Genomic DNA, 56,344 nt, shown 5'->3' with positions numbered 1-56,344 from the left:
TCCTCGACAAATATCTCGCCGCGACGAAGCCGTAATCGCGCTGCCGCGTTGGGCCGGTGATGACAGACCCCACCATCCTCTGGTTACGCCGCGATCTGCGCCTAGCCGATCAGGCCGCGCTCGCCGCCGCCGCGCACGAAGGCCCGGTGATTCCGGTGTACATCCTCGACGACGAGACGCCCCGGCACCGCGCGATGGGCGGCGCCTCGCGCTGGTGGCTGCACCATAGCCTCGCCGCTCTCGATGAAGCGTTGCGCGCTAAGGGTTCGCGGCTGATCCTGCGGCGGGGTGGCGCGGCGGCCACGCTCGCCGCGCTCGCCGAGGAGACCGGGGCGACGCGCGTGCATTGCCTGCGCCATTACGAACCGTGGTGGCGCAATGCCGAGCGCGCGGTGGCGAAGCGGCTCGATCTGGTTTGTCACGACGGCAATTACCTCGCGCCGCCCGGATCGATCACCACCGGCGGCGGTGCGCCGTACAAAATCTACACGCCGTTCTGGCGCGCGCTCCAGCAGCACATGCCGCCACCCGTGCCGCGCGCCGCGCCGCGCGATATCCCGGTGCCGGCACACTGGCCAAGCAGCGATTCGCTCGGCGACTGGGGGCTGCTGCCGACCAGACCGGATTGGGCGAAAGGTTTCGCGGACGACTGGACTCCGGGCGAGGCGCACGCGCACCGCCGGCTGGCTGCGTTCAGCGACGATGTCGGCGCCTATGCCGAGACGCGTAACCTGCCGTCGGTCGAGGGCAGTTCGCGCCTCTCCCCGCATCTGCATTTCGGCGAGTTGTCGCCAGCGCAAATATGGCACGCGGTCGGCGATCAGCCGCAGGTCTTCCTCGGCGAGATCGGCTGGCGCGATTATGCGCAGAACGTCATCCTGCAACTGCCCGAATATGCCGCGAAGAATGGCCGCGCCGCGTTTGATGCGATGCCGTGGCGCGAGGGTTCCGAGGCGCACGCCGATCTGCGCGCGTGGCAGCGCGGCCGCACTGGCTATCCGATCGTCGATGCCGGCATGCGCCAGCTTTGGACGACGGGGTGGATGCACAACCGCGTGCGGATGGTCGCGGCGTCGTTCCTCATCAAGCATCTGCTGATCGACTGGCGCGAGGGTGAGCGCTGGTTCTGGGACTGTCTGGTCGATGCCGATTACGGCAACAATTCGGTCAATTGGCAATGGACCGCCGGCAGCGGGATCGATTCGAACATGTTCCCGCGAATCATGGCGCCGCTGGTCCAATCGCCGAAGTTCGACGCTGGCGATTATATTCGCCGATGGGTGCCGGAACTGGCCGGTATCGGTGACACCGCGATTCATGATCCGGAAGCAAGTGGCTGTCGTCCCAAGGATTACCCGGCCAAGCTGATCGGCCACCGCGAGGCGCGGGAGCGGGCGCTGGCAGCCTACGCCCAGACGAAATGACCTCTTGTCCCGGCGCGGGCGCTCGGTGCATGGGCTGACGCCATGAATGCAATCGCGCCGGCTTCCGGGCGCCAGCACGGCGCCTCCCCCACGCGCCGGGCCTCCGTGCTCGATCCGCTGTTCGGGCTGTTTGCGGGCGTGTTCCAGAAGATCCTCGACCGGATCGATGCCGGTCTCGCCGCCGGCTCGATCGAGACGATTCTGCCGGACGGGAGGGTGCGGCTGCTCGGCGGCCGCGCCGAGGGGCCAGCGGCGATCGTGACGCTGGCGAGCTGGCGGTCGCTGCTGCGGCTGGCGACACGCGGGTCGGTGGGCTGGTATATCGCCTGGTCGCTCGGCGAATGGTCGAGCCCCGATCCGGTCGCGCTGTTCGAACTGTTCGTGCTCAACCGGACGACGCTCGGCAATGCCGGGCGCGCGTCGGGGGTGACGCGGCGGCTCCAGCGTGTCTGGCATCGGCTGCGCGCCAACAGCCGGCAGGGCGCCCGGCGCAATATCGAGTTCCATTACGATCTCGGTAACGATTTCTATGGCTTATGGCTCGATCCTACGATGAGCTATTCGAGTGCGCTGTTCGCCGAGCCGGTCGCGGCCGCGCAGAGTCTCGAGGATGCGCAGCATACCAAGCTGGCGGCGATCCTAGATCGCACCGCGACCGTGCCGGGCGATTCGATCCTTGAGATCGGCTGCGGCTGGGGATCGTTCGTCGAGGTGGCGGCGATGAGCGGGCGCAGCGTCCACGGCATCACGCTGTCGGCAGAGCAGAAACGCGCGGTTGAGGCGCGCGCCGAGCGGCTCGGGCTGGACGGCGTTTCGGTGTCGCTGACCGATTATCGCGATGTGATCGGCAGCTATGATGCGGTAGCGAGCATCGAGATGGTCGAGGCGGTCGGGCAGGCCTATTGGCCCGATTACCTCGCAGCCATCGCGCGCGCGCTCAAGCCGGGCGGGCGGGCTGCGCTCCAGTATATCGCGATCGACGATGCGATCTTCGATGCCTATGCCGGCAATGTCGATTTCATCCAGCGCTATGTTTTCCCCGGCGGCATGCTGATCTCGGAAAGCCGCTTTCGCGCGATCGCGGCGGAGCATGGGCTGGCCTGGGAAGATCGCCGTGGCTTCGGGCTGCATTATGCGGAGACGCTGCGGCGCTGGCGCGAGGCGTTCGATGTCGTGGTGGCGGAGGGCCGATTGCCGGAGCGGTTCGACAGCGCTTTCACGGGCTTGTGGCGCTATTATCTGATGTACTGCGAAGGCGGGTTTCGCGGCGGCGGGATCGATGTGGCGCAGGTGACGTTGGTGAAGCGATAGCACAACACCACTCACCCTCACCCTCACCCTTCCGTCGCTTCGCTCCTCCCTCCCTCTCCCATTGGGAGAGGGAAGGGGCCCGCGTGCGGAAGGCGCGTGGGAAGGGTGAGGGTGAATTATAAGCTCATCCCACCCGCTCGAAATGGCCGGTCGCGAAATCGTCGATCACCAGCGCGGCGATCCGGTCGCCGACCGCCTCGGGCGCCTTCACCGTCTCGGGCGCTTCGCCCGGATAGGCACGCGCGCGCATCGCGGTGCGGGTCGCGCCGGGGTCAATGATCGCGGTGCGGAGCGAACTGATCTGCTCCATCTCGTCGCCATAAGCGCCGATCAGCGTCTCGAACGCCGCCTTAGAGGCGCCGTACAGGCCCCAATAGGCACGCGGATTGCGGGCGACGCTGGAGGTGATGCCGATCACGCGCGCGCGCTTCGATCGGCGCAGCATCGGATCGAACGCGCCGATCAGCGCGGCCTGCGCGCTTACGTTGAGCGTCAGCACGCGGGCGAGTTCCTTGGGGTCGATCGCAGGCACCGAGCCGAGCGTGCCGAGCATCGCGGCGTTGAGCACCATCACGTCAAGCGCCTGCCAGCGCTCGCCGATCGCCGCGCCGAGCCGCGCGATGCTATCGGTTTCGGTGAGGTCGAGCGGCGCGATCGTCGCCGAGCCGCCCGCCGCGAAGATCGCTTCCTCGACCTGTTCGAGCGCGGCGCCGGTGCGGGCGGTCAACACGACATGCGCGCCCGCCGCCGCCAATGCGCGCGCGGTCGCCGCGCCAATGCCACGGCTCGCGCCGGTAACGAGGGCGAGCTGGTTGGCGAGCGGTTTGTCGGTCATCATGATCTCTCCGGATAGACCGGAGCGAATGCACGACGCGATACGCCGGGACAAGCCCGGCGGGCGATCAGATCACCCGTTCGGCGAGCAGCGCGAACTGATCGACCGAGGCGACTTCGTCCTGGTCGGTCAGAGTCGTCGGATAGTCGCCGGTGAAACACGCATCGCAGTGGCTCGGGCGGATGTCCGCGCGGCACGGCTCGCCAAGCGCCTTGTACAGCCCGTCGATCGACACGAAGGCGAGGCTGTCGGCGTGGATATACGCGTTCATCTCGGCGACGTTCTTGCTGTGCGCGAGCAGCTTGGCGCGCTCGGGCGTATCGACGCCGTAATAGCAGCTATGCCGGGTCGGCGGACTGGCGATCCGCATATGGACTTCGGCGGCGCCGGCATCGCGCATCATCTGCACGATCTTGAGGCTGGTGGTGCCACGCACGATCGAATCGTCGATCAGGATGACACGCTTGCCCTCGATCAGCGCACGGTTGGCGTTGTGCTTGAGCTTGACGCCGAGGTGGCGGACCTCGTTGGTCGGCTGGATAAAGGTGCGGCCGACATAATGCGAGCGGATGATGCCGAGTTCGAACGGTATGCCCGATTGCTGGGCATAGCCGATCGCGGCGGGCGTGCCCGAGTCTGGCACCGGAATGACGAGATCGGCATCGACCGGGCTTTCGATCGCGAGCTGCGCGCCGATCGCCTTGCGGACGGTGTAGATGCTGCGTCCGCCCGCGATCGAATCGGGGCGCGAAAAATAGACGTGCTCAAAGATGCACGGGCGCGGAGAAACGGGTGCGAACGGGCGGTGCGAGCTAATCTCGCCGCCTTTCACGATCACCAGTTCGCCCGGCTCGATTTCGCGCACGAAGGTCGCGCCGACCACGTCGAGCGCGACGGTTTCGGACGCGAAAATGATCGCCTCACCGACCTTGCCCATCACCAGCGGCCGGATGCCGAGCGGGTCGCGGCAGGCGATCATGCCCTCGGGCGTCATCACGATCAGCGAATAGGCGCCCTCGACCTGCTTGAGCGCGTCGATGAACTTGTCGAGGAAGGTCCGGTATTTGGACATCGCGACGAGGTGGATGATCGTCTCGGTATCGCTGGTCGACTGGAAGATCGATCCGTTGCGGACGAGATCGCGCCGCAGCCGCATCGCATTCGAGATATTGCCGTTGTGCGAGATCGCGAATCCGCCCGAGGCGAGATCGGCATAGAGCGGCTGGACGTTCCGCAGCGCCGTCTCGCCGGTCGTCGAATAGCGGACGTGCCCGCAGGCGACGTGGCCGCGCAGCGGGACCATGATGTCCTCGCGGTCGAAATTGCCGGCGACATGTCCCATCGCGCGGTGGGTGTGGAAATCCACGCCATCGAAGCTGGTGATGCCGGCCGCCTCCTGGCCGCGATGCTGTAGCGCATGCAGGCCGAGCGCGACGAGCCGCGCCGCGTCCGCCGCACCGGCGACACCGAAAACACCACACTCCTCACGGAGCTTGTCGCCATCGACGACTTCGAACGGATTGGTTGTGAGCATGGCGCCCTTTGCGGGGGTGAGCGTGTCCGCGCCATATAGGGGCGCGGCGCGGGTTTGTCGCGCCTTTGTCACATCGATCGTGCCGCCGGTCGTCGCATTGGCGGAAAACCGACGTTTTCGCGTATACTTTTTACGGTCGGGGCGTCGCGAAAAAGCGCGCGGAGCGGGTGAGGTGTGTTCGTGGCGACACGGTGATTCGCGCCCGCTTTCGCTTCGGTAGCGGCGCGACTATGGAGTCGGCATGACCGACGATCGCGACACGACGCTTGCCCTCAACCCGAAATACGACGCCAACGGGCTGATCACCGCTGTCGCGACCGACCGCGCATCTGGCGACGTGCTGATGCTCGCGCATATGAATGCCGAAGCGCTCGCCGCGACGCTGGCGACGCGCGAGGCGCATTTCTGGTCGCGCAGTCGCGCCAGGCTGTGGAAGAAGGGCGAGACCTCGGGGCATGTGCTTCACGTCCACGATATCCGCATCGATTGCGATCAGGATGCGGTGTGGCTGGTCGTCGATCCGGTTGGGCCGGCGTGCCACACCGGGCAACGCTCGTGCTTCTTCCGCCGTATCGACGGCGACCGGCTGATCCTCGCCGAATGAGGCGTGCGCTCGCGCTGGCGGTGCTGGTCGTCGCGGGCTGTTCGCGCGCCGAGCCGGTGGTCGAAAGCAACGCCGCCGCGCCGGCCGGGCTGGAGGCGGCCGCGATCGAGGCCGGGGTGATCGCCGATCCCAAAAGCGCCGACATCACCGGACTCTACGCACGCGAGACCGACCGGGTGTGCATCGTGCCGACACCCAAGGCGTATCAGATCGGCGTGTTCGTCGATTACGGCGATCAGCAACATTGCAGCGGGCTCGGGTCGGTCACGCGCGCCGGCGAGACGCTTCACATCGATTTCAGCGATGCCGAGGGATGCGCCTTCGATGCGCGCTTCGAGGGCGACCGGATCGTCTTCCCCGGCAGCGTGCCCGAGGCCTGCCGCAAGCTCTGCTCGGAACGCGCGTCGATCGCCGGGCTGGCCGTCGATCAGTTGAGCGACGCGGCGTCCGAAGCGGCCACCTTGCGCGATTCGCGCGGGCGGCTGTTGTGCCCGAGCGGGTGAGCTTACCGGCTCTCCGCCGTCAGCGGTGAGTCGGGCTTGGCCGGTGTCGCCAGCGCGGTCGGCGTGGGTTTGCGGCGCACCCCCGGCAAGACTTCCCCGGCTGGCGGAGCGGGTGTGGGCGCGGGTTTCGGCGCCGCATCGCGCGGCAGCAGCACTTGCGTCTTCATGCACTCGCTCGGCTCGGGGCGCTTGAAGGTCGCGCAGTTCCACAGCGTCTTGTCATAGTGGAAGGCGCGGTCGCGCATGTAGCTGAACGCCATCGCGTCGATCTGCCCGGCGTCGAGCGGCATCGCGGTGGGCGTGCGGGCGCGGTCGGTCCAGGCCATCAGCTTGCAGCGCGGGCGGTCGCCGCACGCGCGAGTCGCGAGCAGCGCGAACGATTCGGGCGGCAGATGCGGATCGATCGTGATGAGGAAGGTTTCCGAATCGCTGGCGAGCGGCACCGGCAGCGCCTCTGGTGCGAGCGCGGCCACGGTCGCCTCGGTCGCGGTCGCCTGCGCCGCGACCAGCGCCGCGCCAGTCTTGTGCGCGTCCGAATAGAGCGCGAGCGCGCGGATGATCGGTTCGTCGGGGGATACCGTGCGGTTGAACGCGGGCGGGGTGCCCCACCAGCCGCTCCAGCGGAAGAACAGATGCGAATGCACCGCCGCGACCTTGTCGAGGCTCGATTGCCAATACGGCACCACCCAGTCGGTATGGTAATGCGTCGCATAGCCGACCGGCGCATAAACCTGTCCGCCGAGCGACAGCGCCGCCTGCGTGCGGGCGCGCGCCCATTGCTCGGGCCGCCAGCCGTGGCGGATCAGCGCGCCGTCGCAGGTGAAGGTGAACTGGCAGCCGGTGCTGCGCTCCGACCCCTGGAACACCACGCCGCAGATCGTCTTGGGGAAGGCGGGATGGCGCACCCGGTTGATGATAACCTGGCCGACCGCGCGCTGGCCCTCGCCATCGTCGCCCGCTTCATAGAGCATCGCCGCCGCCATGCAGTCGGTCGCGCGCGCCTGCTGCTCGGGCGTCCCGCCGAGGCGGAAGGGGAGCGCGGCGGGGTTGGGGCCGGTCGAGAACGGGACGGTCGCATTATAGGCGCGCGCATCGCTGGGTGCGAGATCCTGGAAGGCGACCGGCTCGACCGGCGGCAGCTCGGCCTTGGGCACGACGCGGTGGCGCGGCACGCGGATCAGGCGGTTGTGAACGACGACGACATGCGGGCCGTAATGGACCAGCAGCGCCGGTGCCACGATCGCGACGACCGCGATGAAGGCGAGCAGACAGCGCAGTACGAGATCGTCCGGGCGACGGACGCCGCGCCGTTTCCGTGACGAGGACCGCTTAGTGCGAGACGAAAAGGTGCTGGGCACGGGCGATCATGTGGGCGGATTGGCGCATCGGCGCGCGATGCGCCAAGGCGCGGCGGTTGGTCAACCTTTGTCCCGACCGGTCGGGAAAGGCGCGCCCGACCGGAACCGTACCGGATCAGGACTCGGGCAGGAAGTCCGGCACCGACAGATAGCGCTCGCCCGTGTCATAGTTGAACCCCAGCACCCGCACGCCATCGGGCAAATCGGGCAGCTTCTGCAGAATCGCGGCGAGCGTCGCGCCCGAGGAGATGCCGACGAGGATGCCTTCCTCGCGGGCCGAGCGGCGTGCCATATCCTTGGCGACAGCGGCATCGACCTTGATCGCGCCGTCGATCGCCTGGGTGTGGAGGTTGGCGGGGACGAAGCCGGCGCCAATGCCCTGGATCGGGTGCGGGCCGGGCTGGCCGCCCGAGATGACCGGCGACGCCTCCGGCTCGACCGCATAGACCTTGAGGTGCGGCCATTCCTTCTTGAGCGTTTCGGCAACGCCGGTGATGTGCCCGCCGGTGCCGACGCCGGTGATGATGACATCGATCGGCGACTCGGCGAAATCGGCGAGGATCTCCTGCGCGGTAGTGCGGACGTGGACGTCGATGTTGGCGGCGTTGTCGAACTGCTGCGGCATCCACGCGCCCGGGGTCTGCGCGACCAGTTCGATCGCGCGCTCGATCGCGCCCTTCATGCCCTTTTCGCGCGGCGTTAGGTCGAAGCTCGCGCCATAAGCGAGCATCAGCCGGCGGCGTTCGATCGACATGCTCTCGGGCATGACGAGGATCAATTTGTAGCCCTTCACCGCCGCGACCATCGCGAGGCCGACGCCGGTGTTGCCGCTGGTCGGCTCGATGATCGTGCCGCCGGGCTGGAGCAGACCGTCGCGCTCCGCCGCCTCGACCATCGCCAGCGCGATCCGGTCCTTGATCGACCCGCCGGGGTTCGAGCGTTCGGACTTGATCCACACTTCCTGACCAGGAAACAGCTTCTGCAGACGGATATGCGGCGTGTTGCCGATCGTCTCGAGGATCGTGTTGGCTTTCATGACATTGCCTCCATCTCAAGGTCTGCCGCGTCGCGCTTCGACTGCGGGGGTTCGAACGTCCGGGCGTTGCGGATGCTGGGGAAGAGATACGCCCACAGGATCGTCACGACAATCGCGCCGCCGCCGCCGACCAGCACCGCACCGACCGGGCCGAGCGCGGCGGCGAGGAAACCCGACTCCGCCTCGCCCAGTTCGTTCGAGGCGGAGATGGTGAGCTGCGACACCGCGCCGACACGGCCGCGCTTGTCGTCGGGGGTGTAGAGCTGGATCAGCGACGAGCGGATATAGACCGAGAACATGTCGGCGGCGCCCGCCAGCGCGAGCGCGGCGAGGCTGAGCGGCATCGAGGTCGAAACGCCGAACGTCACCGTCGCCGCGCCGTACACCAGCACCGCGCCGAGCATCTTGACGCCGACATTGGTCTTGATCGGCCGGAACGAGAAGAAGATCGCCACCACCGCCGCGCCGATCGCGGGTGCGCCGACGAGCAGGCTCAGCCCCTGCGGGCCGACCTTGAGGATGTCATGCGCGTAGATCGGCAGCAGCGCGCTGGTGCCCGCCAGGAACACCGCGAACAGATCGAGCGTGATCGCGCCCAGCACGAGCTTGTTCTGCCCGACATAGGCGAGGCCCTCGGCGATCTGCTTGAGCGGGTGCGCCTTGCTGATCGCGATGGTGCGCGGCACCGCGCCGATGCGAAGCATACAGGCGAGGGCAAGGCAGAACAGCGCGGTTGCGAGGAAATACGCGCCCGACGGCGTGATCGAATAGGCGAACCCGCCGATCGCGGGGCCGACGATCGCGCCGACCTGCCACGAGGTCGAGCTGAGCGCGATCGCGGTCGGCAGCGATTCGCGTGGCACCAGATTGGGGGCGAGCGCGCCGAACGCCGGCCCGGCGAAGGCGCGGCCGATGCCAAGCAGCACCGCGACCGAGAAGATCACCGGCAGCGAGATCCAGCCCTCGACGGTCGATACCGCCAGCACCGCCGCGCAGAACACCTGCAAGCTGAGGGTTATGCGCGTAATCATGCGCCGGTCGAACCGATCCGCCACCCATCCGGTGATCGGCGTGGAGATGAACAAAGGCAGGAACTGCAGCAGCCCGATCAGCCCGAGCTGCGCGGCCGATGCACTCGGCGACATCGTCGCCCGCGCGATCGTATAGGTCTGCCAGCCGATCACCACGATCATGCCGTTCTGCGCGAGCGTCATGCAGAAGCGTGCCGCCCAATACGCACGGAAATTCGCGATGCGGAGTGGATGGGTCGGGCGGAGCGGGCTGGGCGTTTGGGCCATTGGCACTGGCTTTAGGCGGAGCCGCCCGGTTCGGGCAATCGCGGATTGCGGCAACCGCGAAATTTCTACCGAATTGGTGGAGATTGCGCTTACGCGCGGATTTTGTTGCGGATGTTACCAGGTGGCGAATGTCGATCGGTTGCGACTTCGGGCGATTGATGTTTTCACATCAACCCGCCTATAGCGGCCACCTTCCTCCCCAAGGACAGATGAGGTTTCGATCACGTGGCAAAAGCCCCAGCGACCAGAACAGCCCAACCGCCAGTGCCCAATCGCGAGCGCCCCAACGAGCCGGTGCCGTATGCGGCGTCGAAGGATGAGCTGCTCGCGCTCTACAAGCAGATGCTGCTGATCCGGCGTTTCGAGGAAAAGGCCGGCCAGCTCTACGGCCTCGGCTTCATCGGCGGCTTCTGCCACCTCTACATCGGCCAGGAAGCGGTCGCGGTGGGGCTTCAGTCGGCGCTTGATGGCGAGAAGGACTCGGTCATCACCGGCTATCGCGATCACGGCCACATGCTCGCCTACGGCATCGACCCCAAGGTCATCATGGCCGAGCTGACCGGCCGCGCCGCCGGCATCTCGAAGGGCAAGGGCGGCTCGATGCACATGTTCTCGACCGAGAAGAAATTCTACGGCGGGCACGGCATCGTCGGCGCGCAGGTCAGCCTCGGCACCGGCCTCGCGTTCAAGCACAAGTACAGCGGCGACGGCGGTGTCGCGATGGCCTATTTCGGTGACGGCGCGGCCAACCAGGGCCAGGTCTACGAATCGTTCAACATGGCCGAGCTGTGGAAGCTGCCGATCATCTACGTGATCGAGAACAACCAGTACGCGATGGGCACGAGCGTCAACCGCTCGTCCTCCGAGGATCAGCTCTACAAGCGTGGCGAGAGCTTCCGCATTCCGGGCATCCAGGTCGACGGCATGGACGTGCTCGCCTGCCGCGGTGCCGCCGAAGAGGCGCTCGCCTGGGTGCGCGCCGGCAAGGGCCCGATCATCCTCGAGATGAAGACCTATCGCTACCGTGGCCACTCTATGTCCGATCCCGCCAAATATCGCAGCCGCGAGGAAGTCCAGGCGGTGCGCGACAAGTCCGATCCGATCGACCACATCAAGAAACTTCTCGAGGAACAGGGCGTGCAGGAAGAAGACCTGAAGACCGTCGAGCAGGCGATCCGCAAGACCGTGAACGAAGCCGCCGATTTCGCCGAGCAGACCCCTGAGCCGGATGTCGCCGAACTGTATACCGACGTTCTGGTGGAGCGGTACTGAGATGGCGATCGAGATCAAGATGCCCGCGCTTTCCCCGACGATGGAGGAAGGCACGCTCGCCAAGTGGCTCATCAAGGAAGGCGACACCGTCAAGTCCGGCGACATCATGGCCGAGATCGAGACCGACAAGGCGACGATGGAGTTCGAGGCGGTCGATGAAGGCACCGTCGGCAAGATCCTCGTCGCCGAGGGTAGCGAAGGCGTGAAGGTCGGCACCGTCATCGCGACGCTGCTCGCCGAGGGCGAGGAAGCCGGCGCCGAGCCCGCCCCCGCCGCGACCGAGCAGGCCGCCGAGAGCGCCGCGCCGGACGCGCCCAAGGACGCAGCGCCCGCGCCCGAGGGCGGCGAGCCGCACAAGGCCGAGACCGGCGCGCGCCAGTTGTTCGAAGCTGCCAAGCACGATTCCGACATCGCCGATCCCGCGCTGCCCGAGGGCACCGAGATGGTCCGCATGACGCTGCGCGAAGCGCTGCGGGACGCGATGGCCGAGGAAATGCGCGCCGACGACCGCGTCTTCGTGATGGGCGAGGAAGTCGCGCAATATCAGGGCGCGTACAAGGTGACGCAGGGGCTGCTCGACGAGTTCGGCGAGCGCCGCGTGATCGACACGCCGATCACTGAATATGGCTTTGCGGGCATCGGCACGGGCGCGGCGATGGGCGGCCTCAAGCCGATCGTCGAGTTCATGACGTTCAACTTCGCGATGCAGGCGATCGACCACATCATCAACTCGGCCGCCAAGACCAACTACATGTCGGGCGGGCAGATGCGCTGCCCGATCGTGTTCCGTGGCCCCAACGGCGCGGCCAGCCGCGTCGGCGCGCAGCACTCGCAGAACTATGGCCCGTGGTATGCCGCTGTCCCGGGCCTGATCGTGATCGCGCCCTATGACGCGGCCGACGCCAAGGGTCTGCTCAAGGCGGCGATCCGCAGTGAAGACCCGGTCGTGTTCCTCGAAAACGAACTGCTCTACGGTCGCTCGTTCGACGTGCCCAAGCTCGACGATTACGTCGTGCCGATCGGCAAGGCGCGGACGATGCGCGCCGGCAAGGACGTGACGATCGTCAGCTATTCGATCGGCGTCGGGCTTGCGCTCGAAGCCGCTGAAAAGCTGGCGGCTGAGGGTATCGACGCCGAAGTGATCGATCTGCGCACCTTGCGCCCGCTCGACACGCAGGCGGTGCTCAGGAGCGTCAAGAAGACCAACCGTCTGGTCGTCGTGGAAGAGGGCTGGGCGACCTGCTCGATCGCGTCGGAAATCAGCGCGGTGGTGATGGAACAGGGCTTCGACGATCTCGACGCGCCGGTGCTGCGTGTGGCGAACGAAGACGTGCCGCTCCCTTACGCGGCCAACCTCGAAAAGCTCGCCTTGGTCAACGCCGACAAGATCATCGCGGCGGTGAAGAAGGTGACGTACCGCTGATCCGGCTGCGGCGGGGCGCTGATGCGCTCCGCCGCTGTGTTCGGCGCCGAACCCTGCGCTGCCGTCCCGGTCCGCGCGATATCCTCTGGACCGCGCCGGTCGCGCGGGGCTAGGCGCGTGGTATGCCATCCGACCCGGAGCGCGCGCTCGCGCTCGATTACGCCCCCGCCGAAACCCGCCCGGCGCTCCATGCGCTGTTCGCGCTGGACGACGCGTTCGGGCAGGTGCTGCGCACCACCACCGAGCCGTTGATCGGCCAGATGCGGCTGGCATGGTGGCATGAGGCCTTGCAGAAGCTCGACGATGCCCCGCCGCCGGCGCAGCCGGTGTTGCAGGGGCTGGCCGACGCGGTTCTACCGCGCGGCGTGTCGGGCGCTTCGCTTGCCGACCTCGTGACCGGCTGGGAAGCGCTGATTGAGGCCGAAACGATCGACGAGACGGTGATGTTGGCTCATGCCGACGCGCGGGGCAGCGGAATGTTCGCGGTCGCTGCGGCGGTGCTGGGGCATTCCGACCCGCGCGTCGCCGCAGCCGGGCGTGGCTGGGCGCTGGCCGATCTGTCGCGGCATCTGCGCGCGGCGGGTGCCGCCGGCCAGGCGCGGGCGCTGGCGGAGGCCGCATTGGCGGAGGCGCTTGCTGGTGCATGGCCGGCGCGGTTGCGGCCGCTTGGCGCATTGGCGCTGATCGCGCGGATGAATCTCAAGGTACCGGCGGATGTTCCGATCCCGGCCGGTGCGCCGCGCCGAGTCGCCCGGCTGATGCTCCATCGGATTACCGGCCGCTGACCCTTTCGTTCCGGTCGCGTATCGTGTAAACAAAAGAGGAACAAGGACGGGGGGAGTCGCTTCATGTGGCGGTATCTGGCGGGTGGTCTGGCGGCGTTGCTGTTGCTGGCGGCGGGCTTCATCTATTTTACCGGACGCACCGTGAACGGCGTCGGCTTGCCGCTCGCGGCGGTGCAGGCGGCGCCGGCCGCACAAAGCGACGCTGCGTTGCCCGACACCGTGCCGGAAGCGAGCGACAAAACCCGCGAGCAGAAGCGGTTGGCCCGCTATGACAAGAATGACGATGGCAGTGTCACGCGTGAGGAATATCTCGCACCACGCCGCAAGGCGTTCGCCAAGCTCGACGCCAATCATGATGGTACGCTGTCATTCGACGAATGGGCGGCGAAGACCGAAGCGAAGTTCGCGTCCGCCGATGCCGATAAATCGGGCGCGATGACCGCCAGCGAATTCGCCGCGACCGCACCCAAGCGCAAATCCAAGGTCCGCGCGCGTTGCCCGGAAAATCAACAGACCGCCCCGGCGCGCGACGAGGACAGTTGATCGCCTTGTTGCGAATCATTCGCAATTAAACTACGACAGCACTGTCACTTGAACGAGGATGCTGAAAATTGCCGCTCGTCACCGCCGAAATCACGACCGTCGCAATCCGCTGCTGGCGCCTGGCGCGCGACGCAGGTGCGCCGGCCCAGCGCCGCCTCTACGCCGCCCTCGTGCAGTTCGAGGCCGGCGTGCTCGCGCCGGTGTTCGACGCGCTGCTGGCAGCCTGCGAGGCGGCGCTCGGGCGACGGATCGAGGCTGGCACCACGATCGCGCGATCGGACGACGAACGGCTGGTGCTGGCGATGCTCGACGGGTCGCAGGCGTCGCGTGGTCGCATCGGGTGCGATGCCGGCACCGCCTCGGTCCTCGATGGCGCGATCCGCTCGACTCGGATCATGCTGTCACTGGCAACCGCTCGGACCTGAGCGCCGTGGCGAGGAACGCGCTGACCCGATCATCATCGCTCATCACCACATTGAAGCGCAGATAGTCGCCCCACATGCCATTGGTGCTGAACACGTTGCCGGGCGCGAGCACGATGTTCTCGGTGAGTGCGGCACGGGCGAGCGCTACCGCGTCACGCCCTTCCGGCAGCCGCCCCCACACGAACAGCCCCGCGACCGGCGCGATCCACGGCTCGATGCCGACATCGCGCAGCCGCTTCATCGTGCGCGCGGTCGCGCGAGCGAGGCGGGTGCGGACACCCTCGATATGGCGACGATAGCTGCCGTCGGTGAGCACCCTATGCAGGATGTCGGCGGAAAGCGGATTGCCCGACATCGATGTCGCGATGCGCAGATCGGCAAGCGCATCGATCCAGTCACGCCGCGCGGCGATGTGGCCGCAGCGGATCGCGGCGGTGACCGACTTGGAGAAGCTGCCGATGCGGATCACCCGATCAAGTCCGTCGAACGCGGCGAGGCGCGGGGCAGGCGTGTGTTCGAAATCGGCGAAGACATCGTCCTCGACGATCACCAGATCGTGCGCGGCGGCGAGCTTGAGCAGGCGGTGCGCGGTCGCTGCGGAGAGCGTCGCCCCGGTCGGATTGTGGACCGCCGAATTGGTGAGATAGAAGCGCGGCCGATGCTCGGCGAGCGCTGTGGCAAAGGCGGTCACGTCGGGTCCGCTCGGTGTCATCGGAATGCCGACCACCTTGGCACGGTGGGCGCGCAGCAGGGCGAGGAAGTTGAAATAGCATGGATCATCGACCAGCACTGTGTCGCCGGGTTCGAGCAGGAAGCGCGCGACGAGATCGAGCGCCTGCGTGCTGCTGTCGGTGAGCAGGATCTGGTCGGGCGCCGCGCCGACACCCTGTTCATCCAACCGCCGCGCGAGCAACGCGCGCAGCGGCGGCGAACCGAGCAGCGAAGCGTAGCCGGTCAGTGGCCCATCGGCATCGCTGCGTGCGGCGGCACGCAGCGCCTTGCGGATCGGCGCACCGGCGAGCCAATCGTCAGGCAGCCAGCCGCAGCCGGGCATCAGCGCGCCGGCGCGCTCAGCGAGCGACTGGCGCAGCATCCACAACGGATCGACCTCGCGCTCGACCTCCGCGCCGATCCGGTCGAGCGAGAGCGGCGGCAAAGGCGCGGCGACATAGAAACCCGCGCCGGGCCGCGCCCGGATCACACCGTCCGCCGCGAGCCGGTCATACGCTTCGACCACGGTCGATTTGGAAAAGCCGGTCGCCTCCGCCATCGCGCGCACCGAGGGCAGCCGCGCGCCGGGGGTGAGGATGCGCCGCGCGATCCGGTCACGGATACTCTGCATGACGTGCCCGGTGCGGGTTAGGTTCGGCTCGACACTCGCCACTGTATTGGTTCCTTAGGCGTTACGGTTTATCGGAATTGTATTGATCTGTTCCTGTGTTGGCCAGCGCTTTGCGCGCATCCGGCGGCGCACAGGAGGCAAAGATGAAGACACTGACACTATCGTTCGCCGGGGCAGTCGCCGCACTCGTCAGTCCGGTGCAGGCACAGGACAGGGTCGGTCCCGATCGTTATGCCGTCGTGGTGAAAGCGGCCGCGCACCCGGCAACACCGCGCACCGCCCGGCACACGCTCGCACAGATCGAGCGAGCCGCGCTTGCGGTGTGCGGCGCATCGTCGTTCAGTCTGCGCGAAATGCGGATGTCGGTGCGCGATTCGGCATGCTGGCGCAGCAGCGTGGCGAGGGCGGTGGGGAGCGCCGGCGATCCGCTGCTTAGCGCCGCCTATCATCCACAACGCTGATCCAGGAGGGAAAGCTCATGCAACGTCCGTTCAAGCTCATCGACGTGTTCGGCACCGATCCGTTCACCGGCAATCCGCTCGCGGTGGTCAGCGATGCCGAGGGACTCGATACCGATGCGATGCAGCGCATCACGCGCTGGCTCAACCTGTCGGAAACCACCTTCCTGCTGCCGCCCACGGCGCCAGAGGCGGATTACCGCGTGCGCATCTTCACGCTGTCGCACGAACTCCCCTTCGCGGGGCATCCGACGCTCGGCACCTGTCACGCATGGCTGGAGGCGGGCGGGACGCCGAAGCGCGAGGGGTCGATCGTGCAGGAATGCGGCGCGGGGCTGATCGCGATACGGCAGGAGGGCGGAGGCCTTGCTTTCGCCGCGCCACCGCTGATCCGGGGCGGCACGCCGACCGAAGCCGAGATCGCCGAGGTCGCCGCCGTGTTACGGATCGACCGCGACGCGATCGTCGATGCGCGATGGGCCGATAACGGGCCGGGCTGGATCGCGGTTATGCTCGAGTCGGCGGAGGCGGTGCTCGCGGTCGAGCCGGTCGGCCAATATCATCGCCACATCGACATTGGTGTGGTCGGGCCGCACGCGCCGGGCGGGGAGGTGGCGTTCGAGCTGCGCGCGCTGTTCCCCGGTCCGGGCGGCGGCATGATCGAAGACCCCGTTACCGGCAGCCTCAACGCGTCGGTCGGCCAGTGGCTGTTCGAGAGCGGGCGCGTGACGGCGCCCTATGTCGCGGCACAGGGCACCCGGCTCGGGCGCACCGGGCGCGTGCAGGTGTCGCGCGATGCAGACGGCCAAGTGTGGGTCGGCGGCCGCACGCTGACGTTGGTTTCCGGGCAGGCGCGTGCGTAAGGTTATGCAGGCGCCAACCACGCCTGCATCGCAGTCCGCGCGCGGTCGGTATACATCTTCTTGCGGTCGGCCTTCTTGGTGCGGCCGGGGATCGGCGGCATCAGCCCGAAATTGACGTTCATCGGCTGATACGTCTCCGCCACCGCCGCGCCGGTGATGTGGTGGAGCAAGGCGCCCAGCGCCGTCTCGACCGGGGGCGGCGCGAGCGTCTCTCCGCGCAGTTCGGCGATCGCGAATCGGCCTGCCATCAGCCCGACCGAGGCGCTCTCGACATAGCCTTCGCAGCCGGTGATCTGCCCGGCGAAGCGGATGTTGGGGCGGTTCCTGAGCCGCAGCGTAGAATCGAGCAGTTCGGGCGAGCGGATGAAGGTGTTGCGGTGCAGCCCGCCCAGCCGCGCGAACTCGGCCTTCTCAAGTCCGGGGATCGAACGGAACAGCCGCACTTGCTCGGCGTGCTTGAGCTTGGTCTGGAAGCCGACGATGTTCCAGAGCGTGCCTTGCGCATTGTCCTGCCGCAACTGGACGACGGCATGCGGCCAGCGCCCGGTGCGAGGATCGTCGAGCCCGACCGGCTTCATCGGCCCGAAGCGGAGCGTGTCGAGACCGCGCTCGGCCATCACCTCGATCGGCATGCAGCCCTCAAAATAGGGGGTGTCGCGCTCCCATTCCTTGAAATCGGTCTTCTCGCCCGCGATCAGCCCGGCGTGGAAAGCCTCATACTGCTCACGGTTCATCGCGCAGTTGATGTAATCCTTGCCGTCGCCCTTGTTCCAGCGCGACTGGAACCAGGCGGTCTCCATGTCGATGCTGTCGAAATGGACGATCGGCGCGATCGCATCGAAAAAGGCGAGCGCATCGGCGCCGGTCGCTCCGGCGATGCTGGCGGCGAGGCCCGACGCGGTGAGTGGGCCGGTGGCGATGATCGCCGGGCCGTCCGACGGCAGCGTATCGATCCGCTCGCGCACGATCGTGATGTTGGGATGGGCTTCCAGCGCTGCGGTGACGCCAGCCGAGAAGCCGTCGCGGTCGACGGCCAGCGCCGAACCGGCAGGAACCTTGTGGATATCGGCTTCGCGCAGGATCAGCGAGCCGAGGCCGCGCATCTCGGCGTGGAGCAGCCCGACCGCATTGCTCTCGGCATCGTCCGAGCGGAAGCTGTTCGAGCAGACCAGTTCGGCGAGGCCATCGGTATGATGCGCTGGGGTGGCTTCGCCCGAACCGCGCATCTCGGAGAGCTTCACGCGGAAACCGGCTTCGGCGAGTTGCCACGCGGCTTCGGACCCGGCGAGTCCGCCGCCGATGATGTGAATGTCATGAGTCATCCCGGGCTGATAGCGGCTGGAACGCGCGAGGGCAAAGGTGGCTAAGATTGCGCACTTATAGGGTTTGTGCGCGATGAAGCGTTGTGTTTGGTCGATAAGCTGAAAAGCAGTGACGCTGGGCCGAGGCGAGGATGATGGAATTGCCATTGCGGGAGCTTGCACATTCACCGCCGTGTAGGACAGCCGCGTCAGGTCTAAAGCGGTTCGGCTCGTAACGCAGGGTGCCTCCGCTCGGCGCGGCCCTGGATCAGCGCGAGCAGGTTGTTTTCCAGATCGCCGAGGAAGAGTTCACCCCACAGCTTTGAATAGCCGTTGACCGGCGTGGTGATGCGATATTCGGTGTCGATCGTTACGCGCGTCAGCCCCGGCGCGATCGGATCGAGCGTGTAGCCGCCGGTGGTTATGCGGAAATAGGGGCTGTCAGGCATCAGGTGGCGGTCGGTGAAGCCCCAGCCGGCGATATCGTCGAAGATGAAGCGCCAGCCGATCCGTTTGTGCATATCCCATTCGGTGATCCGTTCGCGGAAGCGGATGTGGCGGCCCCAATCGGCATAGCGATCTGCGCCGATGCCGCCCCCGATGAGCCGGGCGCCGAGCGGGCGGGGGATGCCGATCACGTCTTGGGAGATATTCCACGCGCCTTCACCGGGACGCACGTCGGAGATACCGCGCAGCAATGGCCAGAGGTGCTCGGGGGTGGCGTGGATGACGACGCTGCGCGTTACGCGCGCGGTATCGGTGGGCAGCGGCACATAAGGCTCGACCTGCATCGCCAGCAACGGTGCAAGCAGCAGTGCCGAGCAATAGGTCGTGCCGTCGGCACGCTTCCGCCGGCGATGCCGCGAGGCATAGGTTATCCAGGTGCCGATCAAGCCGCTGGCGAGCCATAACGGTGACAGCAGCAGCACGCAGATCACGCCTTCGCGCAGGATGACAAGCGACGCGACGATGATCACGAGCAGCAGCCACACCGGCATCAACAGGTAGAAGCGCCGCGACCGCTCACCCCACGGATCGGCGACGTAGGCGATGAAGGCGGAAATCGCGGCGGGCAGGATCAGGAGGAAGGAGAAACTGACCAGCCCGGATTTCGGCTGTGTCGCGCCGATGAGGAGATAGGCGCCGAGGCAGAAGGCGAGCGCGAAGCCGAGCGCCGCGAGAATTCGCACGACGGCTGGGCGGACAGCGCGTGGGACATCGTCTTTGGACTCCATCACCATTCCTTTCGAAATATCCGTAATATCTGTAAATTCAGAAACTGCGAGATGCGAGTGTACATGTCGTCGCCGGCTTCAGTCCTTGGCTTTGCCACCGGGAATGAAGCGCGCGACCTTGCTGCCGAGCTTCATCAGCGTGACGAGCGTCGGCTTGGGCAGCACGCGCACCTGTTCGTACCAGGTGCCGAGCGTGCCGATGAACTCGTGCATCCGCACGACGCGCTCGCGGACTTGGGCGGGGGCGGTCGTATCGCCCTTGAGCCGTTCGGCGAGTTCGCCGAGCAGCGCGATCGTGGGGTCGATCTCGCGCTTCTTGCGCTCCTGGACGATCCGCATCAGCATCTCCCACAGGTCGGTCTCGGCGACGAAATGGTCGCGCCGGTCGCCCTCGACATGGACACGGCGGACGATGCCGTAGCCCTGCAACTCCTTGAGCGCGGTCGAGACGTTCGAGCGGGCGAGGCCGAGCGACTCGACGATCGCCTCGGCGTCGATCGGGCGGTCGGAGAGGTAGAGCAGCGCATGCACCTGCGCGACCGAGCGGCTCACGCCCCATTGCGTGCCCATCTCGCCCCAGTGGAGGATGAACGCTTTGGCTTCGGGGTGGTCGGTGATCATGGCGCGCCTGTTATTTCTGTAAATTCAGAAATAACAGATACACTGGCGCAATCAAGACGAATCTCGTCATGCCAGCGGAAGCTGGCATCTCTCTGCGAGGCTCGCTGCGGGTGCCCGGAGGCGAGAGACTCCAGCTTGCGCTGGAGTGACGATAGGGCGGAAGAGAAACCCGAGCGTGCGCTGGGTGACGGTTATGGTGACCTGTCAGCCTGCGACCGGCAAGGCGACGCTGCCGTCGTCGGCGCGCGTCAGCGGTCCGTAGGCGACCACCGTCTCCAGCAGCAGAGGGCCGCCGTAGAGGTGCGGGAAGAGCTGGCCGCCGCGCGACTCCTCCCATGTCACCGCATCGCCCAGCGCACCGAGATCGACTGCGGCGACGTGCAGATCACTCTGCCCGGCGAAATGCTTGTCGACGGTCTCGGTAAGCTGCGCGGCGGTGGAGAGGTGGATGTAGCCGTCCGCCAGGTCGATCGGCGCGCCGTCGAACGCACCCGTCTCCAGCGTTGCCATCTGTCCGGCGGTCAGCACCTTATACGCAGTGGTCGGCCGGTCGCTCATTCGCCGTTTTCCGGGCCGGCGGCCGAATCGTCGGCGGTGTTGGCGCCGTCGTCCGGCGCGACTTCGAGCGGGGCGAGCGGATCGCGCACGTCGGCCTCGGCCTCGCCTTCGGTTTCCTCGACCCGCGCTGCTGAGACGACATGTTCGTTGTTCGCCACATCGAACAGCTTCACGCCGGCCGAACCACGCCCGATCACGCGCAGCGAACCGAGCGACATGCGGATCAGCTTGGCCTGATCGGTAACGAGCATCAACTGATGCCCCTTCGAGGCCGGGAAGCTCGCCACGACCGGCCCGTTGCGGCCGATATTGTCGATGTTGGTGATGCCCTGACCGCCGCGTCCGGTGCGGCGATAGTCATAGGCGCTCGACAATTTGCCGTAACCGTTGGCGCAGACGGTGAGGATGAACTGCTCGCGCGCGACCAGTTCCTCATACCGCGCCTGTTCCATGTCCGGCTCGCCGTCCTTTTCGCCCTTCCACGGGGCGAAGCGGAGGTAGGTCTCGCGCTCGTCTGGGGTCGCTCCGACGCGATGGAGGATCGACAGCGAGATCACCTCGTCGTCGCCCTTCAGCGTCATGCCGCGCACGCCGGTCGAGGTGCGGCTCTGGAATTCGCGCACGTCATCACCGGCGAAGCGGATCGCCTTGCCCTGGCGGGTGGCCAGCAGCACGTCGTCTTCCTCGCTCAGCAACGCGACGCCGATCAGACGATCGTTCGATTCGTCCTCGAACCGCATCGCGATCTTGCCGGCGGTCGGCACGTTGGTGAACGCGTCCATCGAGTTGCGCCGCACGGTGCCGCGCGCGGTCGCGAACATGACGTGGAGCTTGCCCCACTCGTCCTCATCCTCGGGAAGCGGCAGCACGGTCGAGATCGTCTCGCCTTCGGCGAGCGGCAGCAGGTTTATCATCGGGCGACCGCGCGTGGCCGCGCCGCCCTCGGGCAGCTTCCACACCTTGAGGCGATAGACCTTGCCCGCAGTCGAGAAGAACAGCACCGGCGTGTGCGTCGAGGTGACGAACAGGTTGGTGACGACATCCTCGTCCTTGGTCGCCATGCCGGCGCGGCCCTTGCCGCCGCGTGCCTGCGCGCGGAACGTGTCGAGCGTGGTGCGCTTGATATAGCCCTGCATCGTCACCGTGACGACCATGTCCTCGCGCTCGATGAGGTCTTCGTCGTCGATCCCGTCGGCGGCGGCGGCGATCTCAGTGCGGCGCGGCGTCGCGAACTCGTCGCGCACCGCGACCAGCTCCTCGCGCATCACCTCGTACAGGCGCGCGCGGTTGCCGAGGATTTCGAGCAGTTCGGCGATCGAGTCGGCAAGGCCCTTGAGCTCGTCGCCGATCTCGTCACGGCCAAGCGCGGTGAGGCGGTGCAGGCGCAGATCGAGGATCGCGCGGACCTGGATTTCGGACAGGCGGTAGCTGTCGCCGGTCGCCGCGACGTCGAACGCCTCGACCAGTTTAAGATAGGGCGCGATCTCGGCGATCGGCCATTCGCGCGCGAGCAACTTGGCGCGTGCCTCGGCGGGCGAGGCCGAACCGCGGATGATCTTCACGACCTCGTCGAGGTTGGTGACGGCGATGACGAGGCCGAGCAAGATGTGGGCGCGGTCGCGTGCCTTGGCCAGTTCGAACTTCGAGCGGCGGGTGATGACCTGCTCACGGAACTGGATGAACGCCTGGATGAAGTCGCGCAGGTTGAGCAGTTCGGGGCGGCCGCCGCGTATCGCGAGCATGTTGGCCGGGAACGAGCCTTGCGCGGGCGTGTGCCGCCAGAGTTGGTTGAGCACGACATCGGCAGTCGCGTCGCGCTTGAGTTCGATGACGATACGGACGCCGTGGCGGTTCGATTCGTCGCGAATGTCGCTCACGCCTTCGATCCGCTTGTCCTTGGCGGCTTCGGCGATCTTCTCGACAAGGGCGTTCTTGCCCTGTTGGAACGGGATTTCGGTCAGCACGATCGAGCGCTTGTCGCCGCGACCTTCCTCGACGATGTAGCGCGAGCGCACGATGATCGAGCCGCGGCCGCCTTCATAGGCCGAGCGACAGCCAGCGCGGCCGAGGATGATCGCGCCGGTCGGGAAGTCCGGCCCCGGCACGATTTCCATCAACTGCTCGGTCGTGATCGCGCCGTCGTCCATATAGGCGAGGCAGGCGGTGATGACTTCGCCGAGATTGTGCGGCGGGATATTGGTCGCCATGCCGACCGCGATGCCGCCGGCGCCGTTGACGAGCAGATTGGGGAAACGCGCGGGAAGCACCGACGGTTCGCTTTCCGAGCCGTCGTAGTTCGGCACGAAATCGACCGTATCCTTGTCGAGATCCTGCATGAGGAAGCTCGCCGATTTGGCGAGGCGCGCTTCGGTGTAGCGCATCGCGGCGGGCGGATCTGGGTCCATCGAGCCGAAATTGCCCTGGCCGTCGATCAGCGGCAGCCGCATCGCCCAGTCCTGGGTCATGCGCGCCAAGGCTTCGTAGATCGAGCTGTCGCCGTGCGGATGGTATTTACCGATCACGTCACCGACGATGCGCGCCGATTTGCGATAGGGGCGGTTGTGGTGGAAGCCGCTTTCCTGCGCCGAATAGAGGATGCGGCGGTGAACAGGCTTCAGGCCGTCGCGCACGTCGGGCAGCGCGCGCGACACGATCACGCTCATCGCGTAATCGAGGTACGAGGTCTTCATTTCCTCGACGATCGAGATCGGGGAAATATCCGAAGGGTCGGCGAGCATCGTCTCGTCGGTCAAAGCGTCAAATCTTTCGGGTTTGTTTCGTTTGGGTGACGGTCACCCTAGCCGAGCGCGCCACCCATGTCACGCGCACGCACGCCCGCGCGGGGGAAATCCGATCGCTGGACGACGTCGAAGCCGCGCGGCCAAACGACACGAACGTTCTCCCGCTTTCGCGGGAGAACGGTAAGGCCGTGGGCAGACAGCCTTACTTGCAGGCTTTCTTACTGGCGTTGCCGGCCTTCGAACAATCGTAGGTGATGGTCTTGCCGGTCGAGGTCTTGGTGGTGACCATCCGGCCGGTAGTCGCCTTGACGGTCTTCACCTTGGCTGCGGGCGCTGGCTTTGCTGCGGCGGGAGTCGGCTTGGCGGCGGGGGCAGCAACGGCGGCCTGCGCGCCGACCAGCGCGGCAATAGCGAACAGCGGCGTCAGGGTCTTCATGATGGCTCTCCTCGGGGCGGGGGACGCGGTGCGCGTCTCGGGCCGGTCTGGACCCATTGCCTGCAAGCCATCATGAAGCATACATGACATCTCCGTCATGGAGTGACTTCGGCACCGTCCCACGCGAACAGCTTGCCCGAATCGGGTGCCTTGAGCCCGTCGATCACGTCGAGGAGTTGTAAGGCGGCACGATCTGCGTCGAACAACTGTCCCGGTGCGACATTGCCCTGGAACGGGCGCGACAGCGCGGTATCGACGGTGCCGGGATGCAGCGCCACCACGATCGACCGACCGTTGCGGCGTTTCTCCTCGATCGCGAGTGTTCGCACCAGCATGTTGAGCGCCGCCTTCGAGGCGCGATAGCCGTACCAACCGCCAAGGCGGTTGTCGGCGATGCTGCCGACCCGCGCCGACAGAACGCCGAACACGCAGCGGCCATCGCGCGGCATCAACGGCAGGAAGTGCTTGGCGACGATCGCCGGGCCGACCGCGTTGACCGCGAACGTGCGCGCGAGCCATGCCGGATCGAGGTCGCCGATCGCCTTTTCGGGGCCGTGATCGCCGGCGTGAAGCAGGCCGGTCGCGACGAGGATCAGCGTCGGTGCTTGGCCTTTGGCGACGATCGCGGCGGCGGCGGCGATGCTCGCCTCGTCTTCCAGATCGAGATGGCCGGCACCGGCGAAGCTGCGCGCGAAGGCGTGGACCGTGCCGAACGTGCCTTCGTCCTCCAGCGCGCGGACGAACGCCGCGCCGATCCCGCCCGATGCACCGATGACGACCGCGCTGCTCATGCGCGGGTGAACCGCCAGCGGTCGGCTTCGCTCTCGTCTGGATCGAAGCGGTAGCCGTCGCTGTCGAAGCCCTGCATCTCAGCGATGTCGGTGATGCGATGTTCGCACAGCCACCGCGCCATCATCCCGCGCGCGCGCTTGGCATTGAAGCTGACGAAGCGCGGACCGTCCGGGCCGGGTTCGCGGAAATCAACGTCGATCACCCGCAGACCCGCCAGTCGCCCGGCGACGGCGGCGAAATATTCCTGGCTGGCGAGGTTGAGGACGACGCCCGATCCCTCCGCCGCGACATCGTCTCGCACGGCGGCGGCGATGCGGTCGCCCCACCAATCGGTCAGGCTCTTGCGGCGCGGCGCCCAGCGCGTGCCCATTTCGAGCCGATAGGGGCGCATCGCGTCGAGCGGGCGGAGCAGCCCGTACAGGCCCGACAGCATGCGGACATGGTCCTGCGCGAATGTGATCGCCGGTTCGTCGAGCGTTGCCGCCTCGAAGCCGGTGTAGACGTCGCCCGCGAACGCGAACAGCGCCGGACGTTCGGGGCCGTCGGCGAAGCCGGCGAAGCGGTCGGCGTTGAGCTTGGCGAGCTTGGGCGAGATGTGCATCAGTTCGGCCAGCTTCTTCTGGCTGAGCCGTGCCGCAGCGGCGGCGAGCGTATCGGCCTCTTCGGCGAAGCGCGGCGTGGTCGGCGTGATGGCGGGAATCGGCCGCTCGTAATCGAGCGTCTTGGCGGGCGAGAGCAAAGCGATCATGCCGCGCGGGTAGCGGTCGCGTGGCAAAGCGTCAAAGGGAGCCGCATCCGGGTTCAACCGTTGTTCAGTCCACGCCGGCCAGAAGCCGGCGCACGCCGCGTCGCTTGAACGCGGCGAAACGGATCGGTAGAGCGGCGCGGTGATCGGCCAGCGCCGACGTTAGGAGACTTTCAAGATGCAGGGTGTTTCGAGGATTGCGATTGCCGGGGCGCTGATGCTCGGCCTGGGTGGCACCGTGATCGCGCTGCCGGCGAATGCGAAGAAGGAAAAGCCGGCCGAAGCGGCGCCTGCCGACGGCTTCAACCCCAAGAACCTGTCGAACGAGGCGCGTCCGGCGCTCAGCGCGATCCAGACCGCGCTCGCCGCGACCCCGCCCGACTACGCGACGGCGAAGGCCAAGCTGACCGAGGCCGATGGCCTCGCGAAGAACGCGACCGACAGCTACATCATCGCCAAGTTCCGCCTTCAGGTGGCAAGCGGCGAGATGAACGCTCTGCCCGAGGCGCAGCGCAACGATGTCGTGCTGGCCCAGCCGCTCGAGACGCTGATCGCCAATCCGATCACGCCGAAGGCCGAAAAGGCACAGTTCACGTATATCCGCGGCAATCTCGCCTACAACCAGAAGGACTATGCCAAAGCGGCGCAGTTGATGGCGAGCGCGCGCGACCTTGGCTACCAGAATGCCGATCTTCCGCTCAACCTCGCCCGCGCGAAGGTCGAGGCGGGTGACGTGGCCGGCGGCGTGGCCGAGCTCGACACTGCAATCAAGGCCGAGCAGGCCGCCGGCCGCAAGGCACCCGAAGCGTGGTACAAATATGCCGTGTCGCACGCGATCAAGGCCAATCTCCCCGAGCAGACCAACACCTGGACCCAGGCGTGGCTGGCCAATTACGGCACCAAGGAGAATTGGCGCACCGCGATCTACACCTTCGGTTTTTCTGGCCCCGGTGCGGCGAAGCTGACCGATCGTAACCGGATCGATCTGTATCGTCTGATGCGTGTCACCAACTCGCTCGCCGGCGCGAAGGAATATATCGATTACGCCGACGCCGCGAACAAGACCGGCCTGCCGACCGAAGCCAAGACGGTCATCAAGGAAGGCTTCGATTCGAAGGTGATCCCGGCCGGCAACGCCACCGCAAACGACATGGCCAAGCAGGCCAATGAATCGATCGCGTCGGACAAGCCGCTCGCCGCGCAGGAAAAGGCGGCCGCCGCAGCGCCGAAGGGCGATCTCGCCTCACAGGCGGGTGACGCCTATCTCGGCGAGCGGAACTACGCCAAGGCCGCCGAGCTGTATAAGCTGGCCGCCACCAAGGGCGTGGCCGACAACGACCGGCTTAACCTCCACCTCGGCATCGCGCAGGCGCTCGGTGGCGACAAGGACGGCGCGCGCGCCACGCTCGCCAAGGTGACGACCTCGCCCAACGCCGAGATCGCCAAATTGTGGGTGACCTGGCTCGCTTCACCGCCGGTCGCAGCGTAATCGAAGAGGGCGGCTCCGGTTTAGGCCGGGGCCGCTTCTTCTGGGCCATGTGTTTGGCGAGTCACACAACGGCCCCGGCCTGCGCCGGGGCGACGGTTACTCCGTAACCGCTTCGGCGCGGGTCATCTTGAGCTTGCCGCCCACCACTGCGCACGCCAGCCGTCCCTCGACCAGATCGAGCGCGTCGCGGCCAAACTGTTCGAAACGCCAACCCTCCAGGATCGACAGCCCTTCGCGCTGACCCGCCGCCAGCGCGTCGAGATCGTCTCCGCGCGCGAGCAGCCGGGCGGCGACATCGATATCGCGCGAGCGAATCTTGAGCAGCAGCTTGAGCAGGTCCGCCACCAAAGCGCCGTCCTTGCCGAGACCGGGCTTGCGATCGTCGCGGGCGGGCATCTCCTCGGCGGGCATCGGCTCGGCATTTTCGAGCGCGACCATCATGCGGCCGCCGATGTCGTTGGTCGCCCAGGTCGGCGAGAGGCCACGCACCTTGGCGAGATCGGCCTGTTTGCGCGGCGGATGGCCGGCGATGTCGGCGATCGTCTCATCCTTGACGATTCGGCCGCGTGGCAGGTTCTTGCCCTGTGCCTCCAGTTCGCGCCAGCGTGCCAGCGCCTTCAAGCGCCCGAGGATATCGGACTTGCGGCTCGGCACGCGGATGCGACGCCAGGCCTCTTCGGGATCGTTGGCGTAATTGGCGGGATCGCCGATTCGCTCCATCTCCTGATCGAGCCACGCGCCGCGCCCGGTTTTGCGCAGCCGCGCGAGCATCTTGGGGAAGATTTTGGCGAGGTGAGTCACATCGCCGATGGCATATTCGATCTGACGTGCGTCGAGCGGGCGGCGGCTCCAGTCGGTGAAGCGCGCGCCCTTGTCGACGCTGATGCCGAGATAGGCATCGACGAGGTTCGAATAGCCGATCTGCTCGCCTTGCCCGAGCGCCATCGCCGCGACCTGCGTGTCGAACAGCGGGTAGGGCGTCTTGCCGGTGAGGTTATAGACGATCTCGAGATCCTGCCCGCCGGCGTGGAAGACCTTGAGCACATCCGGGTTGTCGACCATCAGGTCGAGCAACGGCTGCATGTCGAGGCCGGGCGCCATCGGATCGATCGCCGCCGCCTCGTTCTCGTCGGCGATCTGAATCAGGCACAGTTCGGGCCAGAAGGTGTTCTCGCGCATGAACTCGGTATCGACGCAGACGAAATCGGCTTCGGCGAGGCGGGTGCAGAGGTTGGCGAGCGTGGCGCTGTCGGTAATGAGCGGATGGATATGCATCTTGACCCTTTAGCGAGGGATGCGCGCCTTGACAAAGGCGTGTCGGAAAGGGAGTGCGCGGACCATATCACCGTCGCCCCGGCGCAGGCCGGGGCCGCTGCGTTATTGAGCGCAGCGTACACCAACTCAGCGGCCCCGGCCTTCGCCGGGGCGACGAAAGAAGAGCCATGCACGCCTATCGCACGCACACTTGCGCCGAACTCCGCGCCGAACAGGTCGGCCAGGAAGTCCGCCTGTCGGGCTGGGTCCACAAGAAGCGCGATCACGGCGATCTCGTCTTCGTCGATCTGCGCGACCATTATGGCATCACCCAGATCGTTACCGACGTGAGCGGCCCGGTGTTCGACGTGATCGAAAGCCTGCGTAGCGAGAGCGTGGTGACGATCACCGGCACCGTCGTCGCGCGCGCGGGCGAGGCGGTGAACCCGAACCTGCCGACCGGAGCGATCGAGGTGCGTGCCGTCTCGGCGGTGGTGCAGTCGGCCGCGCACGATCTGCCGATGCCGGTGGCGAGCGAGAACGAATATCCCGAGGATATCCGCCTGCGCTACCGTTTCCTCGATCTGCGGCGCGAGCGGCTCCATGCCAACATCCTGCTGCGCTCGCAGGTGATCTCGTCGCTGCGCCAGCGTATGATTGGGCAGGGCTTCACCGAGTTCCAGACGCCGATCCTGACCGCCAGCAGCCCCGAGGGCGCGCGCGATTATCTGGTGCCGAGCCGCGTGCATCCCGGCAAGTTCTATGCGCTCCCGCAGGCGCCACAGATGTTCAAGCAGTTGCTGATGGTGGCGGGCTTCGACCGCTATTTCCAGATCGCGCCCTGCTTCCGCGACGAGGACGCCCGCGCCGATCGCTCGCCTGGCGAGTTCTATCAGCTCGATTTCGAGATGAGCTTCGTCACGCAGGACGACGTGTTCGCCGCGATCGAGCCGGTTCTGCATGGCGTGTTCGAGCAGTTCGCCGACTGGCAGGGTAAGGGGCGGACCGTCAGCCCGCTGCCGTTCAAGCGAATCCCGTACCGCGAATCGATGCTGAAATACGGCAACGACAAGCCCGACCTGCGCAACCCGATCCTGATCTCGGACGTGTCTGAGCAGTTCGTCGGCTCGGGCTTCGGTCGGTTCGCGTCGATCGTCGAGGGTGGTGACGTGGTGCGCGCGATCCCGGCGCCGGGCACGTCCGACAAGAGCCGCAAGTTCTTCGACGACATGAACGGCTGGGCGCAGTCCGAAGGGTTCGCAGGTCTCGGCTATGCGACTCGCAAGGGCGGCGAATGGGGTGGCCCGATCGCCAAGAACCACGGCGAGGCGAAGATGACCGCGATGGCCGACGCGCTCGGCCTCGGACCGGACGACGGGCTGTTCTTCGCCGCCGGCAAGGAAGCGCAGGCGGCCAAGCTCGCTGGGCTCGCACGCACGCGGGTTGCCGAGACGCTCGGCCTGATCGACGACAAGCGCTTCGAATTCTGCTGGATCGTCGACTTCCCGATGTTCGAATATGACGAGGACGCCAAGAAGGTCGACTTCAGCCACAACCCGTTCTCGATGCCGCAGGGCGAGATGGACGCGCTGGAGACGATGAACCCGCTCGATATCCTCGCCTATCAATATGATATCGTCTGCAACGGCGTGGAACTGTCGTCGGGCGCGATCCGAAACCACAAGCCCGAGATCATGTACAAGGCGTTCGAGATCGCCGGCTACACCCAGGCAGATGTCGATACGAACTTCGCGGGCATGATCAACGCGTTCAAGTGCGGCGCGCCGCCGCATGGCGGTTCGGCGCCGGGCGTGGATCGCATCGTCATGCTGCTTGCCGATGAACCCAACATCCGCGAGGTCATCACCTTCCCGATGACTCAGAAGGCGGAAGACCTGATGATGGGCGCGCCGAACTTCGCGACGGCGAAGCAATTGAAGGAACTGCACATCAAGACGGTGGACGGCCCCGGCGCCAAGTAAGCGGCGTTCCGCCGAGCGAAGCCGGGCGCTTGTGCCTCGACTTCGCTCGGCATGAGCGGTTAGGGTGGCGGATGACGATCGCCCTAACCGACCATGAATCCGGCGCGAAATACGACGGCGACTATGACGCCGCGCTCGCCACGCTCCAGAAACGCCTCGCGCATGTGCAGGTCGCGCATATCGTCCACGGCAAACGCGCGATCGTGCTGTTCGAGGGTTGGGACGCGGCAGGCAAAGGCGGCATCATCCAGCGCCTGACCAGCGAATGGGACCCGCGCAACTTCGAGGTCTGGCCGATCAAGGCGCCGACCGAGGAGGAACGCGACCGGCATTTCCTCTGGCGGTTCTGGCGGCGGCTGCCCGCCAACGGCGATATCGCGGTGTTCGATCGCAGTTGGTACGGTCGCGTCCTTGTCGAACGCGTGGAAGGCTTCGCCAGCGAAAAGGACTGGAAGCGCGGTTACGATGAGATCAACGAGTTCGAGGCGCAGCAGGTCGATTCGGGCACGACGATCGTCAAGCTGTTCGTCCATGTCAGCCAGAAGACCCAGGACAAGCGCCTGGCGGGACGGCTCGACCATCCGTGGAAGCGTTGGAAGACCGGGTTGGAGGATTATCGCAACCGCGCCAAACGCGACGCATATCTCGACGCGATGCACGACATGTTCCGCCGCACCGATACGCGCTGGGCGCCGTGGCACGTCGTCGATGGCAACGACAAGAAGGCGGCGCGGATTGCCGCGCTGACCTTAATCGCGGATGCGCTGGAGGCTGGCGTCGACATGACCCCGCCGCAACTCGACCCCGAGATCGAGAAGGTCGCGCGCGCGGCGCTGGGGCTGTGAGGTAGCGTCCTTAATCCAAAGCTAAGGCTTGGCGGCTATCCCGGCGCGAGTTTCCACCGCGCCGGACCGTCATGCTGAGATTCTTGCTGCTCGTGCTGCCGACACTGGTGCTGATGACCTCCTGCACGCGCACGCCGCCGATGCAGGTGGTGATGGACATCCCGCCGATCGTCCGTGCGCCCGATCTGCTCAGGCAGCTCGATCTGAATGTGCCGGGGAATCTTGCTCGCACCGCGCTGCGCGAGGCGGCTGCCGGGACAGAATCGGATTTCGACGCCGCGCCCGCATTTCTCGCCCGCGCACAGACGCCCGACGACGCCGCGCGGGCGATCGATTGCCTGACGGCGGCGGTCTATTATGAGGCACGTTCCGAATCGGACGGGGGCGAGCGCGCGGTGGCGCAGGTGGTGCTCAACCGCGTGCGCGATCCGGCGTTTCCGAGCAGTATCTGCGGGGTCGTCTATCAGGGATCGACACGATCGACCGGCTGCCAGTTCAGCTTCACCTGCGACGGATCGATGAACCATCCGATCCAGCCGACCGCGTGGGCGCGGGCGCGCGCGGTCGCGATGGGGGCATTGGCGGGGCTGGTCTATGCGCCGGTCGGCTCGGCGACCTTCTACCACGCCAATTACGTGTCGCCGTGGTGGGCGAGCAGCATGAAGCAGGTCGCGTCGATCGGCGCACACATCTTCTACCGCTGGCGCGGCGCGATGGAGAATGCGCTTGCCTTCCGACAGAGCTATTCGGGCAGCGAGAGCCTGCCGGTGCGGACCAGCCCAATCCTTGCGGCGAGTGATGACGGCGACGTGGCCCCGTCGAGCGGGGTTAACGGCGGGATTCAGGTGGTCGGATCAGTGACGATCCACCGCAGCGCACCCGAAGACTCGGCGCCGCCGGCGACAGCCACTCCAGCGCTGACGCCCGTGGCCAGCAGCGGCGTTGCCGGTATCCGCATACATCGCGGTGCGTTCGCGCCCGACGTGGCCCAAGACGTCGGCAAGCCGCGTCACATCACCGTGCCGGCGGCGAGCGACCCGGCCTGACTCGGTTCAGGCGGGTGCGAATGCGCCGTCTTCGCCCATCACATGCAACACACCGTCGGCAATCGCGAAATAGGCGCCGCGCAGCGTCAGCGTGCCTGCTGCCTCGCGTTCGGGGATGAACGGGAAGGTGCGCAGGTTGGCGATACTGACCCGCACTGTCTCCAGTTCGAGCGCCCGTGCCGCCTCGGGGCCGGTGCCGTGTTCGGCGACAATGCCGTCGCGCGCAGTGTCGAGCATGTCGACCCAGTGTGCGATGAAACCGCCTTCGCCGGGGGCTGCGCCGTCGAAGGCATGTGTCAGCGACGCTTTGACGCCGCCGCACGAGCCATGCCCCATCACGACGATGTCGGTGACGTTGAGTTGGGTCACCGCGAATTCGAGTGCGGCCGAGACGCCGTGGCGCGACCCGTCGAGTTCGAACGGCGGCACCAGATTGGCGACGTTGCGCACCACGAAGATCTCGCCAGGCGAGGTGTCGAACACCTGTGCCGGATCGACTCGGCTGTCGGAACAGGCAATCACCATCACGCGCGGCGCCTGGCCGTCGCGCAATTCGGCCCAGCGGTCGCGCTGGCGAGTCCAGTCGACCACGCGGAAGCGCTGATAGCCTTCGATGAGGTCTGCGAATCCGCTCATGCTGCTCTCCGTCGTGCTCGTTCGGGGGTTCCTAGGGGCAAAGCGCCGCTTACGACAAGCGCAACCGTGATGATCCGCGCGGCAGTTGTGGTAAGCGGTGTGGATGGCTATTTGCGAGCGATGAACGAGATTACCCCGATCGCTCACCCGGCCGCCCAGCCCGAGACCCGCCAACGCAAGCCCGACTGGATTCGCGTGAAGGCGCCGATGGGCGCGGTGTACAACGAGACGAAGGGGCTGATGCGCCGGCTCGGCCTCAACACCGTCTGCGAGGAAGCGGCGTGCCCGAACATCGGCGAGTGCTGGACCAAGAAGCACGCGACGGTGATGATCCTTGGCGACACCTGCACCCGCGCCTGTGCGTTCTGTAACGTCAAGACCGGCATGCCGCGTGCGGTGGATGCGCTTGAGCCGCAGCACACCGCCGATGCCGCCGCCGAGCTGGGGCTTGAGCATATCGTCATCACCTCGGTGGATCGCGACGATCTGCCCGACGGCGGTGCGTCGCAGTTCGTCAAGGTGATCGAGGCGCTGCGCCGCACCACGCCCCACACGACGATCGAGATTCTTACACCGGATTTCCGCAACAAGGCGCAGGCCGCGATCGAGTCGATCGTCACGGCGCGGCCCGATGTGTACAACCACAACCTCGAAACCGTACCGCGCCTTTACCCGACGATCCGCCCGGGCGCGCGCTATTATGCGTCGCTGCGGCTGTTGGAGAGCGTCAAGCGGCACGATCCGTCTATCTTCACCAAATCGGGTGTGATGCTCGGGCTTGGGGAGGAGCGGCTCGAAGTGCATCAAGTCATGGATGACATGCGTTCCGCCGACATCGATTTCCTGACGATGGGGCAATATCTCCAGCCGACCCCGCGCCACGCCAAGGTGCAGGATTTCGTCACGCCCAAGGCGTTCGACGCCTATGCCGCGATCGCACGCGCGAAGGGGTTCCTGCTGGTCGCGTCATCGCCGCTGACGCGGTCGAGCTATCATGCTGGCGATGACTTCGCGCGGCTGCGCGCGGCGCGGGAGGCAAAGCTGGCGACGGTGCGGGTGTGAGGCTGCCCGCAACATACGTCACCCCAGCGCAAGCTGGGGTCTCTCGCGGCAAAGGCACCCGCCATCACCGGGAGACCCCAGCTTGCGCTGGGGTGACGGATTGTGGCTGGGCGACGGAGTTCTGCGAGGCGACGAACCTTGCCTAAGCACCACGAAACGCGCCGCTTGCCCTATACGCCCGAGCAGATGTTCGATCTGGTCGCCGATGTGGCGCGCTATCCCGAATTCCTGCCTTGGGTCTCGGCGATCCGCATCAAGTCGAACACCGAGACGCAGATGGTCGCCGACATGATCGTCGGTTTCAAGGGACTGCGCGAGACCTTCACGTCGAAGGTCGACAAGCAGCGGCCCGAGCGGGTGCATGTCGAGTATCTCGACGGGCCGCTCAAATATCTGCGCAACGACTGGGTGTTCCGGCCCGAGGGCACCGGCTGCGCGGTCGATTTCACGGTCGATTTCGCGTTCAAGAACCGCGTGTTCGAGATGCTTGCCGGGCAGGTGTTCGGCGTCGCGCTGCGCAAGATGATCGGCGCGTTCGAGGAGCGCGCAGCGGTACTTTACGCTTCGCCTTCAGGCTCGCCCGCCGACGGCATCAGCAATTCGAGCGCGCACAACGCCGCCTGAAGACGGATGCCACCGCGCCCGATGTCGCCGAAATCCTTGCGATCGGCGACGACATGTTGCGGATCGGCGCCGCGCTCCGCACGCGCGAACACGACCGTGCCGACCGGCTTCTTCTCGGTGCCGCCGCCCGGCCCGGCGACGCCGGTGATCGCGACCGCGACATCCGCCCCGCTCTCCGCGAGTGCGCCCTGCGCCATGCTCCATGCCGTTGCGATCGAGACCGCGCCGAACGTGTCGATCACATCGGGGCTGACGTCGAGCGCATCGATCTTCGCGTCGTTCGAATAGGTGACGTAGCCGCGCTCGAACATTTCCGACGACCCCGGAATTTCGGTGATCGCGGCGGAGACGAGGCCGCCGGTGCAGCTCTCGGCGACGCAGACGGTGCGGCCGGCGGCAAGATTTGCATCGACCACCTTCTGCGCGGCGGCGACAAGCTCTTCGGGCAGGATAGTGAACATCGTCACTGCGCTCCAAACGGGCAAACGGGGATGGCGGCGGGCTTGGTGCCATTCTTGCGGTCGATCGCGGCGATCTGCAATGCCGCCACGATCGCGGCGACCGCGTTGCGGGGCGGCAGCGGCGCGATCATCGTCAGGAAGCGGTTGGCGGGGCCGCAATCGGTGGGTTTGACCTGCTGCGCAACGATCGGCCCGGCGAGCGAGATCACCATCAACCTTGCGAGATCGTTGTCGAGCATCGGCGCGGCATCCGGTGGCAGGATCTTGGCAAGTGCCCGGCGCGTGTTGGGCCAATTGGCATCGGCGAGCGTGCGATAGCTGTCGCCGAACACCCGGCCGGGGCTGCGCAGCAGCGCGCCGGCGGGAAGCTGGTTCGTGCAGGTGCGGCTGACCTCTTCGAGCGCGTCGGGGATGACGGTGATGAGCAGCGACTCGGCTTCAGGCGCGGTCAGGCATGCGCGTGCCTGGAGCGGTTGCGCCGCCGCTTGGCCAGTGAGCGCGCACGCTGCGGCGGCGAACGCCAATTTTTGGAGGGGTTTCATTGCGCGCCGATCCTGATCGTTGCCACGGCCTGCGCCGCGATGCCTTCGCCCCGCCCGGTGAAGCCGAGCCGCTCGGTCGTGGTTGCCTTGACGCTGATCTGCCCCGGATCGAGCCGCAACAGATCGGCGATGCGGGCGCGCATGCCGGCGCGGTGCGGGCCGATCTTGGGCGCCTCGCAGATGATGGTGAGATCGATGAAATCGATGATGCCGCCTTGGCGCCCGATCAGCGAGGCGGCGTGCTGGAGGAATTGCGCCGAGTTCGCGCCGCGCCACTGCGGGTCGCTCGGCGGGAAGTGCATGCCGATATCGCCATCGGCGATCGTGCCGAGCAACGCGTCGGTGATCGCGTGGAGCGCGACATCCGCGTCGCTGTGGCCCGACAAGCCCTTGTCGTGCGGGATCAGCAGCCCACCGAGCCACAATTCCTCGCCTTCAACGAGCCGGTGGACGTCGTAGCCGGACGCGGTTCGCACGCGCAACGTCGCGGCGTGGCGCGCCTCGGCGGCGGCGAAATCGGCGGGATGGGTGATTTTTTCGAGCATCGGGTCGCCCTGAACGATGGAGGCTGTGTGGCCCGACCGCGCGACCATCTGGGCGTCGTCGGTCGCTTCGGCATCCTCGGGCCAGGTGCGGTGCGCGGCGAGCACTTCGGCGAAGCGGAAGGCTTGCGGAGTCTGGACGCGGTGGAGGCCGTCGCGGGAAACCGGCGTGCCGTCATCGCGCACCAAAGTATCGGCGACCGGCAAGGCGGGAAACGCGCCGACCTCAGCGTCGAGCGCGGCGATCAGCCGGTCGATCACCGCCGCCGACACGAAGGGGCGGGCGGCGTCGTGGATCAGCACGCGGTCAGGCGCATCGGCGGCGAAGGCTTCGAGGCCATTCAACACCGATTCGCGCCGCGTCGCCCCGCCGATGACGAAGCGCACGTCGCCGAGCGCTTCCGCAAGCAAGGCTTCCTGTCCCGCACCGATCACCACCATTACGCTATCGATGCCGGGATGCGCTTCCAGCGCGGCGTGGCTGTGCGCGAGCATCGGTTTGCCGGCGAGCGGAGCGAACTGTTTGGGGAGCGCGCTGCCGCTGCGCAGGCCCTGGCCGGCGGCAACGATGATCGCGACGGTGCGAGTGGACGACATGGTCGCAGCGCCTAGCCCATGCCGCACCCGCCCGCCAGCCTTGCCGCATGCGGCGCACTCGCCTATAGGCTGCCTGTTTTTCAGGCAGACCTTTAGTGACCCCGCGCACCCTCGCTCCCATTCAGATCGGCCCCGTGACGATCGACCAGCCGGTGATCCTGGCGCCGATGACCGGCGTCTCGGACATGCCGTTCCGCACGATCGTGCGCCGTTACGGATCGGGCCTCAACGTCACCGAGATGGTGGCGAGCCAGGCGGCGATCCGTGAGACGCGCCAGTCGCTCCAGAAAGCGGCGTGGCACCCGATCGAAGACCCGGTCTCGATGCAACTCGTCGGCTGCACGCCCTATGAGATGGGCGAGGCGGCGAAGCTCTCGGAAGATCGTGGCGCGGCGATCATCGACATCAACATGGGTTGCCCGGTGCGCAAGGTGACCAACGGCGATGCCGGATCGGCGCTGATGCGCGATCTCGTCAATGCCGCCGCGATCATCAAGGGTGTGGCCGATGCGGTGAGCGTGCCGGTCACGCTCAAGATGCGGATGGGCTGGGACCATTCGAGCCTCAATGCGCCGGAATTGGCCCACATCGCCGAGGATCTCGGCGTGAAGATGATCACCGTCCACGGCCGCACCCGCAACCAGATGTACAAGGGGAGTGCCGACTGGGGCTTCATCCGCCGCGTGAAGGATGCCGTCAGCGTACCCGTGATCGCCAATGGCGACATCTGCTCGATCGAGGACGCCGAGGCGGCGCTGGAGCAATCCGGCGCGGACGGCGTGATGATCGGGCGCGGGTCTTACGGGCGGCCGTGGCTGCTCGGTCAGGTGATGGAGTGGTTCCGCTCCGGCCGGCGTGTTCCCGATCCGACGCTCGACGAACAATATTGCCTGATCGCCGCGCATTACGAGGCGATGCTTGAACACTACGGCAACGAAACCGGCGTCAACATGATGCGCAAGCATATCGGCTGGTACACGCGCGGGCTGCATGGTTCGGCCGAATTCCGCAACAAAACCAACCAGATCGCCGATGCGAACCAGGTCAAGGCGATGCTTGCCGAATTCTACGCGCCGTGGCGCAGCCGCGCGGCGGCGTGACCCCATGACTTCATGACCGAGGGAGCTGCGGGGCCGGGCTTCGCCGAACTGTTCGCGACGCTGCCGGTCGCGGTGATCGTGCTCGATCCCGACGCGCGCATCACTTACGCCAACGCCGAGTGCGAGACATTGCTCAACCTCTCCGAGCGCGCGATGCGCGGGCAGACGCTCGCTTCGGTGATCGTCCCGCCCCGCGCGCCGAGCGACCGCGACGAGCGGCTGTTCGCGGCGTTCGACACCGAGATCGAACTGCGGCGTGGCGGCGGGCGCGTGCGGGTCGATTATATCGAGGCGCGCGTCACCGATCGGCCCGGTTGGCGCACGGTGACGTTGCACCACGCCGCCGCCTCGCGCCGGATGGGGCATTCGGTCGATCGCGCCTCGGCGGCGCGCGCGGCGATCGGCGCGGCGGCGATGCTGGCGCATGAGATCAAGAACCCGCTGTCGGGCATTCGCGGCGCGGCGCAATTGCTCGCCGGGCCGAAGACCGACACGACGCTTACCACGCTCATCACCACCGAAGTCGATCGCATCGCCGCGCTGATCGACCGGATGCAGGATTTCACCGACACCCGACCGCTCAACCTTCAGCCGTCGAACATCTACCCGCTGCTCGACCACGCCAGGCGGGTCGCGTTGGCCGGGTTCGGCCGCAACGTGACGATCGAGGAACGGTTCGATCCGTCGCTGCCGCCAGTGCTGGTCGATCCCGATGCGCTGCTGCAAGTCGTGCTCAACCTGCTCAAGAACGGCTGCGAGGCGCTCACCACCGTTGCCGACCCGCGCATTCTGCTCTCGACCGCGTATCGGCACGGCATGGCGGTAAGTCCGTCGCCGGGCCGGCCGCGCCAGCCGCTGCCGATCGAAGTGTGCGTGATCGACAACGGCCCCGGCGCGCCCGAGGAGATTGCCGATCATCTGTTCGATCCGTTCGTATCGGGTAAGCCCGAAGGGCAGGGGCTTGGCCTGTCGCTGGTCGACAAACTGGTGCGCGATATGGGCGGCATCGTCCAATATGCGCGCGAAGGCTCGCCGCTCAGCACCGTATTCCGTATTCTACTTCCCAGAGGTTCAGCTTGACCAGAGCCGGCAACATCCTCGTCGTCGATGATGACGGAGCGATCCGCACCGTGATCGTGCAGGCGCTACAACGCGACGGCCACCGGCTCACCACCGCCGCCACGCTCGCCGAGGCCGAGATGCGGCTGGCGGCGGGTCTGCCCGACGTGCTCATCACCGATGTGGTGCTGCCCGATGGCAACGGTCTCGACATGGTCCAGCGGCTGGTCGGAGAGCATCCCGGCCTGCCGGTGATCGTGCTGTCGGCGCAGAACACGCTCACGACCGCAGTGCGCTCGACCGAGGTCGGCGCGTTCGATTATCTGCCCAAGCCGTTCGATCTCGATACGCTCGCTGCCGCCGTGCAGAGCGCGCTGGCGCGTGGCTCGGGCGGTGTGGCCGAGCCGATCGGCGAGGAAGACCGCGCGCTGCCGCTGATCGGCCGCTCGCCGGCGATGCAGGACGTGTACCGCGTGATCGCGCGCGTCGTGTCTAACGATCTTACCGTGTTGATTTCCGGCGAATCGGGGACGGGCAAGGAATTGGTCGCCCGCGCGATCCACGATCTCGGGCCGCGCCGCCGCTCACCGTTCCTCGCGATCAACATGGCGGCGATCCCGCGCGAACTGATCGAGGCGGAATTGTTCGGGCACGAACGCGGCGCGTTCACCGGCGCGCAGGCGCGTTCGGCCGGTCGGTTCGAGCAGGCGGCGGGGGGCACCTTGTTCCTCGACGAAATCGGCGACATGCCGATGGAGGCGCAGACGCGGTTACTGCGCGTGCTGCAATCGGGCGAGTTCACCACGGTTGGCGGCGCGCGCACGATCCGCGCCGATGTTCGCATCGTCGCGGCGACAAACCGTGATCTCGCCGTGCTGGTGTCGAACGGGCAGTTCCGCGAGGATCTGTTCTACCGGCTCAACGTCGTGCCGGTGACGCTGCCGGCCCTGCGCGCGCGCCGGCAGGACATCGCCTTGCTCGCGCGCCATTTCCTCGACCGCGCCGCCGAAAGCGGGTTACCGCGCAAGCAGCTCGACCCGCAGGCGATCGCCGTGCTGGAAAGCCATGACTGGCCCGGCAATGTGCGCGAGCTGGAGAATATGATGCGCCGCATGGCGGTGCTCAGCCGCGACGACATGATCGGTGCGGGCGAGGTCCGCGTGCTGCTCGGCGGCTCCTATTCGGCCAATCCGCCGGCGGAAGTCGATCCCGGCATCGCCGCTGCGATCCGGGCGCGGCTGGAGCGGCTGGCGATCGAGGAGCCAGCCGCGCTGGACGATGGATCGCTGTACGATCGCATCATCGGCGAGGTCGAACGCCCGCTGATCGAGGCGCTGCTGGAGCGCCACGGCAACAACCAGCTTCGCGCCGCGCGCGCGCTCGGTATCAACCGCAACACCTTACGCAAGCGGCTCGACACGCTCGGCATCGGCTGACGAGGGTTCAAGGGATCGGGCGATCGGCTCCGTCTACGTTCAGACTCGGCGCGATATAGCCGATCCGAACCTACCGGGAGACCGACATGCTGCTTCGAATCGGATTGTTTGCGAGCCTTGCGCTCGTCGTGATCGCGGGCGGCGCGCCTGCTGTGGCGAGTGTCGATCGCTCGCCCAAGCCGGGCGGGGTGTATCGGCTCAAGCCGGGCATCTACGTCCAGAAGGGCGTAGCCTGCGAAACCGCTCCGAACGCGGCGATCCGGCAGTACGACGGGCGCGGCATCAGCGACGCGCACTCGCGGGCCTGCCGCGTGCGCGTGCTCGCGCGCAAGGGGGATCGCTATTCGGTCAGCCAGTCGTGCATCGATGCCGGAGCCGGACCGGCGCCGCGCGTCAGCGAGCGCCAGACCGTCACCGTTCGGGACGCTTTGACCTTCACGATCCAGACGCGCGGGCCGGGCACGACCTATCGTTATTGCCCGGCCTATATGCTGCCGGCTGGCCTGCGGGGAGCGGCGAAGTGAGGGCGGTGATGAAGGTCGCGGTCGCATGCGGTGGGCTATTCGCGCTCGGCGCGTGCGCGACGGTCGCGCCCGGTGCCGGGCCGGCGCCCGCCACCGGCGCGGCGACATCGATCGCGATTTCGGTAGGGCCGTGCTTCGGCTTCTGCCCGGTCTATGACGTCAAGATCGCGGCTGACGGCACGGTCGCCTTCACGGGTGAGCGCCATACCGCCGTGCTCGGCACGCGCGAGCGCCGCGCGACGCCGGAGGTCTATCGTGCGCTGGAGGCCGATCTCGCACCGTTCCGGCCCGCCGACGGCAGTAATGCGGCGGTCCCCTGCACCGTCGCGATAACCGACATGGCGACCTATACGATCACCTGGACGGGCGCGACGGGCCAGCAGACGGTGGCGACTCATCGCGGCGGTTGCCGTGAGGGCGCAGGGCGTGATCTCGATGTCGTGCTGCGCGCGCTGCCGCAGCGGCTCGGCATTGAAGACTGGATGCGCCAGACCACTAGGCCGGGAGTTTTACGCGGATGAAAAGCACGGCTTTCACGCTCGTAACCGCCTCGGCGCTGCTCGTGGCATGTGCGCCCACCACACATGAAACCCCCACCGCGCCGGCGGCACATGACACCACACCCGCGCCCCACCAATGCCAGCCCGAAGCGGCGTCGAAGCTCGTCGGCCACGCCGCGCCGGATGATGCGCAAGTGAAGCAGCGCACCGGCGCAAGCACGATCCGGCGAATCGCGCCGGGCGACATGGTCACACACGATTTCCGCGTCGAGCGCATCACGCTCGCCATCGATCCGGCCGGCAAGGTGGTGCAGGCTCCCTGCGGGTAGCAAAGCGACGGCCTGCCTGACCCGGCGGGCCGTCCGATCACCTTATGCGACGATCCGAACCGGCACGCTCTTACCCGCCGGCGTCTTCGATTCCTCGTCGTGCCAGGACAGCGGCACCAGCGGGTTCATTTCGGGGTAATAGGCCCCGAGGCATCCGCGCGGCAGCAAGAAGCTGGTGACCTTCAGCCCGCCGACCTGCCGATCGACCCCATCGTCCGCGTCGCTCGCGAGACCGACGATCTGACCTTCGGTCAGCCCCGCCGCCGCGATGTCGTCGGGGTTCATCAACAGGACGTCGCGCGTGCCTTCTATCCCCCGCAGGCGGTCGGAATAGCCGTAGATGGTGGTGTTGAACTGGTCGTTCGATCGCAGTGTCATCAGCCGCCAGCGGCCCGCTTTGTCTTCGATACCCCAGGAATTGAGCTTCTTCGGCACGGTGAAATCGGCCTTGCCGCTCTTGGTTTTCCAGACGCGTTCGCGCGCCGAATTGCCGCGATAGAACCCGCCGGGCGTGAAGACGCGCCGGTTGAAATCGTGGAATTGCTCGGGATAGGTTTCCTCGATCGCATCGCGGACCTTGGCGTAATCGCCGACCCATGCATCCCACGGCACTTTGGGATTGGGTGGCAGCGTCGCCTTCGCGATGCCGGCGACGATCGCGAGTTCTGACTTCAGCTCACTCGACGTCGGTTTCGCCTTGCCGATCGAGCCGTGGATGCAGGACAGGCTGTCCTCCATCGTCACCGCCTGCGGGCCGCTCGCCTGCATATCCTCTTCCGATCGGCCGAGGCACGGCAGCAGATACGCCACCTCGCCGTTGATGAGGTGGCTGCGATTGAGTTTGGTGGCGATCTGGACCGTCAGTCGCAGCTTGGTCCATGCGGTTTCCATGATCGCGCGCTCGGGGATCGCGCGGATGAAATTGCCACCAAGACCGAGGAACGCCTTCACCTCGCCCGAGATGATCTTTTCACAGACGTGAACGGTGGTGAGACCCGTCTCGCGCGGTGGCTCGAAGCCGTATTGCTCGGCGAGCTTGTCGAGCGGCACCAGTTCAGGCTTCTCGGAGATGCCGACGGTACGCTGGCCCTGCACGTTGGAATGCCCCCGGACCGGTGACACGCCGGTTCCGTCACGCCCGATATTGCCCTTCATCAGGAACAGATTGACGAGCTGCTTGATGTTGTCGCTGCCGTGGACGTGCTGGGTCAGCCCCATGCCGTACATCGCGATCGATCGCTTGGCGCCGATATAGATGTCCGCCGCTGCCTCGATGTCGGCACGCGCGAGGCCGCTCTCCGCCTCGATCGCCGACCAGTCGGTCGCCTCGACATGCGCCTTTACCGCGTCGAAGCCATCGGTGTGCTGCGCGATGAAGTCCACGTCGAGGACATGGCGCTTCTCGGCCGCCCACAGCTCCGCTTCCTTGGCGAGCACATGCTTCATCATGCCGGTGATCGCGGCGATATCGCCGCCGGTCTTCACTTGCAGATAGAGCGTCGAGATCTTCGTCTCGGCGGGAGTCAGCATCTCCTTGGCGCTTTGCGGGTTCTTGAAGACCTCCAGCCCCTTCTCGCGGATCGGGTTGAAGGTGACGATCTTGCAACCGCGCTTGACCGCCTCCTGCAAGGGGTGAAGCAGGCGCGGGGAGTTGGTGCCGGGGTTCTGCCCGAAGAAGAAGATCGCGTCGCACAATTCGAAGTCTGCGAGCACGCAGGTGCCGACCGGTGACCCGGTCACGTCTTTCAACGCGACCGACGTGGTTTCGTGGCACATGTTGGAACTGTCGGGCAGGTTGTTGTGGCCGTACAGCCGCGCGAACAGGGCGTAGAGATAGCTCGTTTCGAGGCTGGCCCGGCCGGAGGCGTAGAAGACGGCGGCGCCCGGATCGATCGCCTCCAATTCCGCGCCGATCGCGGCGAACGCCTCGTCCCAATCGCATGCGACGTATGTGTCGGTCGCGGGATCGTAGCGCAGCGGATGGGTCAGCCGACCGGTCTGTTCGAGATCGTAGTCTGCCCACGTCTTGAGTTCCGACACGGTGTGTTCGGCGAAGAACTCGGGCGTGCAGCGCCGGCTGGTCAGTTCCCACAGCGTTGCCTTGGCGCCGTTCTCGCAGAACTCGAAGGTGTGCGGCACCTTGGGTTTGCCCCACGCGCACGACACGCACATGAAGCCACCGGCCTTGTTCTGCCGCCGCAGCGCGTCGAGCGCCGCCGGTCGCGCGCGTTCGCGAAGCGCGGTCTCGACGATGCCGCGCACCGAACCCCAGCCGCCTTCGGCGCCATCGTAATGGACGGTCTCGTCTTCTTCCATGAAACGCGTCCCTCGCGACCGTCGCTGCTACTGCAGCGGACAACGCCCTGAAATCGCGTGGGGTTCCTGATCGAAGCCCGTCGTTCGACCGATGAACCCTGCCCGCACGAGGAATCGAACCCCGGACATCCACTTTACAAGGGTGGCGCTCTACCAACTGAGCTATACGGGCAGGCGACCGCCTATAACGAGCGTGTCCGCGCGCGCCAAGTCCGATCCGAGGCGACGTCATACCAAGTGTGTTTGATTCCCGGCGGTCGAGCGGCCAGAACGCACCGCGAAGTGTGAGGAACCGACGTGCAAGACTATAGCGATACGCCCGAGGCCGAGCGGCCGGTTGCCGGGGTCGAGCATTATGACGGCCCGGCGGGCGGCTGGGGCGCGTTGAAGGCGGTGGCGCTGGCGGTGCGTGACCAGATGGGTGCGTCCACCGATACGCGCGCGCTGCTCCAGATGAACCAGCCCGACGGGTTCGATTGCCCCGGCTGTGCCTGGCCCGATCCCAAGAAGACCTCGTCGTTCGAATTCTGCGAGAACGGTGCGAAAGCAGTGACGTGGGAGGCGACCGCCAAGCGAGTCGATCCCGATTTCTTCGCGCGCCACAGCGCGACCGAATTGTTCGGCTGGAGCGATCATGCGCTCGAAGACGCCGGTCGCCTCACCCACCCGTTGCGCTACGATCCGGCGACCGACCATTTCATGCCGATCGCGTGGGACGAGGCGTTCGCGCGGATCGGCGCGGGATTGCAGGCGCTCAGCGACCCCAATCAGGCGGAATTCTACACCTCGGGCCGCGCCTCGAACGAGGCGGCGTTCCTGTTCCAGTTGTTAGCGCGCGCTTACGGGACCAACAATTTCCCCGATTGTTCGAACATGTGCCACGAGGCGACCAGCGTTGGGCTGCCGCAATCGATCGGGGTCGGCAAGGGTACGGTCACGCTGGAGGATTTCGACCTCGCCGACGCGATCTTCTGCATCGGCCACAATCCCGGCACCAACCATCCGCGCATGCTCTCGACGCTGAGCGCGGCGGCGCGGCGCGGTGTTCCGATCGTCGTCGCCAACCCCTTGCGCGAGCGCGGGCTGGAGCGGTTCAAGTCGCCCCAGCATCCGAGCGAGATGCTCAGCACGCAGGCGACCGAACTGGCGTCGGAATATCATCAGGTCCGCGTCGGCGGTGACGGCGCGATGCTCAAGGGCATGATGAAGGCGCTGTTCGAAGCCGATGCCGCCGATCTGGCGGCGGGCGGAGCAGGGCTGCTCGACCGGGCGTTCATCGTCGAGCACACGCTCGGTCTCGATGCGCTACGCGGCGATATCGACTCGACCGGCTGGGATGAGATCGTCGCGCGATCTGGCCTCGATCGCGCCGCGATCGAGCGCATGGCGCAAACCTATTGGCGGGCCGAGCGCGTTATCCTGTGCTACGGCATGGGCATCACGCAGCACGCCAACGGCACCGCCAACGTGCAGCAGCTCGCCAATCTGCTGTTGCTGCGCGGCAATATCGGCAAACCGGGCGCCGGCATCTGCCCACTGCGCGGCCATTCCAACGTGCAGGGCGACCGCACCGTCGGCATCACCGAAATCCCGTCCGAGGCGATGCTGGCTCGGCTCGACGCCCGCTTCGGCATCACGGCGCCGCGCGCGCATGGCCACAATGCGGTCGATGCGCTGGCGGCGATGCGCGACGGGCGCGCCAAGGCGCTGATCGCGCTCGGCGGCAATCTGGCGGTGGCGATGCCCGATCCGCAGGCGAGCTTTGCCGCGTTCCGCAAGCTCGATTTGTCGGTCAACATCCTCACCAAGTTCAACCGCACCTGCCTGCTCACCGCGCGCGAGACGATCGTGCTGCCGTGCCTCGGGCGGACCGAACACGATGCGCAGGCGAGTGGATCGCAATGGGTGACGGTCGAGGATTCGATGTCGATGGTCCACGCCTCGCGCGGGCGGCTCAAGCCGGCGGCGCCGGATTTGCGCTCGGAACCGGCGATCATCGCAGGGATCGCCAAGGCTGCGCTCCCCGGCGTGGCGATCGACTGGGACGGGCTGGTCGCCGATTACGACCGCATCCGCGACGGCATCGAGGCCGTGTTCCCCGACTTCCGCGATTTCAACGTGCGCGTGCGCCACAAGGGCGGTTTCCGGCTGACGGTGGGCGCTTCGAACCGGGTGTGGAATACGTCCGACGGCAAAGCGCATTTCCTCACCCACCCGCTTGCCGGCGCGAGCGGAGAGGCGGGGGCGTTGCTGCTCACCACGATCCGCAGCCACGACCAGTATAATACGACGATCTACGGGCTGAACGATCGCTATCGCGGCATCACCGGGCGGCGAGATGTGGTGTTCGCCAATGCCGATGATCTCGCCGAACTCGGTCTGGCGCACGGCGATGTCGTGAATATCGAAGCGGGGCCGGGGCGGCGGCTGGAGGGCTATACCGTCGTGGCGTATGCGATCGCGCGCGGGTCGCTCGCGGCCTATTATCCCGAGGCGAATTGCCTCGTGCCGCTGGAGGATCACGATCCCCACAGCGGCACGCCGTCGTACAAGTCGGTGCGGGTGACATTGCGCGCGGCTTAGGCGGTCGCCGGCCGCAACCCCAGCCAACGCGCCGCGCCCGGCATCGACCGCCGCACGATCGCTTCGGCAGCGAGTACGACGATCAGCGTTAGCCCGAACATCGGCAGGTACAGCGCCAGCGCCACGATCGCGATCACCAGACCAGCCCCGAAAGCCGGTCGCGGCAGTGCGGTCGGTGCGCCGAGACCGACCCGCCGCCTGCGCCACCACATCACCACGCCCGAGACGGCGAGCACGACGAGCAGCAGCGCCGTCACCGTGCCGAGCATTTGATTGACGATCCCGAACAGCGCGCCTTCATGGGCGGCGACGCCGTAACCGATGACGCGGTCGATCCAGTGGCGCTGCGCGAAGTCGATGCGGCTGAGCAAAGCGCCGGTCTTGCCATCGACTTTCAGATCGCTGCGCAGTGGCCGGTCGGCGGCATCAGAGGTGATCGACCACGGCGCGCCCGCCCGCGCTGGCGGCGAAATCAGCACCGGCGGCGCAACCGCGAGCGGGCGAACCGTGGCGATCACGCGGGCAAGCTCGCCGGGCCGGATCGGCGCGGACGGCATCACCATGCCACCGTGGCCAGCATGATCGCCGGACATCGCATCGTCGGCGGGCGGCTTGCCGCCGATCGACCAGTCGACCGGGCCGCGCGCGGTGCCGGTAAGCTGCCGGACCTCGGTAAGATAGCTGCCCCAGCCCTTGGCCCACGGCAGGCCGGTGAGGATCAGGCCCAGCGCGAACAGCGACACCCAGATGCCGGCGACCGCATGCAGATCGCGCCAGTATGGCCGCCCCTTGCTGCGCAGGCGCGGATACAGCACGCCCGCCAGCCCCGATCGCCCGCGCGGCCACCAGAGGTATAGTCCGGTGAGCAGCATCACGATCGCCCAGCACGCGGCGATCTCGACCAGATAGCTTCCCACGGCCCCAGCAAGCAATTCGCCGTGAAGGTGGAACACAACCCGCAACGGCCGCCGCTCCTCGGTCACGACGTTCAGCACCGCCAGCGAGCGTGGATTGAGGTAAACGCGCTTGTCGGCATGATCCCGCGTCACGAGAATCTGCACGGCGGCATCGTCGCGCTGCGGCAGCACATATTTGTGCAGCGTCGCCCCCGGCACCGCGCGCAACGCGGCGGCGACTTGCGCGTCGGGCGACGCCAGTGGCCCGGTGGTGGCGAGGTGAGTATAGGGTTGGTCAAGCCAAGCCTCGATCTGCGGCTTCCACAGATAGACCGTGCCGGTCAGCGCCAGCCAGATCACGAACGGCACGCAGAGCAGGCCGGCATAGAAATGCCAACGCCAAACGGCGCTGTAGCTGAGGCTCGGGCGGGGTATACTCGCCATCAGAACCGTCCTTTCACGCCAACATAGACGGTGCGCGGCTGCCCCGCGTAGACCGACCCGGTCGTCGTCGTCAGCGCCGTGGCCGGATTTTGCTGGCCGGCCGCGTTGAGGCTGTCCGAGATGATCGAGGCCGATCCGACATAGGTCTTGTCGGTGAGATTCTGCACCGAGGCGTAGAAGGACACGCGCGACCACCAGCCGTCACCCGCCGGGGGATCGTAATGCACGTTGAGGTTGAGCAAGGTGTAGGCGGGAATGCCGAGCAGGTTGGCGTTGTCGATGAAGTAGCGCGAACGGTACGTCACCTCCGCAAAACCGCCCAGCCCCGCGAGGGTGCCGTGGGGCGTATCATAGCCGAGCCGCGCGTTGACGAAGGTCGGGATCACCCCGGGAATGTGATTGTCGGCGCGGTCGAACGCCGCCGACACCGCACCCGAAGTCAGCCGCTCGACATAGCGGGTATAGCGCTGGTCGTTGTAGCTGTAGTTCGCCTGCACATAGCCGCCCGGCAGCGCGCCGGGCAGGGGCGTCCAGCGCATCGCGAGTTCGACACCGCGATGGATCGAGCGTGGCACGTTGGTGGTGAACGACAGCAGGTTGACGCCCGCCGACTGGGTGACCTGCTCGTTACGGAACCATTCGTAATAGCCGGTCACCTCGGCGGTGAGCGTGTCGGCGAGCTTCACCTCGGCACCGAGATCGATGCCGAGGTTGGTCTGGGTCTTGAGATCGGTATTGTTGCCGGCCACGCCTGCGGTCGTGACGAACAACTGGCCCGATTGCGGAATGCCGTAAGCCGTGCCGATCCGTGCGTGCAGCTTGAGCGCCGGGTCGGCTTGCCAGACCAGCGATGCCTCGGGGGCGACATTGTCGAACGCGCGCAACGCGGGGATGTAGGTCAGCGTCGGACTTGAGCCTACCGGATAGACATACCCGGTCTGGCGCATGTCGATCCGCGAATGCTCGTAGCCGATGCCCAGGACGAGCTGGAGATCGGGCGTGAGGCTCAGTTCCTCGCGCGCACGCACCCCCATGTTGCGCACCCCGCCGAACACCGTCTGCGTCGGCGCGCCGATGCCGTTGCGGCCAGCGGGTGTCTTGTTGAACGAGTAATTCTGTCCGTCGAGGTAATTGTAGAACAGGCCGACGAAGCTCACTGAGTCCGTGCCGGCGAGGCGATTCTTCGCCGTCACGTCGGAACTGATGTTGTAGCTGTTGAGCGTTCCCCGAAACGGCGTCGCGCTGGTCGGCTGGAAGACGACGCGGCTGTCGAACGTCGCTTGCGTGCGCCAGGTCGTGCCGGCGGAGACATCATGCTCGTAGCGGACGCCGACGATGGTGCGGCGGTCATTGCGGGCAAGATCGCCTTCGGCGGCCGTCTGCGCGACGCGGGCGCCGTTTACCCCGTTTGCCAGCACCGAGATCGTCCCGCAGCCGGGCGCGGCGGCCGCCGCCCGGTCGCAGCCCTGCTGGTACGGATTGGCGAGATACTGGGTGTACGACAGCCGCGTCGACAGCCGGAACTCGCCTTCATTGTAGATCACCTTGCCAGTGATGCGGTCGCGATCGGACAGCGTGAGCGTCGCAAGCGCGTTGATCGTGCCGGTCTGATAGCCGGTGTGGCCGGTCGCGCCGTCGGCACGCGCGAAGCTGCCGAACACCGCATAATCATAGCCGTGCCCGGCATGGCCAAGCGTCGCGTAGGTGTTGAGATAGCCGAAGCTGCCGCCATCGATCCCGGCCTCGACGCCTTGCAGGTCGCGGCCGCTGCGCGTGCGGAAGTTGATCGCGCCCTCGACCGCGTAATTGCCATAGCGGGCTGAGGATGGGCCGCGCACGACATCGACGGCGCCATAGGCGTGTGGATCGGTGAGGTCGAAGCGGGCGAGGCCATCGGGCTGGGTGACGGGGAAATCATCCTCGAACACCTGGATGTTGCGCGCGCCGAAGCTGTTCCGCGCGTTCGATCCGCGGATCGACACGCCGACATCGCGCGGGCCGTTGCCGCCGGTCACGGTGACGCCGGGTGAGAGCTTGACGATATCGGCGATCGTCGTCGCGGGTGTGTTGCGGAAATCGGCGTTGGTGATGGTCGTGTCGGTCTGGCCGGCGACCTTGGTGGTGAGCGTCAGCGCGTTGCCGATGACGATGACGTCGCGTGGCTCCGCTCGCGCATTGGACGCGGGAGCGGGGGCGGTCGCATCGATCCGGCGCAACTCCGCGTCGATCGCGTCGCGTTGTCGCAGCAATTCGGCGCGGCGCGCGTCTGGCGGGGATTGGGCGGACGCCGCCGAAGCGGCGAGCACGGCGATCGACGCCGCGCAAGGCAGGAAAAGGCGCACAGTGACTCCTGTTGGCGCGAGTGCAGCAAGGATGGCGGCGCGGCCTCGGCCGCGTCCTCGGCGCACGCTGCGCCGCTCAGGCGCGCGCGAAGCTGCCGATCGTCACGGGCGCAGCGGTGGTCCGCGCAACGGTGGCCGCAGATAGGCGCGCGTCAGGACCGGCTTTTGGCTGACTTGGCGGAACACGGTGACGATGACGAACGCGATCGCCAGCGCGAGCAGGATCGGATCGGTCGCCGCCAGCGCAACCGCATTCAACCCGGCGAAGGCGCAAGGCTGCTCGGTGGTCTGCCCGTCCTTTTTACCGTCGTGCCCGGTATCGTGCGTGACGTGATGCGCCATGCCCGGCATGGCCATGACATCGGTGGATGCCACAGTGGTTGGCGCCATGCCGGAGCACAGCACGAGGCCGATCGATCCGCCCGAGGTATCGAGCATATAGCCGCTCGGCACGATCACCTTGAGCAACAGCGCAAGCGTCAGCAGCCATGCCGCCACCACGCGATGCTGCCTGAGATGATTGCGAAACGCCTGCACGCTGACGTCTCTATGCGCCGCGATTAGCGGTGTCACGACGGCAAAAGGTCCAAGCCAGTGTGTCGTCATCCGCATCAGGATGATCCCGGCGGGGATTTAGACCACGATCGCCAATCTCAAATTCGGCTCCCGGCGAATAAGGCGGGTTAGGGAAGCGGGTCGGGTGCCAGCCGCGCGGCGCCATCGACATCGAAATTGAGCATCGACGGTTGGCTGGAAGAATAGCGCGGCCAAGCCGGCAACGCGTCTCCGTTGGGATCGCCACGTTTGACGAAATTGACGAGATAGCGGCTTACCGTCTGTGCTGCGGCGCGATCGGTGGCGGTGGTTTGATCGCCATATTTGATGGACGCGGTGTTGAAGAAGAACGGAATATCGGTTGCGTGTTTGGCACCTTTTCCATCCGCCGTCCGGGCCGAGTTCGCGACGTAGGAAAACCGATAGTAATAGGTCGGAACGCTGCTCGAAGCGAACAGCGCAGCCATCTTGCGAGCGCCGGTGATCATGTAGCCCGACGGCCCGCCGATATCGTCGCTGGTGGCGCCGAGCATGACCGGCACCTTGCTGAACCGGCCACTCTGGTAAGCGGTGTTTGGATCTACGGCGATCCTGCCATCCGCGATCGGGCCGGTGAAGGTCTTGGGCTGACCAGCGGGTGTCATCATGGTGGCGAGGTTCAAGCCAGCGACGATCTGATCGGCGGGTAGCGCCCGAAGCTTCGCCACGGCTTGCCCATCGTCTGGCGCGATGCCCTTGGACTTCGCGAAGGCGAGGCCGATGTCCTCCGCTGCGGCGAGGGTCGTACCTGGCGCTGAGTTCGGGCCGCCGGACTCGATGACCGCCCTTTGGAAAAGGCCGTCGGCGAGCGGCGATGTGATGAGGGCGTGAACCGACATTCCGCCGGCGCTTTCGCCGATGATCGTCACATTGGCGGGATCACCGCCGAAGGCCGCGATGTTGCGGCGGACCCAGCGCAGCGCCGCCAACTGGTCCATATATCCATAGTTCGCGAGCAACCCGCCATCCGGGTTCGTCGTGGTCAGTTGCGGATGGGCGAACGTGCCGAAGCGGCCAAGGCGGTAGTTGAAGCTGACGACCATGATGCCCTGTCCGGCAAGTTCGGCACCCGAATAGGTCGGCGGGGAGGAGCCGCCGTTGACGAAGCCGCCGCCGTAGATCCACACCATGACGGGCAGCTTCGCTTTTGCGCGGTCGGGCTTCCAGACGTTCGCGTAGAGGCAATCCTCCGCCGGCGGCGTGCCGAGCGGCGCGGCATCGCTTGGAAACGGGAGCTGCATGCAGTCATGGCCATACTGACCGGCGTCACGTTCGCCGGGCCATTTGGCGGCGGGCTGGGGCGCGCGCCAGCGCAGGTCGCCGACGGGAGGCGCCGCGAATGGTATCCCCTTGAACGACGTGATGCCGTCGGCGCTCCGGCCGAGCAGAGCGCCCGTATCGATCACGACGCGGGGACGATCCTCCTGCGCATAGGCGGGAGCCGACAGGGACACAGCAAGGGCCGCGAGGATGATGGTGCGCATGTCGTCTCCTGGCGTGGATGATCGTGAGGGTATGAGCGTAGCTGCGCTGTTCGAGCATGGGATAGTGCGTTAGCATACTCCCGCCGCTTCAGCCCCGGAAGAGCAACGGCGCCATCTCATGCAGGCTGCGGCGCCAGGTGAGGAATTCGTGCGCGGTGCCTGGGGAGACGTAGAAAACGCTGTTGATGCCCGCCGCCTTCCGCGCCCTGATCGAGTTTGCGGACGATCTAATTTCTCGCGATTATCGCGCCGGCCGTTTCGGACGGCAACGACTAATTACTCCGACATACCTTCTGTTTCGCCTTACCCTCGCCGGAGCGATGGGGCCGGAATGGCATCCGAGACGTTGAAGAGCTCAACTCGAGGAGCAACGCGTGAAATCATATCTGGGGGGATCGTCAGCGCTGGCGCTGGTTCTTGTCTTGAGCGGGTGCAATTCGCCCCAACAGACCGGCACGCAGCAGCAATCGGCGGCGCAAGCTCCGGCCGCTCGGGCCGGCGGGTGGACGGATGGTGCTTCCGCGCAGTTGCGAAAGGCGATCGCGGGCCGCGCCGCGCACGGCCTTGATCAGATGCGGTTCGATAGCGTTGGCGACGGGAGCGGCGCGCAGGACGAGGCCGCGCTGACACGGGCGGCGCTGGCCTATGCCACCGCACTGGCACGCGGGGCCACCGATCCCGCGAAACTCTATGACATCTATACCGTAGCGCGCCCCAACCCGGACCTGAAACAGGGGCTGTCGGCCGCGTTGAAGGCGGGCGACATCGCTGCGTGGCTGAACGGCCTCGCCCCGGCAGACGCCAATTACCGCCGTCTTTCACAAGCCTATCTCGCGTTGCGCCGGCAGCCGGCCGCGCCGGAGCCTTCGATCGCCGACGTCGGCAAGCCGATCAAGCCGGGTGTCACCGATCCTCGCCTGCCCGCGATCGCGCGGCAGCTCGTCAACCTCGACTACCTCAAAGCGGCGGCAGCGCAGGGTGATCGCTACCCGCCTGCGATGGTCGCGGCGGTGAAGGCGATGCAGGCCGATTATGGCATGGAGCCAGACGGCGTCATCGGTGGCGAGGCGCTCGCGATCCTGAACCTGTCGAATGTCGATCGTGCCCGCGCCATTGCGGTTGGCATGGAGCGGCTGCGCTGGCTGGAGCGGACCCCGCAGCCGACCCGCATCGACGTGAACCTCGCCGCCGGAAGGCTCAGCTATTGGCGCGATGGCAAGCTGGTGGACAGCCGCAAGGTGGTGGTCGGCGAACCCGACAAGGAGACGCCGCAGCTCGGTTCGCCGATCTTCCGCCTGGTCGCCAATCCGACCTGGACGATCCCGCGCTCGATCGAGCGGAGTGAACTGGCGGGCAAGAGCGGCAGTTATCTGCGGGCGCACAACATGGCGCGGAAGAATGGCTGGATCGTGCAGCAGCCGGGGCCGAAAAACTCGCTCGGTCTGGTCAAGTTCGACATGCAGAACGAGCATGCCATCTATCTCCACGACACGCCGGCCAAGGCCATGTTCGCGCTCACGCAGCGGCAGCGCAGTCATGGCTGCGTCCGCGTGGAGGATGCGCTTGGCTTTGCCGAAATCCTCGCGCGGGACGAAAACGTGCTGGACGAATGGCATAAGGCGCGGGCGACTGGGAAGGAGTCTTTCGTGAAGCTACCCCGCCAGATTCCGGTGCGGATGCTCTACCAGACGGTGCTGTTCGACGAGAGTGGCGAGCCGATCGTGCGCAACGATCCCTATGGCTGGGACGACCGCGTCGGCGCCGCGCTCGGGTTCAAGGTGGGGAAGGCGCTTCGCGTGCGGACGGACCAGGCGGACGTCGGGCCGTAACGAATCGCTTTACGAGGGACGCGCGGCCTGACGTCGATCGTCAGGCCGCGTTATTGCACGGCGGCGATCTCGGTGGGCTCGGGTGCCGGCTCTTGCGGCGCCGGCGGGAGGCCCAAATCCTCCGCGTCCAACGGTGGCGAGGAGACATCTGCTGCCAGGGACTCGTCGGTGATCGTCACACGCGCGCCCAGGCGCGTGATTGCGTAGAGCCGCTTGGCGAAGGCGATCGGCACCCGCACGCAGCCGTGCGACGCCGCGTAGCCGGGATCGCGCCCGGCGTGAATCGCCACGCCGTCCCAGGTGATGCGCTGCATGTACGGCATGGGCGCGGCGTCGTAGAGGTTCGATGTGTGTTTGACCTGCTTCTGCAGGATCGTGAAGTATCCGGTTGGCGTATCGTGCCCCGGCTTGCCGGTGGAGACCGCCGATACCGCCATGAGCCTGACGCCGCGATAGACGTACATCTTCTGGTCGGGGATGCTGACCACGATCCGCACCCCGCTCGCATCCGGCTTGGTCGCGGGATCATCGTTCCAGAGGAAATCCCCCGGACTCATCATAGCCACCGCCTCGCTGGTCGGCTCGGCATCGCGTGCCTGCGCAGCGTTCGGGACGATCGCCAATGCAGTAACCACCGCCACGGCACGAATGCCGCGACGAAGAAGCGTCGAAGTCATCGCGCACCTCGTTTATACATCTGGTCTACAGGCCCGTGCCGCATCTCAGCCAGGCATCTGGATATGCGAGACAAAACGCGATTCGCCGGGTTTTGATCCGACCTGCGAGAATATGCGCCCGTTGCGACGAAGTGATGCGAAGTCGCGATGAGATTGCAAAAAGGTCGGAACAAAACGCTGTTTTCGCAACGAAATTCTCAGGTTTTCGTGGTAAATGGTATCATCGCTTACCAACGGGATGCCTACCGAGCCGTGCAAACTCCTGTGCTTAGCCTGTCACGCCGCAGCCTCGCCAAAACCGGGATCGCTTTGTTGGGCGCCGCAGCCCTACCGCGCGTTGCGGCGGCGCAGCTTCCAACCATCCAGCCGCTCGCGTCGCGTCGTGTCGTGCGTCCCGAACTGCTTCGGCGGGCGCTCGCCGCACTTCAGCGTCACGGATCGCAGATCCCGCACCGTGACCGGATCGCGATCGCGGACTTCTCGCAGCCATCGGCGCAACCGCGCTTCTACCTCGTCGATATGGCGAACGGCATGGCGACCACCCTGCTCGTGGCGCATGGCAGCGGCAGCGACCCGGCCCATACCGGCTACCTTCAGCGCTTTTCGAACGAACAGGGGTCCAATGCTTCCAGCGAGGGCGCTTTCCTTGCATCGGATTATTATGTCGGGAAACACGGAAAATCGCAGCGGCTGATCGGTCTCGACCCGACCAACAGCAATGCGCTGCCGCGCGCGCTCGTCGTTCATGCCGCCTGGTATGCGAACCCCGATATGCTGCGCACGCATGGCCAGCTCGGGCGCAGCCAGGGCTGCTTTGCGGTCAGCGAAGGCGACCTTCAGCAGGTGTTCGCGCGGCTCGGCGAAGGCCGGATGATCTATTCCGCAAAGGCCTGACGCGGTGCTGCCGCGTTAGCGGCGAGCGGCCGGCAGGTGCGTGAAGCCGAACTCGACCAGTTCGGCGGCGCGGCGATCCCGCGCCCGTAGCGAATCCGCGCCGAGCACGACGGCGATGATCCGTTTCCCGCGCCGCTGGGCGGAGGTCGCGATGTTGTAGCCTGCGTCGGCGGTATAGCCGGTCTTGATGCCATCGACGCCGCTGACCTTGCCGAGCAGATGATCGTGATTGACGATGCGGCGCGAGCGCCAGATGATCGAGGGCGTGGCGAACACCGGATAATATCTGGCATGCCGCTTCAGCAATGCCAGCGAAAGTCCGGCCATGTCGCGCGCGGTGGTTTGATTGCCGCGGTTGGTGAGTCCGGTCGCGTTCGCGAAACGGGTGTTGGTCATGCCGAGCTGCCGGGCCTTGGCGTTCATCGCCGCCGCGAACGCGTTCTCGCTGCCGCACAGCCGTTCGGCGATGGCGACGGTGACGTCGTTGGCGGAATCCACCGCCATCGCCTTGATCACGGCGCGCACCGGCAGGCTCTTGCCCGCCGCGATCCCCAAACGGGAGGCCGGCTGCCGCGCGGCGTTGCGCGAGATCGGCACGGGATCGTTTAGCCGCAATCTCCCGGCATCGAGCGCATCGAACACGAGATACAGCGTCATCATCTTGGTGAGGGACGCGGGACGGCGAGGCTCGTCCGGCAGGCTGGCGTAGATCGCCCTGCCGCTCGACGCATCGACAAGCAATTCCGACGTGGGGCGCGCCACCTTGCGCGCGAACAGGGGCTGCGGGCCGACCGCGTACAGCAGCGCGCATGCG

The 56,344-nt window shown here is 66.5% G+C and carries 53 protein-coding genes and 1 tRNA gene (2 of these 54 cut by a window edge); 27 read left to right on the top strand and 27 right to left on the bottom strand.

All coding sequences use genetic code 11. The annotated features are described in order from the left end of the window. The 3 genes in view from EWE75_RS00800 to EWE75_RS00790 are tightly spaced (at most 42 nt apart) and all read left to right on the top strand, a layout consistent with a single transcriptional unit that may run on beyond the window. On the top strand, window positions 1-35 hold the 3' end of the coding sequence (locus EWE75_RS00800) for a tetratricopeptide repeat protein (protein WP_231708134.1). Its footprint begins 631 nt before the window's first position; 35 of the gene's 666 nt are visible here — the last part of the coding sequence; its start codon lies beyond the left edge, outside the window; it ends in the stop codon at window positions 33-35. A gap of 24 nt (window positions 36-59) precedes the next feature. Continuing rightward, a complete protein-coding gene (locus tag EWE75_RS00795; protein ID WP_130154791.1) occupies window positions 60-1,424 on the top strand; it encodes a cryptochrome/photolyase family protein in 1,365 nt (454 codons plus the stop codon). Between the two features lie 42 nt (window positions 1,425-1,466). Beyond that, window positions 1,467-2,735, top strand: coding sequence for an SAM-dependent methyltransferase (locus EWE75_RS00790; RefSeq protein WP_130154790.1), 1,269 nt, complete (start codon window positions 1,467-1,469; stop codon window positions 2,733-2,735). A 124-nt stretch (window positions 2,736-2,859) separates the two neighbouring features. Here the strand turns inward: EWE75_RS00790 and EWE75_RS00780 are convergent, their stop codons facing one another. Both EWE75_RS00780 and purF read right to left on the bottom strand, forming a co-directional pair. Next, entirely contained in the window at window positions 2,860-3,570 is a 711-nt protein-coding gene (locus EWE75_RS00780) for an SDR family NAD(P)-dependent oxidoreductase (RefSeq protein ID WP_130154903.1), read from the bottom strand. A gap of 67 nt (window positions 3,571-3,637) precedes the next feature. Further along, window positions 3,638-5,104: an amidophosphoribosyltransferase gene (gene purF / locus EWE75_RS00775; protein WP_130154788.1), complete on the bottom strand. Its 1,467-nt coding sequence runs from the start codon at window positions 5,102-5,104 to the stop codon at window positions 3,638-3,640. 241 nt (window positions 5,105-5,345) lie between these two features. Here purF and hisI point away from each other — a divergent pair, with 241 nt between their 5' ends. Together hisI and EWE75_RS00765 are read left to right on the top strand one after the other, a co-directional pair. Beyond that, on the top strand, window positions 5,346-5,708 hold the full coding sequence (gene hisI / locus EWE75_RS00770) for a phosphoribosyl-AMP cyclohydrolase (protein ID WP_130154787.1): 363 nt from the start codon (window positions 5,346-5,348) through the stop codon (window positions 5,706-5,708). After that, window positions 5,705-6,211 (top strand): hypothetical protein, encoded by a 507-nt coding sequence (locus EWE75_RS00765; protein WP_130154786.1) that lies wholly within the window; start codon window positions 5,705-5,707, stop codon window positions 6,209-6,211. Before hisI ends, EWE75_RS00765 begins: the two co-directional genes overlap by 4 nt. Before the next feature lie 2 nt (window positions 6,212-6,213). Here the strand turns inward: EWE75_RS00765 and EWE75_RS00760 are convergent, their stop codons facing one another. From EWE75_RS00760 to EWE75_RS00750, 3 genes are all read right to left on the bottom strand, one after another. Then, window positions 6,214-7,479 carry a cell wall hydrolase gene (locus EWE75_RS00760; RefSeq protein ID WP_130154902.1) on the bottom strand — a complete coding sequence of 422 codons (1,266 nt, stop codon included), beginning with the start codon at window positions 7,477-7,479 and terminating at the stop codon, window positions 6,214-6,216. Between the two features lie 205 nt (window positions 7,480-7,684). Next, window positions 7,685-8,605, bottom strand: a complete 921-nt coding sequence (gene cysK, locus EWE75_RS00755) for a cysteine synthase A (protein WP_130154785.1) — start codon at window positions 8,603-8,605, stop codon at window positions 7,685-7,687. After that, window positions 8,602-9,903, bottom strand: coding sequence for an MFS transporter (locus tag EWE75_RS00750; RefSeq protein WP_130154784.1), 1,302 nt, complete (start codon window positions 9,901-9,903; stop codon window positions 8,602-8,604). The genes cysK and EWE75_RS00750 overlap by 4 nt, the downstream gene beginning before the upstream one ends. Before the next feature lie 225 nt (window positions 9,904-10,128). Between EWE75_RS00750 and pdhA the strand changes: the two genes are divergently transcribed. The 5 genes from pdhA to EWE75_RS00725 all read left to right on the top strand — a co-directional run bounded on the left by pdhA (window position 10,129) and on the right by EWE75_RS00725 (window position 14,351). Then, window positions 10,129-11,175, top strand: a complete 1,047-nt coding sequence (gene pdhA, locus EWE75_RS00745) for a pyruvate dehydrogenase (acetyl-transferring) E1 component subunit alpha (RefSeq protein WP_130154783.1) — start codon at window positions 10,129-10,131, stop codon at window positions 11,173-11,175. Between the two features lies 1 nt (window position 11,176). Next, complete coding sequence (locus EWE75_RS00740) at window positions 11,177-12,598, top strand: pyruvate dehydrogenase complex E1 component subunit beta (RefSeq protein WP_130154782.1); 1,422 nt, start codon at window positions 11,177-11,179, stop codon at window positions 12,596-12,598. 122 nt (window positions 12,599-12,720) lie between these two features. Further along, the gene (locus EWE75_RS00735) at window positions 12,721-13,383 is read left to right on the top strand and encodes a squalene/phytoene synthase family protein (protein WP_130154781.1); all 663 of its coding nucleotides are present in this window, start codon (window positions 12,721-12,723) and stop codon (window positions 13,381-13,383) included. A gap of 63 nt (window positions 13,384-13,446) precedes the next feature. Then, window positions 13,447-13,926 carry an EF-hand domain-containing protein gene (locus EWE75_RS00730; RefSeq protein ID WP_130154780.1) on the top strand — a complete coding sequence of 160 codons (480 nt, stop codon included), beginning with the start codon at window positions 13,447-13,449 and terminating at the stop codon, window positions 13,924-13,926. Window positions 13,927-13,994: 68 nt separating this feature from the next. Further along, window positions 13,995-14,351 (top strand): hypothetical protein, encoded by a 357-nt coding sequence (locus tag EWE75_RS00725; protein WP_130154779.1) that lies wholly within the window; start codon window positions 13,995-13,997, stop codon window positions 14,349-14,351. Here the strand turns inward: EWE75_RS00725 and EWE75_RS00720 are convergent. Then, the gene (locus EWE75_RS00720) at window positions 14,320-15,735 is read right to left on the bottom strand and encodes an aminotransferase-like domain-containing protein (RefSeq protein ID WP_427915755.1); all 1,416 of its coding nucleotides are present in this window, start codon (window positions 15,733-15,735) and stop codon (window positions 14,320-14,322) included. The genes EWE75_RS00725 and EWE75_RS00720 overlap by 32 nt on opposite strands. Before the next feature lie 101 nt (window positions 15,736-15,836). On the opposite strand from EWE75_RS00720, the gene EWE75_RS00715 reads away from it, so the two are divergent. Together EWE75_RS00715 and EWE75_RS00710 are read left to right on the top strand one after the other, a co-directional pair. Continuing rightward, window positions 15,837-16,154: a UrcA family protein gene (locus EWE75_RS00715; RefSeq protein WP_130154778.1), complete on the top strand. Its 318-nt coding sequence runs from the start codon at window positions 15,837-15,839 to the stop codon at window positions 16,152-16,154. A 17-nt stretch (window positions 16,155-16,171) separates the two neighbouring features. Beyond that, window positions 16,172-17,014, top strand: coding sequence for a PhzF family phenazine biosynthesis protein (locus EWE75_RS00710; protein WP_130154777.1), 843 nt, complete (start codon window positions 16,172-16,174; stop codon window positions 17,012-17,014). Window positions 17,015-17,016: 2 nt separating this feature from the next. On the opposite strand, the gene trmFO is transcribed toward EWE75_RS00710, so the two are convergent. From trmFO to yaaA, 8 genes are all read right to left on the bottom strand, one after another. Then, window positions 17,017-18,336 (bottom strand): methylenetetrahydrofolate--tRNA-(uracil(54)-C(5))-methyltransferase (FADH(2)-oxidizing) TrmFO, encoded by a 1,320-nt coding sequence (gene trmFO, locus EWE75_RS00705; RefSeq protein ID WP_130154776.1) that lies wholly within the window; start codon window positions 18,334-18,336, stop codon window positions 17,017-17,019. Between the two features lie 194 nt (window positions 18,337-18,530). Next, window positions 18,531-19,550 (bottom strand): SRPBCC family protein, encoded by a 1,020-nt coding sequence (locus EWE75_RS00700; protein WP_231708133.1) that lies wholly within the window; start codon window positions 19,548-19,550, stop codon window positions 18,531-18,533. A 78-nt stretch (window positions 19,551-19,628) separates the two neighbouring features. Beyond that, entirely contained in the window at window positions 19,629-20,171 is a 543-nt protein-coding gene (locus tag EWE75_RS00695; RefSeq protein WP_130154774.1) for a GbsR/MarR family transcriptional regulator, read from the bottom strand. Between the two features lie 204 nt (window positions 20,172-20,375). Next, entirely contained in the window at window positions 20,376-20,729 is a 354-nt protein-coding gene (locus EWE75_RS00690; protein ID WP_130154773.1) for a DUF952 domain-containing protein, read from the bottom strand. Beyond that, window positions 20,726-23,482: a DNA gyrase subunit A gene (gene gyrA, locus EWE75_RS00685; RefSeq protein WP_130154772.1), complete on the bottom strand. Its 2,757-nt coding sequence runs from the start codon at window positions 23,480-23,482 to the stop codon at window positions 20,726-20,728. Before gyrA ends, EWE75_RS00690 begins: the two co-directional genes overlap by 4 nt. Window positions 23,483-23,672: 190 nt before the next feature. Further along, on the bottom strand, window positions 23,673-23,906 hold the full coding sequence (locus EWE75_RS00680) for a hypothetical protein (RefSeq protein ID WP_130154771.1): 234 nt from the start codon (window positions 23,904-23,906) through the stop codon (window positions 23,673-23,675). 95 nt (window positions 23,907-24,001) lie between these two features. Continuing rightward, window positions 24,002-24,697 carry an SDR family NAD(P)-dependent oxidoreductase gene (locus EWE75_RS00675; RefSeq protein ID WP_130154770.1) on the bottom strand — a complete coding sequence of 232 codons (696 nt, stop codon included), beginning with the start codon at window positions 24,695-24,697 and terminating at the stop codon, window positions 24,002-24,004. Beyond that, entirely contained in the window at window positions 24,694-25,446 is a 753-nt protein-coding gene (yaaA, locus tag EWE75_RS00670) for a peroxide stress protein YaaA (protein ID WP_130154900.1), read from the bottom strand. The genes EWE75_RS00675 and yaaA overlap by 4 nt, the downstream gene beginning before the upstream one ends. A 175-nt stretch (window positions 25,447-25,621) precedes the next feature. Here yaaA and EWE75_RS00665 point away from each other — a divergent pair, with 175 nt between their 5' ends. Then, a complete protein-coding gene (locus EWE75_RS00665) occupies window positions 25,622-26,932 on the top strand; it encodes a tetratricopeptide repeat protein (RefSeq protein WP_130154769.1) in 1,311 nt (436 codons plus the stop codon). Window positions 26,933-27,028: 96 nt separating this feature from the next. Here EWE75_RS00665 and rnd read toward each other — a convergent pair whose 3' ends face one another. Then, window positions 27,029-28,207, bottom strand: coding sequence for a ribonuclease D (gene rnd, locus EWE75_RS00660; protein WP_130154768.1), 1,179 nt, complete (start codon window positions 28,205-28,207; stop codon window positions 27,029-27,031). Window positions 28,208-28,374: 167 nt separating this feature from the next. Between rnd and aspS the strand changes: the two genes are divergently transcribed. The 3 genes from aspS (at window position 28,375) to EWE75_RS00645 (ending at window position 32,059) form a co-directional block, all read left to right on the top strand. After that, on the top strand, window positions 28,375-30,168 hold the full coding sequence (gene aspS, locus EWE75_RS00655; RefSeq protein WP_130154767.1) for an aspartate--tRNA ligase: 1,794 nt from the start codon (window positions 28,375-28,377) through the stop codon (window positions 30,166-30,168). A gap of 71 nt (window positions 30,169-30,239) precedes the next feature. Then, window positions 30,240-31,013 (top strand): polyphosphate kinase 2 family protein, encoded by a 774-nt coding sequence (locus tag EWE75_RS00650; RefSeq protein WP_130154766.1) that lies wholly within the window; start codon window positions 30,240-30,242, stop codon window positions 31,011-31,013. A gap of 71 nt (window positions 31,014-31,084) precedes the next feature. Then, complete coding sequence (locus EWE75_RS00645) at window positions 31,085-32,059, top strand: cell wall hydrolase (protein ID WP_206364641.1); 975 nt, start codon at window positions 31,085-31,087, stop codon at window positions 32,057-32,059. Window positions 32,060-32,065: 6 nt separating this feature from the next. Here EWE75_RS00645 and EWE75_RS00640 read toward each other — a convergent pair whose 3' ends face one another. Next, the gene (locus EWE75_RS00640; protein ID WP_130154765.1) at window positions 32,066-32,695 is read right to left on the bottom strand and encodes a carbonic anhydrase; all 630 of its coding nucleotides are present in this window, start codon (window positions 32,693-32,695) and stop codon (window positions 32,066-32,068) included. Between the two features lie 120 nt (window positions 32,696-32,815). Here EWE75_RS00640 and lipA point away from each other — a divergent pair, with 120 nt between their 5' ends. Both lipA and EWE75_RS00630 read left to right on the top strand, forming a co-directional pair. Continuing rightward, window positions 32,816-33,757 carry a lipoyl synthase gene (gene lipA / locus EWE75_RS00635; protein ID WP_130154764.1) on the top strand — a complete coding sequence of 314 codons (942 nt, stop codon included), beginning with the start codon at window positions 32,816-32,818 and terminating at the stop codon, window positions 33,755-33,757. Window positions 33,758-33,895: 138 nt separating this feature from the next. Further along, the gene (locus EWE75_RS00630) at window positions 33,896-34,381 is read left to right on the top strand and encodes a type II toxin-antitoxin system RatA family toxin (protein ID WP_130154763.1); all 486 of its coding nucleotides are present in this window, start codon (window positions 33,896-33,898) and stop codon (window positions 34,379-34,381) included. Here EWE75_RS00630 and EWE75_RS00625 read toward each other — a convergent pair. Genes EWE75_RS00625 through EWE75_RS00615 form a run of 3 tightly spaced genes read right to left on the bottom strand, consistent with a single transcriptional unit; the run spans window position 34,315 to window position 36,523 of the window. After that, window positions 34,315-34,842: a CinA family protein gene (locus tag EWE75_RS00625; protein ID WP_130154898.1), complete on the bottom strand. Its 528-nt coding sequence runs from the start codon at window positions 34,840-34,842 to the stop codon at window positions 34,315-34,317. The genes EWE75_RS00630 and EWE75_RS00625 overlap by 67 nt on opposite strands. 2 nt (window positions 34,843-34,844) lie before the next feature. Then, a complete protein-coding gene (locus EWE75_RS00620) occupies window positions 34,845-35,384 on the bottom strand; it encodes a hypothetical protein (RefSeq protein ID WP_130154762.1) in 540 nt (179 codons plus the stop codon). Further along, the gene (locus EWE75_RS00615; protein ID WP_130154761.1) at window positions 35,381-36,523 is read right to left on the bottom strand and encodes a bifunctional 2-C-methyl-D-erythritol 4-phosphate cytidylyltransferase/2-C-methyl-D-erythritol 2,4-cyclodiphosphate synthase; all 1,143 of its coding nucleotides are present in this window, start codon (window positions 36,521-36,523) and stop codon (window positions 35,381-35,383) included. Before EWE75_RS00615 ends, EWE75_RS00620 begins: the two co-directional genes overlap by 4 nt. Window positions 36,524-36,618: 95 nt before the next feature. Here EWE75_RS00615 and dusB point away from each other — a divergent pair, with 95 nt between their 5' ends. From dusB to EWE75_RS00585, 6 genes are all read left to right on the top strand, one after another. Further along, window positions 36,619-37,623, top strand: coding sequence for a tRNA dihydrouridine synthase DusB (gene dusB, locus EWE75_RS00610; protein ID WP_165388229.1), 1,005 nt, complete (start codon window positions 36,619-36,621; stop codon window positions 37,621-37,623). A 12-nt stretch (window positions 37,624-37,635) separates the two neighbouring features. Further along, complete coding sequence (locus tag EWE75_RS00605; RefSeq protein WP_130154760.1) at window positions 37,636-38,703, top strand: two-component system sensor histidine kinase NtrB; 1,068 nt, start codon at window positions 37,636-37,638, stop codon at window positions 38,701-38,703. Further along, window positions 38,700-40,118 carry a nitrogen regulation protein NR(I) gene (gene ntrC / locus EWE75_RS00600; RefSeq protein WP_130154759.1) on the top strand — a complete coding sequence of 473 codons (1,419 nt, stop codon included), beginning with the start codon at window positions 38,700-38,702 and terminating at the stop codon, window positions 40,116-40,118. Before EWE75_RS00605 ends, ntrC begins: the two co-directional genes overlap by 4 nt. A gap of 86 nt (window positions 40,119-40,204) precedes the next feature. After that, entirely contained in the window at window positions 40,205-40,642 is a 438-nt protein-coding gene (locus tag EWE75_RS00595) for a hypothetical protein (protein ID WP_130154758.1), read from the top strand. 8 nt (window positions 40,643-40,650) lie between these two features. After that, the gene (locus EWE75_RS00590; protein ID WP_130154757.1) at window positions 40,651-41,163 is read left to right on the top strand and encodes a DUF6438 domain-containing protein; all 513 of its coding nucleotides are present in this window, start codon (window positions 40,651-40,653) and stop codon (window positions 41,161-41,163) included. After that, window positions 41,160-41,471, top strand: a complete 312-nt coding sequence (locus tag EWE75_RS00585) for an I78 family peptidase inhibitor (RefSeq protein WP_130154756.1) — start codon at window positions 41,160-41,162, stop codon at window positions 41,469-41,471. The genes EWE75_RS00590 and EWE75_RS00585 overlap by 4 nt, the downstream gene beginning before the upstream one ends. 42 nt (window positions 41,472-41,513) lie before the next feature. On the opposite strand, the gene EWE75_RS00580 is transcribed toward EWE75_RS00585, so the two are convergent. Continuing rightward, a complete protein-coding gene (locus EWE75_RS00580; protein WP_130154755.1) occupies window positions 41,514-43,787 on the bottom strand; it encodes an FdhF/YdeP family oxidoreductase in 2,274 nt (757 codons plus the stop codon). A gap of 99 nt (window positions 43,788-43,886) precedes the next feature. Further along, window positions 43,887-43,959, bottom strand: a tRNA-Thr gene (locus EWE75_RS00575). Between the two features lie 125 nt (window positions 43,960-44,084). On the opposite strand from EWE75_RS00575, the gene EWE75_RS00570 reads away from it, so the two are divergent. Next, window positions 44,085-46,370, top strand: coding sequence for an FdhF/YdeP family oxidoreductase (locus EWE75_RS00570; protein WP_130154754.1), 2,286 nt, complete (start codon window positions 44,085-44,087; stop codon window positions 46,368-46,370). On the opposite strand, the gene EWE75_RS00565 is transcribed toward EWE75_RS00570, so the two are convergent. From EWE75_RS00565 to EWE75_RS00550, 4 genes are all read right to left on the bottom strand, one after another. Further along, complete coding sequence (locus tag EWE75_RS00565) at window positions 46,367-47,710, bottom strand: PepSY-associated TM helix domain-containing protein (protein WP_130154753.1); 1,344 nt, start codon at window positions 47,708-47,710, stop codon at window positions 46,367-46,369. The genes EWE75_RS00570 and EWE75_RS00565 overlap by 4 nt on opposite strands. Further along, a complete protein-coding gene (locus EWE75_RS00560) occupies window positions 47,710-50,052 on the bottom strand; it encodes a TonB-dependent receptor family protein (RefSeq protein WP_130154752.1) in 2,343 nt (780 codons plus the stop codon). Before EWE75_RS00560 ends, EWE75_RS00565 begins: the two co-directional genes overlap by 1 nt. A gap of 102 nt (window positions 50,053-50,154) precedes the next feature. Then, the gene (locus EWE75_RS00555; RefSeq protein ID WP_231708132.1) at window positions 50,155-50,664 is read right to left on the bottom strand and encodes a DUF2946 family protein; all 510 of its coding nucleotides are present in this window, start codon (window positions 50,662-50,664) and stop codon (window positions 50,155-50,157) included. Between the two features lie 71 nt (window positions 50,665-50,735). Beyond that, window positions 50,736-52,130 carry a carboxylesterase/lipase family protein gene (locus EWE75_RS00550; RefSeq protein ID WP_130154751.1) on the bottom strand — a complete coding sequence of 465 codons (1,395 nt, stop codon included), beginning with the start codon at window positions 52,128-52,130 and terminating at the stop codon, window positions 50,736-50,738. Between the two features lie 374 nt (window positions 52,131-52,504). On the opposite strand from EWE75_RS00550, the gene EWE75_RS00545 reads away from it, so the two are divergent. After that, window positions 52,505-53,959: a L,D-transpeptidase family protein gene (locus EWE75_RS00545; protein WP_130154750.1), complete on the top strand. Its 1,455-nt coding sequence runs from the start codon at window positions 52,505-52,507 to the stop codon at window positions 53,957-53,959. A 50-nt stretch (window positions 53,960-54,009) separates the two neighbouring features. Here the strand turns inward: EWE75_RS00545 and EWE75_RS00540 are convergent, their stop codons facing one another. Then, the gene (locus EWE75_RS00540) at window positions 54,010-54,636 is read right to left on the bottom strand and encodes a L,D-transpeptidase family protein (protein WP_130154749.1); all 627 of its coding nucleotides are present in this window, start codon (window positions 54,634-54,636) and stop codon (window positions 54,010-54,012) included. Between the two features lie 312 nt (window positions 54,637-54,948). Here EWE75_RS00540 and EWE75_RS00535 point away from each other — a divergent pair, with 312 nt between their 5' ends. After that, window positions 54,949-55,530: a murein L,D-transpeptidase catalytic domain family protein gene (locus EWE75_RS00535; protein WP_231708131.1), complete on the top strand. Its 582-nt coding sequence runs from the start codon at window positions 54,949-54,951 to the stop codon at window positions 55,528-55,530. 15 nt (window positions 55,531-55,545) lie between these two features. Here EWE75_RS00535 and EWE75_RS00530 read toward each other — a convergent pair whose 3' ends face one another. Next, window positions 55,546-56,344, bottom strand: the 3' portion of a protein-coding gene (locus EWE75_RS00530; protein ID WP_130154747.1) for a D-alanyl-D-alanine carboxypeptidase family protein. Its footprint extends 44 nt past the window's final position; the window shows 799 of its 843 coding nt (coding positions 45-843); its start codon lies beyond the right edge, outside the window — the gene reads right to left on this strand; the stop codon is at window positions 55,546-55,548.

The sequence above is a fragment of the Sphingomonas populi genome, assembly GCF_004208535.1.
Lineage (GTDB): Bacteria > Pseudomonadota > Alphaproteobacteria > Sphingomonadales > Sphingomonadaceae > Sphingomonas > Sphingomonas populi.
Note: the sequence above shows the minus strand (reverse complement) of the source record. Positions and strands in the feature narration are given on the sequence as shown.

Coding starts and splice junctions, on each gene's coding strand:
- EWE75_RS00750 (WP_130154784.1), bottom strand. CDS start 9,903: ATGGCCCAAACGCCCAGCCCGCTCCGCCCGACCCATCCACTCCGCATC.
- EWE75_RS00595 (WP_130154758.1), top strand. CDS start 40,205: ATGCTGCTTCGAATCGGATTGTTTGCGAGCCTTGCGCTCGTCGTGATC.
- EWE75_RS00735 (WP_130154781.1), top strand. CDS start 12,721: ATGCCATCCGACCCGGAGCGCGCGCTCGCGCTCGATTACGCCCCCGCC.
- hisI (WP_130154787.1), top strand. CDS start 5,346: ATGACCGACGATCGCGACACGACGCTTGCCCTCAACCCGAAATACGAC.
- EWE75_RS00790 (WP_130154790.1), top strand. CDS start 1,467: ATGAATGCAATCGCGCCGGCTTCCGGGCGCCAGCACGGCGCCTCCCCC.
- EWE75_RS00650 (WP_130154766.1), top strand. CDS start 30,240: ATGACGATCGCCCTAACCGACCATGAATCCGGCGCGAAATACGACGGC.
- cysK (WP_130154785.1), bottom strand. CDS start 8,605: ATGAAAGCCAACACGATCCTCGAGACGATCGGCAACACGCCGCATATC.
- EWE75_RS00615 (WP_130154761.1), bottom strand. CDS start 36,523: ATGTCGTCCACTCGCACCGTCGCGATCATCGTTGCCGCCGGCCAGGGC.
- EWE75_RS00555 (WP_231708132.1), bottom strand. CDS start 50,664: ATGCGGATGACGACACACTGGCTTGGACCTTTTGCCGTCGTGACACCG.
- EWE75_RS00620 (WP_130154762.1), bottom strand. CDS start 35,384: ATGAAACCCCTCCAAAAATTGGCGTTCGCCGCCGCAGCGTGCGCGCTC.
- EWE75_RS00740 (WP_130154782.1), top strand. CDS start 11,177: ATGGCGATCGAGATCAAGATGCCCGCGCTTTCCCCGACGATGGAGGAA.
- EWE75_RS00715 (WP_130154778.1), top strand. CDS start 15,837: ATGAAGACACTGACACTATCGTTCGCCGGGGCAGTCGCCGCACTCGTC.
- EWE75_RS00700 (WP_231708133.1), bottom strand. CDS start 19,550: ATGGAGTCCAAAGACGATGTCCCACGCGCTGTCCGCCCAGCCGTCGTG.
- EWE75_RS00765 (WP_130154786.1), top strand. CDS start 5,705: ATGAGGCGTGCGCTCGCGCTGGCGGTGCTGGTCGTCGCGGGCTGTTCG.
- EWE75_RS00665 (WP_130154769.1), top strand. CDS start 25,622: ATGCAGGGTGTTTCGAGGATTGCGATTGCCGGGGCGCTGATGCTCGGC.
- EWE75_RS00540 (WP_130154749.1), bottom strand. CDS start 54,636: ATGACTTCGACGCTTCTTCGTCGCGGCATTCGTGCCGTGGCGGTGGTT.
- trmFO (WP_130154776.1), bottom strand. CDS start 18,336: ATGACTCATGACATTCACATCATCGGCGGCGGACTCGCCGGGTCCGAA.
- EWE75_RS00690 (WP_130154773.1), bottom strand. CDS start 20,729: ATGAGCGACCGGCCGACCACTGCGTATAAGGTGCTGACCGCCGGACAG.
- aspS (WP_130154767.1), top strand. CDS start 28,375: ATGCACGCCTATCGCACGCACACTTGCGCCGAACTCCGCGCCGAACAG.
- EWE75_RS00590 (WP_130154757.1), top strand. CDS start 40,651: ATGAAGGTCGCGGTCGCATGCGGTGGGCTATTCGCGCTCGGCGCGTGC.
- EWE75_RS00605 (WP_130154760.1), top strand. CDS start 37,636: ATGACCGAGGGAGCTGCGGGGCCGGGCTTCGCCGAACTGTTCGCGACG.
- rnd (WP_130154768.1), bottom strand. CDS start 28,207: ATGCATATCCATCCGCTCATTACCGACAGCGCCACGCTCGCCAACCTC.
- purF (WP_130154788.1), bottom strand. CDS start 5,104: ATGCTCACAACCAATCCGTTCGAAGTCGTCGATGGCGACAAGCTCCGT.
- EWE75_RS00780 (WP_130154903.1), bottom strand. CDS start 3,570: ATGACCGACAAACCGCTCGCCAACCAGCTCGCCCTCGTTACCGGCGCG.
- EWE75_RS00585 (WP_130154756.1), top strand. CDS start 41,160: ATGAAAAGCACGGCTTTCACGCTCGTAACCGCCTCGGCGCTGCTCGTG.
- EWE75_RS00675 (WP_130154770.1), bottom strand. CDS start 24,697: ATGAGCAGCGCGGTCGTCATCGGTGCATCGGGCGGGATCGGCGCGGCG.
- EWE75_RS00645 (WP_206364641.1), top strand. CDS start 31,085: ATGCTGAGATTCTTGCTGCTCGTGCTGCCGACACTGGTGCTGATGACC.
- EWE75_RS00730 (WP_130154780.1), top strand. CDS start 13,447: ATGTGGCGGTATCTGGCGGGTGGTCTGGCGGCGTTGCTGTTGCTGGCG.
- EWE75_RS00565 (WP_130154753.1), bottom strand. CDS start 47,710: ATGGCGAGTATACCCCGCCCGAGCCTCAGCTACAGCGCCGTTTGGCGT.
- lipA (WP_130154764.1), top strand. CDS start 32,816: ATGAACGAGATTACCCCGATCGCTCACCCGGCCGCCCAGCCCGAGACC.
- EWE75_RS00710 (WP_130154777.1), top strand. CDS start 16,172: ATGCAACGTCCGTTCAAGCTCATCGACGTGTTCGGCACCGATCCGTTC.
- EWE75_RS00680 (WP_130154771.1), bottom strand. CDS start 23,906: ATGAAGACCCTGACGCCGCTGTTCGCTATTGCCGCGCTGGTCGGCGCG.
- EWE75_RS00795 (WP_130154791.1), top strand. CDS start 60: ATGACAGACCCCACCATCCTCTGGTTACGCCGCGATCTGCGCCTAGCC.
- EWE75_RS00625 (WP_130154898.1), bottom strand. CDS start 34,842: ATGTTCACTATCCTGCCCGAAGAGCTTGTCGCCGCCGCGCAGAAGGTG.
- EWE75_RS00550 (WP_130154751.1), bottom strand. CDS start 52,130: ATGCGCACCATCATCCTCGCGGCCCTTGCTGTGTCCCTGTCGGCTCCC.
- EWE75_RS00580 (WP_130154755.1), bottom strand. CDS start 43,787: ATGGAAGAAGACGAGACCGTCCATTACGATGGCGCCGAAGGCGGCTGG.
- EWE75_RS00695 (WP_130154774.1), bottom strand. CDS start 20,171: ATGATCACCGACCACCCCGAAGCCAAAGCGTTCATCCTCCACTGGGGC.
- EWE75_RS00640 (WP_130154765.1), bottom strand. CDS start 32,695: ATGAGCGGATTCGCAGACCTCATCGAAGGCTATCAGCGCTTCCGCGTG.
- yaaA (WP_130154900.1), bottom strand. CDS start 25,446: ATGATCGCTTTGCTCTCGCCCGCCAAGACGCTCGATTACGAGCGGCCG.